63 protein-coding genes, 1 pseudogene and 1 riboswitch (2 of these 65 cut by a window edge) are annotated in these 56,042 nt (G+C 54.2%); of the genes and pseudogenes, 2 read left to right on the top strand and 62 right to left on the bottom strand.

The genetic code is table 11. The features are described 5' to 3' along the window. The 40 genes from KNP72_RS04295 to smc form a co-directional block, all read right to left on the bottom strand. Positions 1-119: the beginning of a flagellar biosynthetic protein FliO gene (locus KNP72_RS04295; protein ID WP_021067132.1), read on the bottom strand. 376 nt of this gene lie to the left of the window's left edge; the window shows 119 of its 495 coding nt (coding positions 1-119); its start codon is at positions 117-119; the stop codon falls past the left edge of the window. Further along, on the bottom strand, positions 116-481 hold the full coding sequence (locus KNP72_RS04300; RefSeq protein WP_021067131.1) for a response regulator: 366 nt from the start codon (positions 479-481) through the stop codon (positions 116-118). Before KNP72_RS04300 ends, KNP72_RS04295 begins: the two co-directional genes overlap by 4 nt. A 12-nt stretch (positions 482-493) precedes the next feature. Next, the gene (gene fliY, locus KNP72_RS04305) at positions 494-1,609 is read right to left on the bottom strand and encodes a flagellar motor switch phosphatase FliY (protein WP_214832312.1); all 1,116 of its coding nucleotides are present in this window, start codon (positions 1,607-1,609) and stop codon (positions 494-496) included. Further along, complete coding sequence (gene fliM, locus KNP72_RS04310) at positions 1,606-2,595, bottom strand: flagellar motor switch protein FliM (protein ID WP_214832313.1); 990 nt, start codon at positions 2,593-2,595, stop codon at positions 1,606-1,608. The genes fliY and fliM overlap by 4 nt, the downstream gene beginning before the upstream one ends. A 9-nt stretch (positions 2,596-2,604) precedes the next feature. Then, the gene (locus KNP72_RS04315; protein WP_021067128.1) at positions 2,605-3,054 is read right to left on the bottom strand and encodes a flagellar basal body-associated FliL family protein; all 450 of its coding nucleotides are present in this window, start codon (positions 3,052-3,054) and stop codon (positions 2,605-2,607) included. Next, positions 3,047-3,265 carry a flagellar FlbD family protein gene (locus KNP72_RS04320; RefSeq protein WP_214752225.1) on the bottom strand — a complete coding sequence of 73 codons (219 nt, stop codon included), beginning with the start codon at positions 3,263-3,265 and terminating at the stop codon, positions 3,047-3,049. Before KNP72_RS04320 ends, KNP72_RS04315 begins: the two co-directional genes overlap by 8 nt. Further along, positions 3,265-4,056 (bottom strand): flagellar basal body rod protein FlgG, encoded by a 792-nt coding sequence (gene flgG / locus KNP72_RS04325; RefSeq protein WP_214832314.1) that lies wholly within the window; start codon positions 4,054-4,056, stop codon positions 3,265-3,267. The genes KNP72_RS04320 and flgG overlap by 1 nt, the downstream gene beginning before the upstream one ends. An 11-nt stretch (positions 4,057-4,067) precedes the next feature. Continuing rightward, complete coding sequence (locus KNP72_RS04330; protein ID WP_214832315.1) at positions 4,068-4,499, bottom strand: flagellar hook capping FlgD N-terminal domain-containing protein; 432 nt, start codon at positions 4,497-4,499, stop codon at positions 4,068-4,070. Then, positions 4,471-5,517, bottom strand: coding sequence for a flagellar hook-length control protein FliK (locus tag KNP72_RS04335; RefSeq protein WP_251128876.1), 1,047 nt, complete (start codon positions 5,515-5,517; stop codon positions 4,471-4,473). The genes KNP72_RS04330 and KNP72_RS04335 overlap by 29 nt, the downstream gene beginning before the upstream one ends. Positions 5,518-5,537: 20 nt before the next feature. Beyond that, complete coding sequence (locus tag KNP72_RS04340; RefSeq protein WP_214832319.1) at positions 5,538-6,098, bottom strand: MotE family protein; 561 nt, start codon at positions 6,096-6,098, stop codon at positions 5,538-5,540. A gap of 4 nt (positions 6,099-6,102) precedes the next feature. Beyond that, positions 6,103-6,537, bottom strand: coding sequence for a flagellar FliJ family protein (locus KNP72_RS04345; protein WP_214832320.1), 435 nt, complete (start codon positions 6,535-6,537; stop codon positions 6,103-6,105). Further along, positions 6,534-7,853 carry a flagellar protein export ATPase FliI gene (gene fliI, locus KNP72_RS04350; RefSeq protein ID WP_214832322.1) on the bottom strand — a complete coding sequence of 440 codons (1,320 nt, stop codon included), beginning with the start codon at positions 7,851-7,853 and terminating at the stop codon, positions 6,534-6,536. Before fliI ends, KNP72_RS04345 begins: the two co-directional genes overlap by 4 nt. Next, entirely contained in the window at positions 7,840-8,562 is a 723-nt protein-coding gene (locus KNP72_RS04355; RefSeq protein ID WP_214832323.1) for a FliH/SctL family protein, read from the bottom strand. Before KNP72_RS04355 ends, fliI begins: the two co-directional genes overlap by 14 nt. After that, positions 8,546-9,553 (bottom strand): flagellar motor switch protein FliG, encoded by a 1,008-nt coding sequence (fliG, locus tag KNP72_RS04360; RefSeq protein WP_021067119.1) that lies wholly within the window; start codon positions 9,551-9,553, stop codon positions 8,546-8,548. Before fliG ends, KNP72_RS04355 begins: the two co-directional genes overlap by 17 nt. Before the next feature lie 5 nt (positions 9,554-9,558). Beyond that, positions 9,559-11,127 (bottom strand): flagellar basal-body MS-ring/collar protein FliF, encoded by a 1,569-nt coding sequence (fliF, locus tag KNP72_RS04365; RefSeq protein WP_214719438.1) that lies wholly within the window; start codon positions 11,125-11,127, stop codon positions 9,559-9,561. A gap of 21 nt (positions 11,128-11,148) precedes the next feature. Beyond that, the gene (gene fliE, locus KNP72_RS04370; RefSeq protein WP_214832324.1) at positions 11,149-11,433 is read right to left on the bottom strand and encodes a flagellar hook-basal body complex protein FliE; all 285 of its coding nucleotides are present in this window, start codon (positions 11,431-11,433) and stop codon (positions 11,149-11,151) included. 13 nt (positions 11,434-11,446) lie between these two features. Continuing rightward, a complete protein-coding gene (flgC, locus tag KNP72_RS04375) occupies positions 11,447-11,875 on the bottom strand; it encodes a flagellar basal body rod protein FlgC (protein ID WP_021067116.1) in 429 nt (142 codons plus the stop codon). 2 nt (positions 11,876-11,877) lie between these two features. Further along, positions 11,878-12,246: a flagellar basal body rod protein FlgB gene (gene flgB / locus KNP72_RS04380; RefSeq protein ID WP_131433917.1), complete on the bottom strand. Its 369-nt coding sequence runs from the start codon at positions 12,244-12,246 to the stop codon at positions 11,878-11,880. Between the two features lie 273 nt (positions 12,247-12,519). Then, a complete protein-coding gene (gene codY / locus KNP72_RS04385) occupies positions 12,520-13,299 on the bottom strand; it encodes a GTP-sensing pleiotropic transcriptional regulator CodY (protein WP_016508279.1) in 780 nt (259 codons plus the stop codon). Positions 13,300-13,336: 37 nt separating this feature from the next. Beyond that, positions 13,337-14,710 carry an ATP-dependent protease ATPase subunit HslU gene (gene hslU, locus KNP72_RS04390; RefSeq protein ID WP_214719440.1) on the bottom strand — a complete coding sequence of 458 codons (1,374 nt, stop codon included), beginning with the start codon at positions 14,708-14,710 and terminating at the stop codon, positions 13,337-13,339. After that, a complete protein-coding gene (hslV, locus tag KNP72_RS04395) occupies positions 14,707-15,255 on the bottom strand; it encodes an ATP-dependent protease subunit HslV (protein ID WP_021067113.1) in 549 nt (182 codons plus the stop codon). Before hslV ends, hslU begins: the two co-directional genes overlap by 4 nt. A gap of 11 nt (positions 15,256-15,266) precedes the next feature. Then, the gene (gene xerA, locus KNP72_RS04400; protein ID WP_214719441.1) at positions 15,267-16,148 is read right to left on the bottom strand and encodes a site-specific tyrosine recombinase/integron integrase; all 882 of its coding nucleotides are present in this window, start codon (positions 16,146-16,148) and stop codon (positions 15,267-15,269) included. 186 nt (positions 16,149-16,334) lie between these two features. Next, positions 16,335-17,642 carry an FADH(2)-oxidizing methylenetetrahydrofolate--tRNA-(uracil(54)-C(5))-methyltransferase TrmFO gene (trmFO, locus tag KNP72_RS04405; RefSeq protein ID WP_251128877.1) on the bottom strand — a complete coding sequence of 436 codons (1,308 nt, stop codon included), beginning with the start codon at positions 17,640-17,642 and terminating at the stop codon, positions 16,335-16,337. Positions 17,643-17,644: 2 nt separating this feature from the next. After that, positions 17,645-19,741, bottom strand: coding sequence for a type I DNA topoisomerase (gene topA, locus KNP72_RS04410; RefSeq protein WP_214752238.1), 2,097 nt, complete (start codon positions 19,739-19,741; stop codon positions 17,645-17,647). A 65-nt stretch (positions 19,742-19,806) separates the two neighbouring features. Beyond that, positions 19,807-20,598 (bottom strand): DNA-processing protein DprA, encoded by a 792-nt coding sequence (dprA, locus tag KNP72_RS04415; protein ID WP_251128878.1) that lies wholly within the window; start codon positions 20,596-20,598, stop codon positions 19,807-19,809. A 53-nt stretch (positions 20,599-20,651) separates the two neighbouring features. Next, positions 20,652-21,569 (bottom strand): succinate--CoA ligase subunit alpha, encoded by a 918-nt coding sequence (sucD, locus tag KNP72_RS04420; RefSeq protein ID WP_021067108.1) that lies wholly within the window; start codon positions 21,567-21,569, stop codon positions 20,652-20,654. A gap of 12 nt (positions 21,570-21,581) precedes the next feature. Then, positions 21,582-22,742, bottom strand: a complete 1,161-nt coding sequence (sucC, locus tag KNP72_RS04425; RefSeq protein ID WP_021067107.1) for an ADP-forming succinate--CoA ligase subunit beta — start codon at positions 22,740-22,742, stop codon at positions 21,582-21,584. Positions 22,743-22,853: 111 nt separating this feature from the next. Further along, positions 22,854-23,123 (bottom strand): EscU/YscU/HrcU family type III secretion system export apparatus switch protein, encoded by a 270-nt coding sequence (locus KNP72_RS04430; protein WP_214832326.1) that lies wholly within the window; start codon positions 23,121-23,123, stop codon positions 22,854-22,856. Further along, positions 23,120-23,971: a hypothetical protein gene (locus KNP72_RS04435; protein WP_214832327.1), complete on the bottom strand. Its 852-nt coding sequence runs from the start codon at positions 23,969-23,971 to the stop codon at positions 23,120-23,122. The genes KNP72_RS04430 and KNP72_RS04435 overlap by 4 nt, the downstream gene beginning before the upstream one ends. An 11-nt stretch (positions 23,972-23,982) precedes the next feature. Then, positions 23,983-24,735 carry a ribonuclease HII gene (locus KNP72_RS04440; protein ID WP_214832328.1) on the bottom strand — a complete coding sequence of 251 codons (753 nt, stop codon included), beginning with the start codon at positions 24,733-24,735 and terminating at the stop codon, positions 23,983-23,985. 41 nt (positions 24,736-24,776) lie between these two features. Continuing rightward, positions 24,777-25,637: a ribosome biogenesis GTPase YlqF gene (gene ylqF, locus KNP72_RS04445; protein ID WP_131433895.1), complete on the bottom strand. Its 861-nt coding sequence runs from the start codon at positions 25,635-25,637 to the stop codon at positions 24,777-24,779. Between the two features lie 12 nt (positions 25,638-25,649). Further along, entirely contained in the window at positions 25,650-26,192 is a 543-nt protein-coding gene (gene lepB, locus KNP72_RS04450) for a signal peptidase I (protein WP_214719447.1), read from the bottom strand. Positions 26,193-26,274: 82 nt separating this feature from the next. Continuing rightward, positions 26,275-26,628, bottom strand: coding sequence for a 50S ribosomal protein L19 (gene rplS, locus KNP72_RS04455; RefSeq protein WP_021067101.1), 354 nt, complete (start codon positions 26,626-26,628; stop codon positions 26,275-26,277). Positions 26,629-26,741: 113 nt separating this feature from the next. Continuing rightward, the gene (gene trmD / locus KNP72_RS04460; protein WP_214800883.1) at positions 26,742-27,458 is read right to left on the bottom strand and encodes a tRNA (guanosine(37)-N1)-methyltransferase TrmD; all 717 of its coding nucleotides are present in this window, start codon (positions 27,456-27,458) and stop codon (positions 26,742-26,744) included. After that, positions 27,448-27,963, bottom strand: a complete 516-nt coding sequence (gene rimM / locus KNP72_RS04465) for a ribosome maturation factor RimM (RefSeq protein WP_214719449.1) — start codon at positions 27,961-27,963, stop codon at positions 27,448-27,450. Before rimM ends, trmD begins: the two co-directional genes overlap by 11 nt. 53 nt (positions 27,964-28,016) lie before the next feature. Beyond that, on the bottom strand, positions 28,017-28,292 hold the full coding sequence (gene rpsP, locus KNP72_RS04470; RefSeq protein ID WP_021067098.1) for a 30S ribosomal protein S16: 276 nt from the start codon (positions 28,290-28,292) through the stop codon (positions 28,017-28,019). Between the two features lie 81 nt (positions 28,293-28,373). Further along, positions 28,374-29,714 carry a signal recognition particle protein gene (ffh, locus tag KNP72_RS04475; protein ID WP_021067097.1) on the bottom strand — a complete coding sequence of 447 codons (1,341 nt, stop codon included), beginning with the start codon at positions 29,712-29,714 and terminating at the stop codon, positions 28,374-28,376. A gap of 11 nt (positions 29,715-29,725) precedes the next feature. Beyond that, the gene (locus tag KNP72_RS04480) at positions 29,726-30,049 is read right to left on the bottom strand and encodes a putative DNA-binding protein (protein ID WP_214719450.1); all 324 of its coding nucleotides are present in this window, start codon (positions 30,047-30,049) and stop codon (positions 29,726-29,728) included. 96 nt (positions 30,050-30,145) lie between these two features. Beyond that, positions 30,146-31,147: a signal recognition particle-docking protein FtsY gene (gene ftsY, locus KNP72_RS04485; protein WP_021067095.1), complete on the bottom strand. Its 1,002-nt coding sequence runs from the start codon at positions 31,145-31,147 to the stop codon at positions 30,146-30,148. Further along, a complete protein-coding gene (smc, locus tag KNP72_RS04490; RefSeq protein WP_214832329.1) occupies positions 31,144-34,701 on the bottom strand; it encodes a chromosome segregation protein SMC in 3,558 nt (1,185 codons plus the stop codon). The genes ftsY and smc overlap by 4 nt, the downstream gene beginning before the upstream one ends. Before the next feature lie 115 nt (positions 34,702-34,816). On the opposite strand from smc, the gene KNP72_RS04495 reads away from it, so the two are divergent. Then, positions 34,817-35,011, top strand: a complete 195-nt coding sequence (locus tag KNP72_RS04495; RefSeq protein ID WP_021067093.1) for a DUF1128 family protein — start codon at positions 34,817-34,819, stop codon at positions 35,009-35,011. Positions 35,012-35,061: 50 nt separating this feature from the next. Here the strand turns inward: KNP72_RS04495 and rnc are convergent, their stop codons facing one another. The 11 genes from rnc to KNP72_RS04550 form a co-directional block, all read right to left on the bottom strand. After that, a complete protein-coding gene (gene rnc, locus KNP72_RS04500; protein WP_021067092.1) occupies positions 35,062-35,841 on the bottom strand; it encodes a ribonuclease III in 780 nt (259 codons plus the stop codon). 58 nt (positions 35,842-35,899) lie between these two features. Beyond that, positions 35,900-36,139 (bottom strand): acyl carrier protein, encoded by a 240-nt coding sequence (gene acpP, locus KNP72_RS04505; RefSeq protein ID WP_021067091.1) that lies wholly within the window; start codon positions 36,137-36,139, stop codon positions 35,900-35,902. Between the two features lie 59 nt (positions 36,140-36,198). Beyond that, on the bottom strand, positions 36,199-36,939 hold the full coding sequence (fabG, locus tag KNP72_RS04510) for a 3-oxoacyl-[acyl-carrier-protein] reductase (RefSeq protein ID WP_021067090.1): 741 nt from the start codon (positions 36,937-36,939) through the stop codon (positions 36,199-36,201). Continuing rightward, the gene (gene fabD / locus KNP72_RS04515) at positions 36,932-37,852 is read right to left on the bottom strand and encodes an ACP S-malonyltransferase (RefSeq protein WP_214832330.1); all 921 of its coding nucleotides are present in this window, start codon (positions 37,850-37,852) and stop codon (positions 36,932-36,934) included. The genes fabG and fabD overlap by 8 nt, the downstream gene beginning before the upstream one ends. Before the next feature lie 18 nt (positions 37,853-37,870). Further along, positions 37,871-38,860: a phosphate acyltransferase PlsX gene (gene plsX / locus KNP72_RS04520; RefSeq protein ID WP_021067088.1), complete on the bottom strand. Its 990-nt coding sequence runs from the start codon at positions 38,858-38,860 to the stop codon at positions 37,871-37,873. Next, entirely contained in the window at positions 38,857-39,426 is a 570-nt protein-coding gene (fapR, locus tag KNP72_RS04525) for a transcription factor FapR (RefSeq protein WP_021067087.1), read from the bottom strand. The genes plsX and fapR overlap by 4 nt, the downstream gene beginning before the upstream one ends. 92 nt (positions 39,427-39,518) lie before the next feature. Then, positions 39,519-41,549 (bottom strand): ATP-dependent DNA helicase RecG, encoded by a 2,031-nt coding sequence (gene recG, locus KNP72_RS04530; RefSeq protein ID WP_021067086.1) that lies wholly within the window; start codon positions 41,547-41,549, stop codon positions 39,519-39,521. Next, complete coding sequence (sdaAA, locus tag KNP72_RS04535) at positions 41,536-42,423, bottom strand: L-serine ammonia-lyase, iron-sulfur-dependent, subunit alpha (protein ID WP_021067085.1); 888 nt, start codon at positions 42,421-42,423, stop codon at positions 41,536-41,538. Before sdaAA ends, recG begins: the two co-directional genes overlap by 14 nt. Before the next feature lie 12 nt (positions 42,424-42,435). Continuing rightward, positions 42,436-43,098: an L-serine ammonia-lyase, iron-sulfur-dependent subunit beta gene (gene sdaAB / locus KNP72_RS04540; protein ID WP_021067084.1), complete on the bottom strand. Its 663-nt coding sequence runs from the start codon at positions 43,096-43,098 to the stop codon at positions 42,436-42,438. 63 nt (positions 43,099-43,161) lie between these two features. Continuing rightward, positions 43,162-44,853, bottom strand: coding sequence for a DAK2 domain-containing protein (locus KNP72_RS04545; RefSeq protein WP_214832332.1), 1,692 nt, complete (start codon positions 44,851-44,853; stop codon positions 43,162-43,164). A 22-nt stretch (positions 44,854-44,875) separates the two neighbouring features. After that, positions 44,876-45,238 (bottom strand): Asp23/Gls24 family envelope stress response protein, encoded by a 363-nt coding sequence (locus KNP72_RS04550; RefSeq protein WP_016509701.1) that lies wholly within the window; start codon positions 45,236-45,238, stop codon positions 44,876-44,878. Between the two features lie 253 nt (positions 45,239-45,491). Here KNP72_RS04550 and rpmB point away from each other — a divergent pair, with 253 nt between their 5' ends. Then, a complete protein-coding gene (gene rpmB / locus KNP72_RS04555) occupies positions 45,492-45,680 on the top strand; it encodes a 50S ribosomal protein L28 (RefSeq protein ID WP_015881349.1) in 189 nt (62 codons plus the stop codon). 58 nt (positions 45,681-45,738) lie between these two features. Here the strand turns inward: rpmB and KNP72_RS04560 are convergent, their stop codons facing one another. The 11 genes and pseudogenes from KNP72_RS04560 to priA all read right to left on the bottom strand — a co-directional run. Continuing rightward, positions 45,739-46,326: a thiamine diphosphokinase gene (locus KNP72_RS04560; protein ID WP_214832334.1), complete on the bottom strand. Its 588-nt coding sequence runs from the start codon at positions 46,324-46,326 to the stop codon at positions 45,739-45,741. Next, positions 46,326-46,898, bottom strand: coding sequence for an energy-coupled thiamine transporter ThiT (thiT, locus tag KNP72_RS04565; RefSeq protein WP_021067081.1), 573 nt, complete (start codon positions 46,896-46,898; stop codon positions 46,326-46,328). Before thiT ends, KNP72_RS04560 begins: the two co-directional genes overlap by 1 nt. 76 nt (positions 46,899-46,974) lie before the next feature. Beyond that, positions 46,975-47,075: riboswitch (TPP riboswitch) on the bottom strand. A gap of 19 nt (positions 47,076-47,094) precedes the next feature. Beyond that, on the bottom strand, positions 47,095-47,751 hold the full coding sequence (gene rpe / locus KNP72_RS04570) for a ribulose-phosphate 3-epimerase (RefSeq protein ID WP_029595716.1): 657 nt from the start codon (positions 47,749-47,751) through the stop codon (positions 47,095-47,097). Position 47,752: 1 nt separating this feature from the next. Then, positions 47,753-48,637 (bottom strand): ribosome small subunit-dependent GTPase A, encoded by an 885-nt coding sequence (gene rsgA / locus KNP72_RS04575; protein ID WP_214719457.1) that lies wholly within the window; start codon positions 48,635-48,637, stop codon positions 47,753-47,755. Between the two features lie 44 nt (positions 48,638-48,681). Further along, entirely contained in the window at positions 48,682-50,634 is a 1,953-nt protein-coding gene (gene pknB, locus KNP72_RS04580; protein WP_251128879.1) for a Stk1 family PASTA domain-containing Ser/Thr kinase, read from the bottom strand. Further along, complete coding sequence (locus tag KNP72_RS04585) at positions 50,631-51,365, bottom strand: Stp1/IreP family PP2C-type Ser/Thr phosphatase (RefSeq protein WP_214719459.1); 735 nt, start codon at positions 51,363-51,365, stop codon at positions 50,631-50,633. The genes pknB and KNP72_RS04585 overlap by 4 nt, the downstream gene beginning before the upstream one ends. An 8-nt stretch (positions 51,366-51,373) precedes the next feature. Further along, entirely contained in the window at positions 51,374-52,459 is a 1,086-nt protein-coding gene (gene rlmN, locus KNP72_RS04590; protein WP_021067076.1) for a dual-specificity RNA methyltransferase RlmN, read from the bottom strand. Positions 52,460-52,461: 2 nt separating this feature from the next. Continuing rightward, entirely contained in the window at positions 52,462-53,790 is a 1,329-nt protein-coding gene (rsmB, locus tag KNP72_RS04595) for a 16S rRNA (cytosine(967)-C(5))-methyltransferase RsmB (protein WP_214719460.1), read from the bottom strand. Between the two features lies 1 nt (position 53,791). Continuing rightward, positions 53,792-54,706, bottom strand: a complete 915-nt coding sequence (gene fmt / locus KNP72_RS04600; RefSeq protein ID WP_353048446.1) for a methionyl-tRNA formyltransferase — start codon at positions 54,704-54,706, stop codon at positions 53,792-53,794. A 45-nt stretch (positions 54,707-54,751) separates the two neighbouring features. Beyond that, positions 54,752-55,177: pseudogene (gene def, locus KNP72_RS16015) on the bottom strand (peptide deformylase); the annotation flags it as partial. An 11-nt stretch (positions 55,178-55,188) separates the two neighbouring features. Further along, positions 55,189-56,042, bottom strand: partial view of a primosomal protein N' gene (gene priA, locus KNP72_RS04605; protein WP_214832337.1) — the 3' end only. 1,471 nt of this gene lie beyond the right edge of the window; 854 of the gene's 2,325 nt are visible here — the last part of the coding sequence; its start codon lies off the right edge, out of view — the gene reads right to left on this strand; the stop codon is at positions 55,189-55,191.

Below are 56,042 nucleotides of genomic sequence, written 5' to 3' on the forward strand. Positions count from 1 at the left end.
GGTTCCTCTTTCGTGTCTGGTTGTTGCTGTTCGAACTGTTGGTCGACGGTGGCGGCCTCGACCGTGGCCGGGACGAATAACCCAGCCACGAGAAGGATAATCAACCACCACTTGTTCATTGTGCGACCGTTTTTGAGACTGCCTCGACGACGCGTTCAGCGTTGAACGGTTTGACGATAAAGTCTTTTGCTCCTGCTTGAATCGCATCGATAACCATTGCTTGTTGTCCCATCGCCGAACACATAATTACTTTCGCGTTCGAATCGAACCCGCGGATTTCTTTCAAAGCTGCCAAGCCGTCCATTTCTGGCATCGTGATGTCGAGCGTGACGAGATCGGGCATGAGCTCACGATATTTCGCGACTGCATCGACACCGTTCTCCGCTTCTCCGACGACTTCAAATCCATTCTTTGTCAAGATATCCTTAATCATCATGCGCATGAACGCCGCATCATCTACCACTAAAATTTTTGCACTCATTGTTCTTCCTCCTTAAACGATGCCAATCCGCTCGTGCGGTTGGATAATTTCTGTTACACGGACGCCGAAGTTCTCTTCGATGACGACGACTTCGCCGCGGGCGATCCGTTGTTGGTTCACATAAATATCGACCGGCTCACCGGCCAACTTATCGAGTTCGATAATCGAACCTTGTGACAGCTCGAGCACTTCTCGGACCGAACGTTTCGTCCGTCCGAGTTCGACCGTCACGTTGAGCGGAACGTCATACAACAATCCCAGATTCGCTGGAATCGAGTCGTTCGTCGCCGGTGCGTGGAGCGGCATGAACTCGGCTTGGCTGACCGCGACTTCCGGTACCGACTTCGCTGCCGGACGAACCGGTTGTTGGGCGGCGGGAGCCGGTGCCTTCGGCGCTTCCTGTTTCGGTGCGGCCGGGGCAGCTGCCGGAGCTGGTGCGACAGGTGCTGGCGATGTGGCGGCCATCAGTTCGTTGACGAGTTGTTTCCCGAACTGGACCGGGGCGATTTGAACGATTTTCGAATCGATTAACGTACCGACCTTCAAGTTGAACTCGATTAAGACCATCGTCTCCCAAAGCTCGAGGCGGTCGATAATCGTCTGGTTCTTCGTCGCATCGAACACTTCGACGAGCGGTGGTGAAATATCAATCTTTTTCGAGAATACGGTCGACAGTGATGTCGCTGCCGCACCCATCATTTGGTTCATCGCCTCTTGGACGGCTGAAAGACGAATTTCATCGAGTCCTTCCGGATCGACTCCAATCCCAGTTCCACCGAGCATCAAGTCTGAGATGATGGCGGCGTCTTCACGTGTCAATACGAGCACGTTCTCGCCTTTCAAGCCTTCTGTATAGCCGACTCGAAGTGCCACGTGCGGCGTCGGATAACGCTCACGGAGCGCATCGATTGTGACCTCACTGACGATCGGAGTCGTGATTTCTACTTTTTGTTGCAGTAACGTCGATAGCGCCGTCGCTGAGTTACCGAACGAGATATTCCCGATCTCCCCTAAGGCGTCGCTTTCCATCGAATCAAGATGTTCTTCAGGATTCGTCTCAGGTTTTGACGGCTCGCTCGTCCCGCGCAATAACGCGTCTATTTCATCTTGTGACAACATCTCACTCATTGCTCTTCCTCCTTCACCCGGTGGAGCACTTGGACCGCCATCCGCTTCCCGCTCACACCGACTTGCCCTCTGAACACTTTATTTTCCCCTACCATGATCGATAACGGGTCTTTCACCAATTGATCGAGGGTCAAACAGTCCCCGACCTCTAAATGCAATAAGTCACCGAACGTGATCGTCGTCTCCCCGAGCAGGGACACGACCTCGACCGACGAGTTCATCAACTGGGCTTTGAGCGGTTCTTTGCTGTTCCCGCTCGCATTGCGGCGATTGGCCTCTTGCATCCAGTAATGACTCGACAGTTTCGATAACACCGGCTCAATCGTCACGAACGGTAAGCAGACGTTGATTGTCCCGCTCACTTCGCCGATGGTGACACCAATCGAGACGAGAACGACGGTCTCGTTTGGTGACACGAGTTGAAGGAACTGGGGATTGACCTCGACGGCTGTCATTTCCGCCTTGATTTCGGCAATCGATTCCCAGGCATCTCCGTATCCTGAAAACGCTCGTTTATATAATTGCGTCAAGATGCGCATCTCGATTTCCGTGAAACTCTCGACTTTTTCAATCTCGACCCCGGGACCGCCGAGTAGGCGGTCGAGCATCGCGTACGAGATGTTCGGATTCACCTCGATGATGAAGCGGCCATTAAGTGGGGGCGCTTCAATCAAGTTGATCATCGTCATGCTCGGAATGGAATGAATGAATTCGTCATACGGAAGCTGCTCGACCGAGTTGACCGTGAACTGGACGTATGTCCGGAGCTGGGCCGAGAAGAACGTGGTCAGCATCCGTGTGAAATGCTCATGAATCCGGGTCAAGCTTCGGATTTGGTCTTTCGAGAATCGGACCGCCCGTTTAAAGTCATACTGCCGGACTTTCCGCTCTTCTTCCTGGGCCAAAAAGGAGTCGGCTTCGACGTCGCCACTGCTTAACGCCGATAGCAAGGCATCAATTTCTTGTTGAGATAAGACTTCTCCCATGATGCCACCTCACTGTATGATTTTCTTCGTCATATAGACTCGTTGGACCTCACCTGACTCCAACAGCCCGTTTAATTGTTTACGGAGCGACTGCTCAAATTTCTGCATGTCTTCTTTCGTCGTGAGCTTCGCTTTCGTCATACCGGCCAAGTCGCCGAGGATGACGTTATGCACTTGGAACTTTCGAAGTTCGAGATCTTCTTTCGTCTCCGCGGCATCGGTCACGATCGTGAACTGGACGTTAATGAAACGCTCATCTTGGATGTTCGTCGTCATATCGTCCGTCGTGAAGCTACGTTCGGCCAACTCTTCGGCGGTGACGGGTTTCGTCTTCGCCGTCACGTTGTCACCAAACAAGTATTTATAAGTCATGAATCCTGCCCCGCCCATGACGAGCAGGACGACTAACAGGATGAGCACCATCTTCATGGCGCCGCCTTTTTGTTTTTCTTCACTCATCTTCTTCACCTCGTATGCCTATCGTTCCAACCAAACCGATCGAGGCATAAAACGCCGTCGTCCGGTCGATGATTTGTTGTTTCGTCTCGCTGACGATATACGTCTTTCCGTTATACAAGTGAATGATCGTGTCGGGCTCGGCTTTGACCGTCTCGATGAACAAGGCGTTTAGCACAAGTTCTTCACCCCGGAGCGTTGTGACGTGAATCATTAGCGTTTCAAGTTGACGAGTTCTTGGAGAATCTCGTCCGATGTTGTAATGATTCGTGTGTTCGCTTGGAAACCACGTTGGGCGACAATCATTTCTGTGAACTCTTCAGACAAATCGACGTTCGACATCTCGAGTGCACCCGAGACGAGCTCGCCACGTCCATCTTGTCCAGCAACACCGACTTGCGGCAATCCCGAGTTTTGCGATTGAATGAAGTTGTTCGCGCCGACTTTTGACAATCCGGCGTTGTTGGCGAACGTGACGACTTGGATTTGACCGACGACTGTCGAAGCCCCGGCGTTATCGACGTAGCTGACTTGTCCGTCTTTACCGATTGAGAGCGACTTCGCCCCAGCCGGGATATTGATGCGCCCGCCACCGATTGATTGGACATAAGCCCCATCCCCGTTCACAAGGTCGCCTGCGTTGTCCGTGTAGAAGTTACCGGCCCGCGTGTATTGCGTCTGCCCGTTTACGTCCAAGGCGAAGAATCCTTCACCTGAGATTCCGACGTCAAGCGCTCGACCAGAGTTTTGCATGGCGCCTTGGTTATAGACATTATCAACGGTTGCCATCGTGCCCCCGAGACCGACTTCTTTCGGGTTGACCCCGCCACTCAAACCGTTCGCCGCCGTCGCACTGCCGACCTGTTGGCTGACGAGGTCTTTAAACGTGACGCGCCCTTTTTTATAACCGAACGTGTTGACGTTGGCGATGTTGTTCCCGACGACATCAAGCTTCGATTGGAAGTTCTTTAACCCACTGATTCCTGAGTACATTGCTCTTAACATGATGAATCCTCCTATGCTGATTTGATGGAAGTGATGTTGTACACGTTGACGGACGTTCCGTCTTCAAGGTCGGCCACATAGCCGGCTTCGGTCTTCGAGATTGAAACAACACGTCCCGTCCCTTTAATCGTCTCGGTTTCTGTTTCATTTGTATAAGCGACCGTTTGTCCGATCATATTGCTGAATTCTGAAATCGAGGCCATTTGTCGGTCGACGAGCACCGAGTCGAGTTGTTTCGAGATTGTCTGCATTTGTTCGAGAGAAGAGAACTGAGCCATCTGGGAAATGAACTCACGGTCTTCCATCGGTGACATCGGGTCTTGGTTCGCGAGCTGGGCGAGCAATAGTTTCAAGAACATACTTTGATCGTATTGGTTCGTCGCTTTCGGCATCGATTGATCCGGGAGCGTGTAATCATTCGTCTTCGGCTGGATGGTCGTCATCGTCAGGGTCTCCTTTCGGTTGTTCATGCTGTTCTGGTTCAGGTTGGTCGAACTCATTGAAGCTCGAGTTTTTCGTCTCTAGCGCTTGTTGGGTCAAGTTGACCTCGACGCGGACGTTCGGGTTCGCAGGCTGGAGCGTTTGTTGCAACTGACCTAGTTGCGATTGCAATAACTGTTTCGCTTCTTGGTTGCTCGCAAACAGCTTGACGACGAGTTCCCCGTTTTGCCGTTCGAGTTTGACGACAAGTTCCCCTAACTGTTCCGGATACAGGCGGACCGTGAACACTTTCGACCCATCGGCCCCACTCTTGAACGGGGCCCGTTGCAAGGCCGCTTCGATCCGAGCCTGCATGTTCTCAGGCAGTGAGCCTTTCGAGGCGTACATCACCATCTCAGAGTCGATGCTTGGTTTGGACCACGTCATACTTTTCGGCATCCAGTCGGTGTCTTTGATCGACTGTCGTACCTGTACGGGTTGCGTTTCAGTTTGCATTACATCGGGTATAGATTTTGGGGTCTGTCCGAGCGTCCCTTTAAACTGCGCAACGACTTGCTGGATAATGCGCACGTTCTCCTCTACTTGATCGACCGGTACCGTTTGGACTAGTGTGTCCGTCTCTTTCTTCGTGAGCGTGAACGAGAGCGTCGGCGCTGCCGTTTGACTCGTTAGCAGGGCAGGGATTGCGTCCGGGGCCTTGGCCATTGCAGGTTCCGGGGCGACTTGATTCAAAATCCCGATATAGGCATCCATGAACTTTCGATACGCATCGGCCGGCAACGACTTTAACCATTGCAGGCTATCCGGCTGTTGAAGCCACTGCTCTAACCGATTCGATACGTTCTCGAGCGGGAGCGATGCTTCGTCTTCCGGAACAGCCATAGCTTCAGGCGACGCGGTCGGCGTCGTTCCGAGCATGGCCGAGAGCAATTCTAAAAACTGTCCGGTCGGGGTCGCACTCGCGTCCCCGCCTTTTTGTGGTGTCCCTTGCATCGATTGGGCCAGTAAGGCGATATTCATCATCATGTCTTCCTTTCCAGTCACTGGAGCAATTGGGTGACGACGGCGGCCTGCTGAGCATCCATCCGTCCCAATATGTCGGCTTGTTGCTTCGGTGACAAGTCTTTCAATAAGTTCGCCACTTGCGGACTCTCGAGCTCGTTCATGATGGCAGCGGCTTGTTTCGCTGACATCTCTTCATAGACACGAGACACATCCGAAGTTTCTTCTTCGACCGCGCTGGCCGTCGCCAATTCGGCGACGAGCCGGTCCCGCTCCTGAATCAGCTTCGAGACTTCTTCTTGTCTAGCCTTCACTTCGTTCGTCAACTCGGCGTTATCGGAACGAAGTTTCTCGATTTCGGCATTCGCCACTTTCAATCGATTCGCGGCATCAGGATCCACCCCGGTCACGTTCACGTTCGTCTTCACGCTCTCTTCCGGTTCTGATTTTGAACCGGTCTCTAGAAACGGGACCGATAACAACGGACGGTCCATCGCATAGTTCATGACGACAATCCCTCCAACGAGCAGAAAGATGGCCGGGACGAGCACGAGTGCGACCAATAGCTGTCTGCCTCGCTTCGTGTTGTCTTTTTCCATCGGTTTACTTCCCTTTCCCGTGATGAATCACTGCCAACTCATCGATGAAATGCTGTTCGATGAGCTTTGTCGCAGCCACTTCATTTTGACTGACTTTTTCATGCAACGTTACATATTTTTTTTCCTCGACGACTTTTCCGAGCAGGCGTTCCTGCGACAAATGGTAGCGATTACGCGCCTGCTGGACGACAAGTTGTTGTGTCTCAATTTGGCGTTTCAACCTCTCGCGTGTCTGCTCCCGGTATTGCGACATGAGTAGGTCGATGACGCCGGCTTGTTCGTCTTGACTCTTCATGAGCGACTCATACGTCAATACGAGCCGATACAGCGTCTCCATCTCTGTTTCGAACCGTGCTTTATATTGTCTCATCTCCGTCGCCGACTCTTCTTTCTCATGTTCAGCAATCGGCATGATGCGCTCTAACAATAATCTGTTCATCGTTCACCTCGCACGATTTGGGCCAGTCGTTCGAGCGAGTGCTCGAGCGGGGCCTCTTCTTCGATGGATTGCTTTAAAAACGTCAACAAGTTCGGATACTGCTCGATGGCGGTATCGATGGCCGGGTTCGTCCCTTTTTTATAGGCTCCGATATTGATTAAGTCTTCGGCATCCAAATACGTGGCCAGCCAACTACGGAACGTCTGTGCGACGTCACGATGCATCGGCGTGGCGATTTGGTTCATGACCCGGCTGATCGACTTTAGGACGTGTATCGCTGGGAACTGCCCGCGGTTCGCGAGCGAGCGGTCCATGACAAAGTGTCCGTCTAAAATCCCGCGTACCGCATCCGCAATCGGCTCGTTCATATCGTCCCCGTCGACGAGGACGGTGTAGAACGCAGTAATCGATCCTGTCACGGCGGTCCCGCTTCGTTCTAACAGTTGCGGCAACATCGCGAAGACCGATGGCGTATAACCTTTCGACGTCGGGGGTTCTCCTGTTGCGAGTCCGATTTCCCGTTGCGCCATGGCGAACCGGGTCACCGAGTCCATCATGAGGACGACTTCTTTGCCTTGGTCACGGAAGTATTCAGCAATGGCTGTCGCCGTATAGGCGCCTTTCAACCGCACGAGCGGCGGTTGGTCACTCGTCGCCACGATGACGACCGAGCGGGCCATCCCTTCCGGACCGAGCTCTTTCTCGATGAACTCTTTCACTTCCCGGCCACGCTCTCCAATCAAGGCGATGACGTTGATGTCGGCCGATGACCGTTTGGCGATCATGCCGAGCAATGTCGACTTCCCGACACCGGATCCGGCGAACAATCCGACCCGCTGTCCTTTCCCGACCGTCAAGAGACCGTCGATGACGCGAACGCCTGTCGATAAGACGTCTAAAATACGAGGCCGTTCAAGTGGATTCGGTGGTTTACGCAACACGTCGTAACGAGCGCCAGGTATGACACCTTCACCGGACAACGGACGGCCGAGACCATCGAGCACTTGGCCAATCAACTCGTCGCCGACCGGCACTTGCAGCATCCGTCCCGTCCCTTTCACTATGCAGCCCGGTGCGATTTGCGTCGTTTCGCCGTAAGGCATGAGGAGGACGCGTGCCTCATTGAATCCGACAACTTCGGCTTCGACGTGTTGACCGGATGGGAGCTCGATTAAACAACGTTCACCGATAAAAGCACTCGGTCCATTCGACTCGATCATCAGACCGACGACCCGACAAACGCGTCCGACTTTTCGGACGTATTCGTCATCGGGCGAGGACACAATCGACTCGAGTACGCGGTCAATAAGCGCCATCGGCCAGGACCTCCTTGATTTTGGAGCGTACGCGGTCAAAGCTATAGCTCAAATCGAGCTCATCCCCGTGATGCGGGGCCTCAATCCTTACGCTCGTCTCATCCAAACCTGCATCCGCCCGGTATTTGATGCCCGGGCCGTCTGGGATGACCCAGTCCGCTTCAAAGCGTTGAATCGAGGCGAGTCGCGTTGGATGGACGTATACCGTCAATGATTCTGCATCGAGTTGACGGAGCAACTGTTCACGGACCCGGTCGACGAACAACGCCTCATCGTTTCGGACGAGTTCTGTCGTCACACGAGCGCTGACCTCGACGGCGAGGGCGACGAGCTGTTGCTCGGCGTCCCGCCATTTCGTGTCAAACAACTGCTCGAGTTCGACGCTGACGGTGTTTAACCGGGTCGTCAATTCGTCATACTCGGCCTTGCCGTCCCGTCTTCCTTGGTCAAAGCCTGCTTCATAGCCTTCTTGCCTAGCCGACGCGAGCACTTCTTCCCTTAAGTCGGTGAGTTCTTGCTCCATCGCCGTGCGGCGCGCTTCGAGTTCGGCTGCTTGCTCGTCTAGCTGCGCACGTGTTTGGGCCAACCGCTCCCGCTCTTCATCCTGGTGTAGCGTACTCACCGGCTCGAGGAACGGCTTTGAATCAATCCGTTGCGGTTCGAGTGGTGTCGCATAGTGGCGTTTGATTACGTTAGACAACGATGTCATCTCCTCCACCGCGGCTGATTACGATTTCTCCGACGTCTTCTAGGCGACGGATGATGCCGACGATACGGCTTTGTGCCTCTTCGACGTCACGCAACCGGACAGGCCCCATGAATTCCATGTCTTCTTTGAACGTTTCGACCATTCGTTGCGACATGTTTTTGAAGATAATCTGTTTGACTTCGTCGGACGAGACTTTGAGGGCGAGCAAAAGATCGTCGTTCGCCACTTCGCGGATAATCCGCTGAATCGCCCGCGAATCGAGTGTAACGATATCCTCGAAGACGAACATCCGTTTTTTGATTTCTTCGGCCAATTCCGGGTCTTCGATTTCAAGCGCATCGAGAATCGTACGCTCTGTAGTACGGTCGACGCCGTTGAGCACTTCGACGACCGCCTCGATGCCACCGGATTGGGCATAGTCTTGCATATCCGTTTGGGACAAGTTCTTCTCGAGAATCTGTTCAATCTCATGAATCACGTCCGGGTTGAGTCGGTCCATCGTCGCGATCCGTTTGGCGACTTCCGACTGAATCTCAGGCGGGAGCTCAGACAAAATTTGTCCTGACTTGACCGGTTCGAGATGCGCCAAAATCAAGGCGATCGTTTGCGGATGTTCGTTTTGGATAAAGTTCAACAGCTGTTTCGGGTCGGCCTTGCGGGCGAACTCGAACGGTCGGACTTGAAGCGTCGAGGTGAGGCGGTGGATGAGGGCCATCGCCTTCTCTTCTCCGACCGCTTTCTCGAGCACCGTTTTCGCGAATCCGATGCCACCTTGCGTGATATAGCTCTGCGCCATAGCGAGCTCGTGGAACTCACCCATGATGGCTTCTTTTTGTTCGGATGATACTTTTTTCAACGCCGAAATCTGGAGCGTCAATTGCTCCATCTCTTCTTCGGACAGATGCTTGTAGACGCTCGCTGCCACTTCAGGTCCAAGCGAGATCATGAGCATGGCCGCTTTTTCTCGGTTCGGTTGTTTGGCGTAATTCACAGTACTCACTCCTCAGACATCCATGTACGGAGAAGTTTGGCGAACTCTTCAGGGTTGCTCTCTGCCAATTTCTCCAACTGTTTCTTCTTGACGGCCCCTTCGCCCCGTTCTTCGAGGTCGAGGTCCGGCACTTCGTCTTCATATGGGACTTCCCACTCGTTCGACTCGGCTACGGGTTCGCGGTTGCGCTTGCGCATCGCGAAGAACAAGAGCGCGAGCAAGACGACGGCACCGGCTGCGGCGGCATACATCCACCATTGCGTCGGTTGTTCGACCGCGGCCGCTTCTTCCGTTTCTGCGAACGGACGTGAGACGACGACGACTTTCTGTTCAAGTTCCGCCTCAGTGAGTGCCTCTCCAGTCTTGGCGAGTGACGTTCGGATAATCGAGTACATCATCGTCTCGAGGTCACCCTCGAGCTGAGGATCGATCGTCGTCGCCCCGTTCGGTGGTTCGACAATCAATTGGACGCCGAGGTCACGAATCGAGTACGGTGCGTTTTGAATCTGTTTCGTAATTCGGTTGACTTCATAATTGATGATTTCATGATTCTTTTCGCTCTCTTCTTCCCCGGTGCCCGTGGCAGCCGGGAAATTGACCGTATCGTTCTCGGCCGTGCCGGCAGCGGTTGCTGCGCCGGTTCCGCCCGTATATGCCTCAGCAATCCGTTCCGCCGAAGTGACGATGCCTTCCATGCTGTCCTCGTTGACAGGTGTCACAAGGTTTTGCTCTTCAGCAGATTGCGTCGTGTCGATATCGGCCGTGACCGAGACGAGCACGCTTCGTTCCCCGAGCAACACCGACAACATTTGTTGAATCTGTTGACGAACGTCTTTCTCGACTTGGCGTTTCAAGACGAGCGGGTCGGTCGATGATCCACCGGCCGTCGTCGTCTGGTCTAAATCGTAATACGTGAAATATTGGTCCATGACTGAGATATTTTCAGGTTTCAAGTTAGGTACGCTCTTACTGATTAAATGATAGAGCCCTTTCACCGTGGCCGGCTCAAGATTCGTACCAGCTCCTAAATTTAGGACGATGGAGGCCGTCGGTTCACCTTGATCTTCGGCCAAGAAGACCGATTTTTCTGGAATCGAGATGATGACTTTCGCCTGGTTGATCCCTTCGATTTGCGTGATCAACCGTTCGAGCTCGGTCTGCATCGCGCTCCGCTCGATGACGGCCATCTCACGGTCCGTCGTTCCGAAGCCAGCGTTCTCGCTGAAGAAGCTATAATCGATTGCTCCCGATTTCGGGATGCCTGCTGCCGCCAGACTGACTTTCAGTTGGTCGACTTGCTCACTCGGCACGTAGACGCTGACACCGTTCGAAGTCGCTTTAATCTCAGCCTTCACGCCGTCGGCCGTCAGCTGTTCCGTCACCTCGCCCGCCTCTTGGGCGGACAGGTTCGTATAGAGCGGGGCCATGTTCGGACGCGACAGCCAGACGGTCAAGAGCACCGCGACGAGAAGCACGCCGGCGATGACGAGACCCCAAATGATTTTACGGTTCGTTTTTATCGTTTGAAGCGAACCGGTCAGTGAACCGAATCGTTCTTTTAACTTTTCATTCATCGCTACTCGTCATCCTCTACTTTAAACTTGCATTCGCATCATTTCTTGATAGGCCTCGACTGCTTTGTTGCGCACCTCTATCGCGAGTTGCATCGCAATCGACGACTCTTCACTTTGTATCATGACTTGATGTAAATCGGCCTTGCCGACGGCGAGGTCGGCTCGGGCCGCGCTCGTCGCTTGTTGGACGTCATTTAACGAGCGCATGGCCTCGTTCAAATACGTTCCGAACTGGGACGGCGTCTCTTTCACCGCCGGCGCGACCATCGGCTGTGTGCCCATCAATTGAATCGGGTTGATTTGCATGTATCGTCACTCCTTATCCTTTGCCAATTTCCATCGCTTTGACGAGCATCGCCTTCGTGGCGTTCATCGCGGCGATGTTCGCCTCGTATGACCGCGTCGCCCCCATCAAGTCGACCATTTCTTTCAATAGGTCGACGTTTGGCATCTGGACATAACCGCGGTCATCCGAATCAGGATGACTCGGGTCATAGACGAGCTTGTACGGACTCTCATCTTCCACAATCTGTGAGACTTCGACGCCGCCGCTGACAGCGGACAGCTGTTGGCGAAACGGCGCTTCCTGCATCACGGTCATTTTTCGTGTATACGGTTGCCACTCCCCGTCGACGAGTTTGCCGCGTGTCGTCTGGGCGTTCGCGATGTTCGCGGACACCGTGTCCATCCGTAACCGCTGCGACGTCAGTGCCGTCGCCGAAATATGAAAACTATCAAACATGCCCATCGTCAACGTCCTCCTCTAATGACGGTTTTGAGTCCGCCGAGTCGGCGGTTCAACTGTTCCATCATCGCTTCATATTGAAGCTGGTTCCGTGCCAATTCGCTCATCTCGTAATCGAGATCGACGTTATTGCCGTCACTTCGCATCGCACCTCCGGCCCGATCCGTGATCGTCGTCGCCGCGCGCTCGCTCGGACGACCGCCTGCCAGCTTGAGACGCATCTCGTTGTTCAGCGTCTGTTCGAACACGGCTTGCTTCGCCCGGAAGTTCGGGGTATCGATATTCGATAGGTTATGGCTGATGACTTTTTGATTTACGACCGAATGATTGATCGCTTGCTTCATTAATTGATAGTCGCTGCCAATCCAATTCATGCGTTTCACTCGCTTTCACTAAAAGAATGCATGTATATACCTTATTTGGAAAATCCACTATTTCATTGAAACAAATCTGTAACAGTCTTGAAAGATATTTTTATTAAAACAGGTAAATGCTGTCTTCTGTTTTTGTCGAATTTACGACGAATTCTGAAAATAATTACTTTTGCACTAAAAAAAGTCGCCCCCATTACATTGGGAGCGACTTTGTAAGTCGAAAGTCCTATATCGTTAGGCTTTCTGATATTCATCAAGTAAATCTGATTTATTTCAGTTCGATTTCAACTTCTGTAATTCAAACAAGAAGTTATCATTCAATATCTTAATATACGTTCCTTTCATCCCGAGTGAACGCGACTCGATGACACCCGCACTTTCCAATTTACGGAGCGCGTTGACGATGACCGACCGTGTAATTCCCACACGGTCGGCAATTTTGGAAGCAACTAGTAAACCTTCATTGCCGCCAAGCTCTTCGAAGATGTGCTCGATCGCTTCAAGCTCAGAATACGAGAGCGAATTGATCGCCATTTGGACGACCGCTTTTTTACGGGCTGACGCCTCGGCTTCGGCCGCTTTCTCACGAAGAATCTCCATCCCTACGACCGTCGCGCTATATTCGGCCAAGACGAGGTCGTCTTCCGTGAACTCGTTGTTGAGCCGGCCGAGCACGAGTGTACCGAGACGCTCGCCGCCACCGATGATTGGAACGATCGTCGTCATCGAGTCGAGGAACAACTCACGGTTCTCGACCGGGAACGCCGTGTACTCACTGTCGATGCCGATATTTTCCGTCGTCTCTTTGACGTTGAACAAGTTCGAGGCGTATGGCTCCGGGAATTGACGGTCGACCAAGAACGCCTTCATGCGTTCGTTCTCGATTTGTTGTTTGATGGCAAAACCGAGCAAGCGGCCCCGACGACTGACGATGAACGTGTTTGCTTCGAGTACTTCGCGCATCTTATCCGCCATTTCTTTAAAGTCTACGTGTGCGCTTGCCTCTTGTTGAAGCATCGTGTTCAATTGGCGTGTTTTGTCTAGTAAGTTCATAATTCTGATTTTCCTCCCTGTATGTGCATACAGAATCTTATAGTATAAATTGGCTAAGGTCTCGATCTTCCGCAATCGAGCCGACTTTCTCTTTGACATAGGCCGGTGTGATTTGAACATGCGTTTGCGGCATGTCGGCCGCCTCGAACGACAAGTCTTCAAGGACGCGCTCCATGATCGTGTACAAGCGGCGGGCCCCGATGTCATCCGTCTCTCGGTTGACGTGCGTCGCAATGCGCGCAATCTCCTCGATGGCCGGATGCGTGAACTCGACGCTAATCTCCTCCGACTCGAGGAGTGCCGTGTACTGCTTGATGAGCGCCTGGGACGGTTCCGTCAAAATCTTAACGAAGTCCTCCTCGGTCAGGCTGCTCAGTTCAACACGAATCGGGAACCGACCTTGCAGTTCAGGAATCAAGTCGGACGGCTTCGCCATATGGAACGCTCCGGCGGCGATGAAGAGCACATGGTCCGTCTTGACCGGACCATACTTCGTGACGACGGTCGATCCTTCGACGATCGGCAAGATGTCACGCTGGACGCCATCTCGTGAGACACCGGCATGGTCTTGAGACTTCGTCGCAATCTTATCGATCTCATCGACGAAGATGATGCCCATCTGTTCACTGCGGCGCACGGCCTCGTCATGAACCTCGTTCATATCGAGCAAGCTTTCCGCTTCCTCGGCGATGATGAGCGGACGTGCCTCACGGACCGGCAACTTGCGTTTCTTCCGTTTCTTCGGCACGATTTGCCCGAGCATGTCCTGCAAGTTCGATAACCCTTCCATACCTTGCCCTTGGAACAAGTCGACGGTCTGCTTCTCCTCGAGGTTGACCTCAATCAATCGCTCCTCGAGTTCACCGAGTTCGAGCAAGCGACGCAACTGTGCGCGGTCGGACGACTGCGTGTTAGTCGGCTCCTCGGTCTTTTGGGTTTGGCCGCCGAACAGCGCCTCGAACGGGTTCGAAGCAGTGGTCGGTTCGACTTTTGCCTTCCCTTGCAAAGCGTCGAGGATGCGTTCCGTCGCAGCGACTTCGGCTTGCTCTTTCACGCCTTCCTTTTTCTCTTCCTTCACGAGACGGACCGATGCTTCGACGAGGTCACGGACCATCGATTCGACATCGCGGCCGACGTAGCCGACTTCCGTGAATTTCGTGGCCTCGACTTTGACGAACGGCGCGCCGACGAGTTTGGCCAGGCGGCGTGCGATCTCCGTCTTCCCGACACCGGTCGGTCCGATCATCAAGATGTTCTTCGGTGTCACTTCATCACGCAGGTCGGCACTCAACTTTTGGCGACGGTACCGGTTGCGGAGTGCGATGGCGACGGCGCGCTTGGCATCCTTTTGTCCGATGACGAAGCGGTCTAGCTCCGCTACGATTTGGCGTGGTGTCAGTTCACGTTTCATTCAGAATCGCCTCCGATCGTTTCTACGATGACTTGGTCGTTTGTATAGACGCACAACTCTCCGGCAATCTCAAGAGCGGCGCGGGCTATGTCTTCCGCTGATTTCTCAGGCGAATGGCGCACGAGCGCGCGCCCGGCAGCGAGCGCATAGTTCCCGCCCGAACCGATCGCTAAAATGCCATCATCCGGTTCAATCACTTCGCCGTTCCCAGACACGAGCAGTAGGTGCTCACGGTCCATGACAATCAAGAGCGCTTCGAGTTGACGGAGCATCTTATCCCCGCGCCACTCTTTGGCCAGCTCGACGGCCGCACGCGGCAAGTTTCCGTTATACATCTCTAGCTTTGATTCAAACTTCTCGAACAGGGTGAATGCGTCGGCAACGCTTCCGGCGAATCCGGCGACGACTTTACCGCCGTAGAGACGTCTTACTTTTTTGGCCTTGTTTTTCATGATGACGGCGTTTCCGAACGTGACTTGTCCATCCCCGCTCATAGCACCATGCCCGTTGTGACGAACTGCGAAAATCGTGGTTGCGTGAAACATCTGATGACCTCCTACTTTCTCGGATGTGTGGCTTGATAGACCGCTCGCAAGCGTTCCGTCGAGACGTGGGTGTAACGCCCCGTCGTCGAGAGCGACTCGTGGCCGAGCAACTCTTGGACGGCACGGAGGTCGGCCCCGCGCTCGAGCAAGTCCGTCGCAAAACTATGACGGAGCGAGTGAGGCGTCAACGGCTTATGCAGGCCGCCTTGTTTCCTCAGACGCTTCATGACGTAGCGAATTTGGTCTGTTGTCACTCGATTCCCTTTTTGACTGAGGAATAATGCCGTTTCTTGGGGGGAAGCGCATGTTCGGCGTGCATCGAGATAACGATTAAGCGCCTCGATGGCGAACTGCCCGATTGGAATGTAGCGTTCTTTCTTCCCTTTCCCGACGACATGCACGAAGGCGAGTTCGGCATCGTAAGACGACACGTCCATCCCGCACAACTCGGCGACGCGCATGCCTGTCCCGTATAGCATCTCGACGATGGCGACATCACGGGCCCTCAGGAACGGATCATCTTGTCCGTCCGCGGTCGCGATGAGCTGTTCGACCTCGCTCGGCACGGCGAACGTCGGAAGCGTCTTGCGCCGCTTCGGTGACGTCAGGCCGTGGAACAGTGGATCGACACCCGTCTCCCGTGCCACAAATTTCCCGAATTGTTTGAGGCACGACACTTTTTGGGCGACCGTCGTCGTGGCGTTGTCCGTCTCATAAAGGGCATATAAATAACGCCGCGCCGACTGCACATCATACGGATCTTGATGTGTCGATTGGCAATAAGCGGCGTACTGGTCGAGCGTCTGCTCGTAAGAGCGTTTAGTATGAGGAGACAGTCGGCGTTCGACTTGGCAATAGCGCAAAAATGACTGTTGATCGTCACCGAATCCCATTCTCTCGCCCCCTCGTTTTCAGCTTAAAAACGCATGTTCCCGTCAAATCGAAATTAGCATAGCACACACCGTCAGAGGTGACAATAGATAGCCCTTCAATAATCTGAAAATTTTCAAAGTGTTGTACAAATTACACAATTGAAATTTAAATTCACAAAAAAGGAGCCAAAAAATGGCTCCTTTCCCTTAAATCTCTTTATATTGCTGAATCGTTTCAAGGGCACGGTTCGCATAACGTTCGTACCGTTCTTGTTTCTTCATTTTCTTCGGCGCATCTTCTAGCGACGGCACGAGCCCGAAGTTTGCGTTCATCGGTTGGAAGTGTTTGCCGTCCGTCGTCGTGATATAGTGCGCCATCGAACCGAGCATCGTCTCGCGTGGCAAGACGACGAGTTCTTCACCGGCAATCAGTTTCGCTGCGTTAATCCCAGCGAGGAGCCCTGACGCCGCCGATTCGACGTACCCTTCCACACCGGTCATCTGCCCGGCGAAGAACAACGTGTCGCGTGTCCGCGCCTGATACGTCGGTTTCAACAGGCTCGGCGAGTTGATGAACGTGTTCCGGTGCATGACACCGTAGCGCACGATCTCCGCGTTCTCGAGACCTGGGATGAGTTGAAGGATGCGTTTCTGTTCGCCCCATTTGAGGTGGGTCTGGAAACCGACCAAGTTGAACAGCGTGCCGGCCGAGTTGTCTTGACGTAACTGCACGACCGCGTGCGGACGTTTGCCCGTCTTCGGATCTTCAAGGCCGACCGGTTTCATCGGTCCGAACAAGAGCGTCTTCTTGCCGCGTTGGGCGAGGACTTCAAACGGCATGCAGCCTTCGAAGTAAATCTCTTTCTCGAACTCTTTGAGCGGGACGACTTCTGCTTTGACGAGCTCGTCGTAGAACACGTCGAACTCTTCTTCCGTCATCGGACAGTTGAGGTACGCCGCCTCACCTTTGTCGTAACGTGATTTCAAATAGACCTTGTCCCGGTCGATCGTCTCGCCGTCTAAAATCGGTGCCGCGGCGTCGTAGAAGTAAAGGTAATCTTCCCCTGTGAACGCTTTGAGCGAAGCCGAGAGGTCCGGTGACGTGAGCGGACCGGTCGCCATGATGACGATCCCGTCCGGAATCGCCGTGATTTCTTCGTTGTGCACCGTCACGTTCGGATGGTTTTTCAACGTGTCCGTCACGAAGCCGGCGAAGTCATGACGGTCGACGGCGAGAGCGCCGCCGGCCGGTACGCTTGCCGTGTCGGCCGCTTTCAAGATGAGCGAGTCGAGCGTGCGCATCTCTTCTTTCAAGACGCCGACCGCGTTTTGGAGCCCGTTCGCTCGTAGCGAGTTCGAGCAGACCAGTTCAGCGAATTGGTCCGTATGGTGTGCCGGTGTCTTTCGGACCGGTCTCATTTCATACAAATCGACTTGAATTCCGCGTTTCGCGAGTTGCCAAGCCGCCTCGGAGCCGGCGAGGCCCGCTCCGATCACAGTTACACGTTGCTGCAAAGTTAATCCTCCTCTAACTGATGTACCTCGGCATGGGTACAGTTCGTACATTGATATTTCACACCGTCTTTAATTTTTTTCTCGACCATCATTTTACCACATTCCGGACACGGTTTCGCGACCGGCTTGTCCCATGAGACGAACTCACAGTCTGGATAGTTCGAGCAACCATAGAACAGACGACCCTTTTTACTGCGTCGTTCGACGACTTGTCCGTCTTTGCAGCTCGGACACGGGACGCCAATCTCGACTTGTACCGGTTTCGTGTTCGTACAGTTCGGGAAGTTCGAGCATGCCATGAATTTCCCGTAACGGCCCATCTTGATGACCATCGGCGAACCGCACACTTCGCAGTCGATGCCGGCCGGCTCATCTTTCACTTCGATTTTCTCAATCTCCGATTCCGCCCGTTTCAAACGCTTCTCGAAACTGCGATAGATTGGAGCGACGACTTCCGTCCATTGGACTTCCTCGTTCTCAATCGAGTCGAGGAGCGTCTCCATGTCGGCCGTGAACTGGACGGTGATGAAGTCGTTGAAGTACTCATCGATCATCTCGATGACGAGTTCGCCGAGTTCTGTCGGAACGAACTTCTTCTCTTCAAGGACGACGTATCCGCGTTTTTGAATCGTATCGAGCGTCGGTGCATACGTCGACGGACGACCGATCCCGAGTTCTTCCATCGCCCGGACGAGGCGCGCCTCACTGTATCGTGGCGGCGGTTGTGTGAAGTGCTGTTTCGGTTCGATCGTCTCGAACTTGACGAGGTCATCCACTTCGAGCGGCGGGAGCAACCCTTCTTTCTCCGGGTTCGTGTCTTCGATATCTTCATCTTTCGATTCGATATACACTTTCATGAAACCAGGGAATTTGACGGTCGACCCGTTGGCACGGAAAGTCATACCGTTCGACTCGACGTCGATTTTCACCGTATCGAGGATGGCCGGCGCCATTTGGCTCGCGACGAGACGCTCCCAAATCAACTTGTACAACCGGAGCTGGTCACGTGACAAGTACGCTTTCACCGAGGCCGGGTCGCGTAACGCCGAAGTCGGACGAATCGCTTCGTGGGCGTCCTGAGCGTTCGCGGCTTTCTTTTCTTTTTGTTTTTGCAACGCGACGTACTCTTCTCCGAACGTGGATTCGATATACTCTTTCGCTTCTGCTTTCGCCAAATCCGAGATGCGCGTCGAGTCGGTACGCATATACGTGATCAAACCGACGGTGCCTTCTTTCTTGCCGAGGTCGATCCCTTCGTATAGCTGTTGCGCGAGCATCATCGTCTTCTTGGCACGGAAGTTCAATTTACGGGCCGCATCTTGCTGGAGCGAACTCGTCGTGAACGGGAGCGACGCGTTGCGCTTCCGCTCTTTCTTCGTGACGTCGATGACTTTAAATGAGTCGTCAATCGCTTTGAGCACCGCGTCGGCATCCGCCTCGCTCTTGAGCTCCATTTTTTTCCCGTCTTTTCCATAAAACGAAGTCTCGAACGATTCGCCTTCATGGTTGAGGGTGAGTTTGATGGTCCAATACTCTTCTGGGTCGAAGGCATTGATTTCCCGCTCCCGGTCGATAATCATTTTAACGGCCACGGATTGAACGCGTCCGGCCGATAATCCTTTTTTGACTTTCTTCCATAGTAATGGGCTCATCCCGTATCCGACGAGACGGTCCAAAATTCGACGCGCCTGCTGGGCATCGACGAGGTCATGGTTGATTTTACGTGGGTGTTTGAACGACTCTTTAATCGCATCTTTCGTGATCTCGTTAAAGACGACGCGACATTCCGTCGTTTCGTCGACACCGAGGGCACGTGCTAAATGCCAAGCAATCGCTTCCCCTTCGCGATCCGGGTCAGCCGCGAGAAAGATTTTCGTCGCTTTTTTGGCTGCCGTCTTCAATTCTTTCAAAACTGGACCTTTGCCACGGATCGTGATGTACTTCGGTTCAAAGTCATGTTCCACGTCGACACCGAGTTGACTTTTCGGTAAATCGATGACGTGACCCATCGAAGCCTTGACCGTGTAATTCGATCCTAAATAACGTTTAATGGTTTTCGCTTTCGCGGGTGATTCGACGATCACCAAGTATTTTGCCATACATCTGCTCCCCTTTTAGAGGTCATTTAAATCCCTACCATAATATTCATGTTGTCGATGGTTTGTCAACGTCCAATCCTTGAACAGGTTAGAATTTGATCGGCAGTCGTCAATGGAATCGCCCCGTCTTCAATCAATTGATTCGGACCGGCCGCGAGCGGATCGAGCGGGCTTCCAGGCACTGCGAATACCGTCTTTCCTTGCTCGAGGGCATGTCCGACCGTGTTCATCGTCCCGCTTTTGTGACGGGCCTGGATGACGACGAGTCGATCGGCAAGTCCGCTGACAAGACGATTTCGTTCTAAAAATTGAAATTTTTTGACAGGTGTTTCCGGTGTGTATTCCGTGAGGAGTAACCCGTGTCGCGAAATCCGCTCGAACAAGGGGGCGTGGACCTGTGGATACAAGTGCGAAAAGCCCGCTCCGAGGATGGCGATGGTCGGCCGGTCATGATCGAGCGACAGCTCATGGACGAGACCGTCGATGCCGAGCGCCCCACCCGAGACGGAGACAGTTTCTTCTATTAAAGGACGGAAATGTTCGACAAGTCGACGGCTGATGCGATTCAATTCACGGCTTCCGACCAATGCGGTCGTTTGTTGATGTAGTACCTCTAAATCGCCTCGATAAAACAAACAATACGGCGGATTCGGGATGTGGAGCAGCGCGGACGGGAACAATTCGTCCTCCCACGTCAAAAAACGATCGTACGTGACCGTGGAACGAAGCGCCCGTTCGGCCTTGCTCCGGACGCGCGGATGGAACTGATGCATGTTCATATGCGTGTGAGACAAGTAATGATGGACGAACTCGACCGGCAACCGTTCGGCTGCGAATCGAGCGATTGTTTGATTCATCACAATCACCTCTAAAAAATGAGGGATGCTGCGCATCCCCCATTCCGAATGGTTTACGTTGTCGGTTGACCCGTCACGCAAGCTTCATACAAACCTTGTTGTTTCAACACCCGGATGAGTGTCTCTCCGATGACGGCAGGCGTCTCGGCGACTTCAATCCCGTTGGCGTTCAACGTCTTGATTTTCTCAGCGGCCGTACCTTTTCCGCCCGAGATGATGGCGCCGGCATGGCCCATCCGTTTGCCTTCAGGGGCTGTTTGACCACCGATGAAACCGATGACCGGTTTCGTCATGTTCGCCTTCACCCATTCCGCAGCCTCTTCTTCAGCCGTTCCACCGATTTCACCAATCATGATGACCGCTTTCGTGTCCTCGTCTTCATTGAACGCTTGGAGCGTGTCGATGAAGTTCGTGCCGTTGACCGGGTCTCCACCGATTCCGACAGCTGTCGATTGTCCGATTCCGGCAGTCGTCAACTGATGGACCGCCTCATACGTGAGCGTCCCTGAGCGCGAGACGATACCGACGTGGCCTTTCGTGTGGATATAGCCTGGCATGATACCAAGTTTCGCTTCCCCTGGCGTGATGATCCCCGGGCAGTTCGGTCCGATGAGACGGGCCGGTTTGTCCTCGAGGTAACGCTTCACTTGAATCATATCGATGACCGGGATACCTTCTGTGATACAGATGATCAACTCGATACCGCTATCGGCCGCTTCCATAATCGAATCGGCTGCGAATGCAGGTGGCACGTAGATGATTGACGCGTTCGCGCCAGTCGCTTCGACTGCCTCGGATACCGTGTTAAAGACCGGTACGCCGTCAAGGACGGTCGTGCCACCTTTACCAGGTGTCACTCCTCCGACCAATTTCGTGTTATATGCCAGCATCTGTTCGCCGTGGAACAGACCTTGTTTCCCCGTGATCCCTTGAATGATCACTTTTGTATCTTGATTCGCCCAAATACTCATGTCGTTTCCCCCTTATCGAACGAGTGCCGCGATTTTTTCTGCACCGTCAGCCATCGAGCTCGCCGAAGTGATCGCAAGTCCAGATTCATCGAGAATGCGTCGTCCCGCATCCACGTTCGTACCTTCTAACCGAACGACGAGTGGTAAATCGAGACCGATTTCTTTCGTCGCCGCGACGATACCTTCAGCAATGATGTCACACTTCATGATGCCACCAAAGATGTTAACGAAGATTCCTTTGACTTGGTCGTCTGACAAAATCAATTTGAACGCTTCCGTTACTTTTTCTTTCGTTGCACCGCCGCCTACATCGAGGAAGTTAGCGGGTTCGGCGCCGTAATGCTTGATGATATCCATCGTCGCCATGGCCAAGCCAGCCCCGTTAACGAGGCAACCGATGTTGCCATCGAGCGCGATATAGCTAAGGTCGTGTTTTGACGCCTCGACTTCACGCGGATCTTCTTCTGTCGTGTCGCGAAGGTCGACGATGTCTTTGTGACGATAAAGTGCGTTGCTGTCGAAGTTGAGCTTCGCATCGAGTGCGATGACGTTGCCGTCTTTCGTCGTGACGAGCGGGTTGATTTCCGCAATCGTGCAATCTGTCTCGACGTACACTTTATACAATTTCATGACCATGTCGCTGAATTTGTTGACGAGTTTGGTCGGCACTTCCATCTTGAACGCGAGACGGCGTGCTTGGAACGGACGGAGTCCGACGACTGGGTCGACGACTTCTTTATGAATCTTTTCAGGTGTATGTTCAGCGACTTCCTCGATGTCCATACCGCCTTCTGATGAACCCATGATGACAATTCGGCCGATCGAACGGTCAAGCACAAGTCCTAAGTAAAATTCTTGGTCAATGGCAGAGCCTTCTTCAATGTAAAGGCGTTGCACGACTTTTCCTTCTGGTCCAGTCTGATGCGTGACGAGCGTCTTGCCGAGAATCTCTGACGCGTACTGTTTGACTTCTTCATCTGACTTCGCAAGTTTGACACCGCCGGCTTTCCCGCGGCCTCCTGCGTGAATCTGAGCTTTGACAACTTTTAGTTCACCGTCTAGCTTGGCGGCGGCTGAGACTGCTTCTTCAACCGTGAACGCTGGATAGCCCGTAGGTACGGCCACTCCAAACGCCCGAAGCAATTCTTTCGCCTGATACTCATGGATATTCATTTCGTTTCCCCCTTAGTCCCCTTTAATATCGGCACGTCTATTGTAACGAAAAACTGAAAGCGCTGTCTATCGTTCTTGCTTTAAGTTTTCATCTTTTTTTCACATCTACCCCTAGACATCTTCGATTTTTCCTTGTTCCATCTGATAAAGAAACACGAAAAGCTCGGCGATGACCTGATATAGGTCGTCTGGAATCTGCTCTTCAATCTGTAGGGCGGACAAGAGTGACAGTAAGGCCGGGTCCTCATGAATCGGCACCCCGTTCGCTTGCGCGAGCGCGAGCATGCGCTCGGCGACGAGTCCGCCCCCTTTGGCGACGACGCGCGGTGACTCCATCGATTGCTCATAGGAGAAGGCGATGGCTTGTTTGCGATCGGTCATACGCGTTGGTCCACCTTTCCGAGCGGGGCGAACGTGTCCGGTACCGTTGCTTCCTGTTTTGGTTCGAACGAGAAGCGGGACAGCTCATAGCCACTAGCTAAGAGTGCGCGCCCGAGCAACGGCTCATAGGCGTTGACGAACGGACTCAAGTCATGTTGCTCGTTGAACACTTTAACCGACACGTGCCGCTTCTGGACGAGCAAATCGATGCCCGTCTCTCCATATTTCGGGGTCTCGAGGAATAGAACGATGCGGGCATGATCAGAGTCGATGACCTCGCCTTTCGGCGCCTCGAGACGGAACCGCACTTGTTCAAACGGTCCTAAATGCGGTATGTGAAATGCTTGAACGACGAACGGCGGGGCCTGCACGGCGTTGAACGTCTCTTGGGCCCGGACGAACTGTTCGAACTTCGGGTCGCCTTTCGCTTTGAACAGCTCGACGACGAGTTGCTTCACGTCAGCACCGGCCCCGCTCTCGAGCAGTTGCCGGCCTTGCGCCTGGAGCGGCTCGGGCGTAGCGAGTGGTTGGCGCGCCAGACGCCCGAGCTCGCTGCCGAGCTGGGCGAGCGGTGACCGCGCTACTTGCGCGAGCGCTTCTGCTTGTTGCGGCACGACCTTCAAGACGAGTTTCGGCTCGAGATCCGTGACGACCATTTTGTACGTCACGTTCTCTTTGACGTCGGCGTTCACCCCGACCCGGAACATGCCTTGCGGCAGCTGCATGACCGCCTCGCCGCCGGGCAACAGTTGGAGTACCCGACCGACGACCGTATTGCCGACGAGCAGTTGCCGTGAATTTTGTTCGGTGACCTTGAACGGCAGGACGCCTTGGTGATCGATGCGCATCGTTTCCCCTCCTACATCTGTTTAATCGGTGCGAACGACTTCCGGTGAATCGGTGTGATACCGTGTTCCGCGAGGCCGGTCAAATGGTCTTTCGTGCCATAACCCGCATTCCGTTCGAACCCGTACCCGGGATAGAGGATAGCGTAATCCTCCATCATGTTGTCGCGAATGACTTTTGCGACGACGCTCGCCGCCGCGATTGAGACACTCCGGGCATCCCCTTTGATGAGTGACTGCTGCGGGATGTCGAGGTCGAGCCGCATCGCGTCAATCAACAGCGCATCGACCGTTCCGAGCTGCCGGACCGCTTCCACCATCGCCAGTTTCGTCGCCTCATAAATATTGACCTGGTCGATCACGTCAGCGTCGACGATGCCGACACCGACCGACGCCTCGTCCATGAGGATGCGGTATGCCAGTTCCCGCGCACGTTTTGACATCTTTTTCGAATCGTTCAGGCCGGGATGATAAAACCCTTCCGGCAAGATGACGGCCGCCGCGACGACTGGCCCCGCGAGCGGCCCTCGACCGACCTCGTCGACACCACCGATGAGACGGAACCCTTGGGCCTTCCACTCGTCTTCGAATGTCTGACGGGCCGTATAATCGGCACGGAGGGCATGTTCTTGTGCGAACTGTCGCTCTCGTTGTCGGATGAGCGTCTGGACGCCCGCCCGCGGGTCGCCTTTCAACTCGGCCCGTACCTGCTCCCACTCTTCATATCGGACCGTCTGTAGCCGTTGTTTAATCGCTTGAATCGTCATTCCGTTCCTCCTATTCAAAAAAGCCCTGTTTGCACAGGACTTCACGCCATGTCATGGTCGGCCGGCGTCTCTAGGGAGACGCGTCCGATTTTCTCATGACGCAGTTCGTTCAATAGTAATTCGCTCGCTTTCTCGAAATCGACGTAGCCGCCGCTAACGAGTCCACGTTTCTTCCCAATCAATTCGAGCAGTTCGACGGCATCTTCCGGCAGTTGATCGATTTTGAATCGTTCTTTCAACTGTTCCGGATAGCGGGCCGACAGCTCGCGGGCCGTATAGAGCGCGATATCATCAAGGTTCAAGATATCATCCTTGATGGCACCGGTCGCCGCCAAGCGATAGCCGACCATCTGGTCCTCGAACTTCGGCCACAGAATTCCAGGCGTGTCGAGCAGTTCCATCTCGCCGCCTTTCATCTTGATCCATTGCTGACGCTTCGTGACACCCGGACGGTCGCCGGTGACAGCGATGTTGCGTCCAGCGAGACGGTTGATGAGTGTCGACTTGCCGACGTTCGGTATGCCGATGATGAGCGCGCGGATTGGACCGGGGTTTCGGCCTTTCTCACGCATGCGGTCATGCTTCTCTTGCATGAGCTTCTCGGCGCCCGACATGAGCTGCTTCAAGCCTTTGCTATGTTTCGCGTCGACGGCGACGACCTCGATGTCATCGCGCTTCAAGGCGCGGAGCCAGGCGTCGGTGACGACCGGATCGGCCATATCGGCTTTATTCAAGACGATGAGACGCGGTTTGCCTTCCGTGATCTCATCGACCATCGGGTTACGGCTCGATTGCGGAACACGTGCATCGACGAGTTCGATGACGACATCGATGAGCTTTAACTTTTCTGTTACTTGTCTTCGTGCCTTGGCCATGTGGCCAGGGAACCATTGAATTGCCAAACAAACACCACCTTATTCTTGTACGGTCCCGAAATCGCCGAGCGGCCAGAACACGAAGTTCGTTTTGCCGACGACGTCCTCTTTCGGGACAAAGCCGATTTCACGGCTGTCTTTCGAGTTTTGACGATTGTCACCCATGACGAAGTACGAGCCTTCAGGGACGACCGTCTCGCCCGTCACTTGTTCGAGCGTAAAGTTTTCGGTAAGAGGAAAACCGTTCATCTGTGCCTTAAAATCCTCTAAATACGGTTCTTCGACCGCCTCACCGTTCAAGTAGAGCGTATCGTCCCGATATTCGAGCGTATCGCCAGGAATGGCGATGACGCGTTTAATATAGTCTTTCGATTCTGTCGCGTGGAAGACGATAATATCGCCTCGGTCGAGCTCACCGACGTAGTTCGAGATTTTGCTGACGATCATCCGATCGGCATTTTGGAGCGTCGGCATCATCGACTCTCCTTCGACGATGACAGGTACAAAGATGAACGTCCGGATCACGAACGCGATGACGAGCGCAACGACGATCGCCTTAAGCCAACTGAACACTTCTTTCAACTTGCCTCACTCCTCTGTCCGTTTGAACTTATTGTACTAGAAAAAAAGAAGCTTGTCGCAAGCGACAAGCTTAATCCCCATCTTAACGACGGATTTCTTTAATACGTGCTGCTTTACCGCGAAGGTTGCGGAGGTAGTAGAGTTTCGCACGACGGACTTTACCGTAACGAACGACTTCGATTTGCGCGACACGTGGTGAGTGAAGCGGGAATGCACGCTCAACACCTACGCCGTAAGAAATCTTACGAACTGTGAATGTTTCGCCGATGCCGCCACCCTTACGCTTGATGACTACGCCTTCGAAGATCTGGATACGCTCGCGCGTTCCCTCTACGACTTTAACGTGGACACGTACTGTGTCACCAGGACGGAAAGCAGGTACGTCTGATTTGAATTGTTCTTCTGTGATTTCACGGAACAGTTTTTGTGTGTTCATGAATAGTTCTCCTTTTTCTTCAATGTTCATATCTTCATCTGCCCAAGCATCCAACAGCGGAACATCGGTAATTGGTGGGGTTAACCCACATGCTCAAACATAGCACAATTCGGTCAATCGCGCAACGATTCAATGAATTTTTTATCTGCCTTCGACAGTTCAATGCGCTCAAGCAGGTCCGGTCGCCGGCGATACGTGCGCAGGAGCGACTGCTCTCGGCGCCACGCTTCGATTTTGGCGTGATTGCCCGACAAGAGCACGTCAGGCACTTTCAGACCACGGAACTCCGCGGGGCGTGTATAGTGCGGATACTCGAGTAGCCCTGTCGAGAACGAGTCATCTTCATGGCTCGCCTGATCCCCGAGCACTTCCGGGATGAGACGGACCGTCGCATCGATCATGACCATCGCGGCGAGCTCACCGCCGGTCATGACGAAGTCACCGATTGACACTTCGTCCGTCGCGAGCTCGTCATGAATCCGTTGATCGAACCCTTCATAATGGCCGCATAAAAAGATCAAGTGTTCCTCGGTCGCCCATGCTTCCGCCATCTGTTGGTCGAAACGGCGTCCAGTTGGCGTCGTGACGATGACGCGGGGACGCTTCTTATTGATGGCGTCGAAGGCGTCAAAGATCGGCTGTGGGGTGAGCAACATGCCCGCCCCGCCACCGTACGGGTAATCGTCGACCTTATGGTGTTTGTTCGTCGAGAAGTCACGGAAGTTCGTGAACGCCATCTCGACTTGTCCGAGTGTACGGGCCCGTCCGACGATTGAATGATCGAGCGGGGCGAACATCTCGGGGAATAACGTTAAAACATCAATCTTCATCGTCAATCATTCCCGGAATCGGGGTGATGACGACACGTTTCGCCTCGACATCGATGTTGCTCACGACCGATTCGATGTACGGGATGAGCGCGTCCGACTTGCCAGGGCGTTTGATGACCCAGACGTCGTTGGCACCAGTCTCGAAGATATCGTCGACGACACCGATGACCTCACCGTCGACGACGGCCTCGCAACCGATAATCTCGTGATAGTAAAACTCATGCTCCGGTAACTCGTGGACGTGCTCGACATGAACGTATAGTTTCATCCCTTTATACTTCTCGACGAGATTGATATTCTCAAGCCCTTTGAACGTCACGAGATGGAACTGCTTATGCGGACGATACGTCGTCACCTCGAACGGGAGCTTCTTGCCATCGACGTCCAAATAGAGCGTCTCGCCTTTCTTGAAGCGTTCGGCTGGGAAATCGGTCGCGGCGAGCAACTTCAGTTCCCCTTTCAAGCCGTGGGTATTGGCGATCTTACCTACGTATAACCATTCCATTGTTGTGCCTCCTCAAAAAAATGGGCCGACCTCATAAAAGGTCGGCCACATCCTTACTTCGCGTTTTTCGCGTTGTGGAATTTCTCCATGATCCCTGCTTTAGAGAACAAGTTACGTACTGTGTCAGATGGCTTCGCGCCGTCTGCCAACCATTTGAGAGCGAGTTCTTCGTTGATGCGAACTTCTGCTTCTGGTTTTGCAACCGGGTTGTAGTGACCGAGTTGCTCGATGAAACGGCCATCACGTGGTGAACGTGAATCAGCTACAACGATCCGGTAGAAAGGTGATTTGTTTGCGCCCATGCGCTTGAGACGAATTTTAACTGCCATGGTAATATACCTCCATCATGTGTTTAAGAATTGACAACTTTAATAGTATACTGTTTTTTTGCCCGACTGACAAAAGTTTTCTTAGAAGAACGGAAGGCCGAGACCTTTTTTCTTCCCTTTCATTTGTCCTGACATCTGCTTCATGAGCTTCTTCATGTCATCGAACTGTTTGATGAGACGGTTCACTTCCTGGATGGAACGACCGCTCCCTTTTGCGATCCGCTTGCGACGACTCGCGTTGAGCACTTCAGGATTGGAGCGCTCATGCTTTGTCATCGAGCGAATGATCGCCTCGACATGATCGAGTTGCTTCTCGTCGATTTGGACGTTCTTCAACCCTTTCATCTTACCTGCACCAGGTAACATCGAGAGCAATTCGTCAATTGGGCCCATGTTTTTCACTTGACCCAACTGCTCGATAAAATCATCGAACGTAAACGATGCATCGCGAATTTTGCTTTCAAGCTCCTTCGCAGCATCTTGGTCCATCTGTGACTCGGCTTTTTCAATGAGTGTGAGCACGTCCCCCATCCCAAGAATCCGTGACGCCATGCGTTCCGGGTGGAATGGTTCGAGGGCATCCAACTTTTCACCGAGACCGACGAACTTAATCGGCGCTCCCGTGACTGCCTTGATTGAAAGGGCTGCCCCACCACGTGTATCACCGTCGAGCTTTGTGAGCACGACGCCGGTGATTCCGAGTTTCTCATTGAAGCTGTCGGCCACATTGACCGCATCTTGACCCGTCATCGCATCGACGACGAGGAAGATTTCATTTGGTTTGGCAATCGTCTTCACGTTTTCGAGTTCGCCCATGAGCGTCTCGTCGATGTGAAGGCGACCGGCCGTATCGATCAACACGAAATCGTGATGATTGGTTTTGGCGTACTCGAGCGCTTTTGTGACGATTTCTTCCGGCTTCACTTGGTCGCCAAGTGAGAACACCGGTAAATCGAGTTGCTTGCCGAGTGTCTCGAGCTGTTTGATGGCCGCAGGCCGATAAATATCTGCCGCGACGAGAAGTGGACTCCGGTTATGCTTTTTGCGAATCAAGTTCGCGAGCTTCCCGGTCGTCGTCGTTTTCCCCGCACCTTGTAACCCGACCATCATGACGACTGTCGGTGGTTTTGGGTTAAATGTGATCGGGACGACGTCGCTTCCCATCAAAGTCGTTAGCTCTTCATGAACGATTTTGACAACTTGTTGGCCCGGTGTCAACGATTTCATGACGTCTTGGCCGATGGCCCGTTCTTTCACGTCGTTGACGAACTGTTTGACCACTTTGAAGTTGACATCGGCTTCAAGGAGAGCGAGACGAACTTCTCTCATCATCTCTTTGACATCTGCTTCGGAAATTTTACCTTTCCCCCGCATTTTCGCCAGTGTCGATTGCAACCGTTCGGATAATCCTTCAAATGCCATGCTTCAGCCCCCTACTCTAAATTCTCAAGCGCCGAAATCGTTTCCGTCGCGTCGGGCGAATGCTCGACTTGACGTTTGAGCGTCTGAAGCAGTTGTTGCCGCTGTTCGAATTTGTCGAACAAGGCCAACTTCTCCTCATACTGCTCAAGCATCGCTTCGGTACGCTTTATGTTATCGTAGACCGCTTGACGGCTGACTTCAAACTCTTCCGCAATCTCTCCGAGCGAGTAGTCATCTAGGTAATAAAGAGACATATAGTTGCGCTGCTTCGGTGTGAGTAGTGCTTGATAAAAATCGAACAAGTAGTTCATTCGATTCGTCTTTTCGAGCGACATGACCTCCACCTCCACATGTTAAGTGAAATCCCTTTACAACTACCAATAGTACAGCCGTCCCTAGCTCTTGTCAAGTTTTTTTCTTAACAGAGAAACTTAGGCGAGGTCATCGTTTGTCTGTTGTTTTTCTTCGAAGATGTCCCCGAATAATCCGTATACGAACTGTTCCGGGTCGAACGCTTGTAAATCATCGATTTTCTCGCCGAGCCCGACGTATTTGACCGGGATATCGAGCTCGTTTCGAATCGCGAGCACGATGCCGCCTTTGGCCGTGCCGTCGAGCTTCGTCAAGACGATGCCGCTCACGTTCGTCGCTTGTTTGAACGCCTTCGCCTGGACCATCGCGTTCTGCCCAGTCGTCGCGTCAAGCGCGAGCAACACTTCATGCGGTCCGTTCGGCACTTCGCGTTCGATGACCCGCTTCACTTTTTCAAGCTCGTTCATCAAGTTGACCTTGTTTTGCAAACGTCCGGCCGTGTCACAAATCAAGACGTCAACGCCGCGTGATTTCGCTGCCTGGACGGCGTCGAACACGACCGCGGCCGGGTCGGAACCTTCGGCTTGACGGATGACCGGGACTCCGACGCGTTCGCCCCATACTTGGAGCTGGTCGATGGCACCGGCCCGGAACGTGTCGCCCGCCGCGAGCATGACCGAACGGCCTTCCGACTTCAATTGATGGGCGAGCTTGCCGATCGTCGTCGTCTTGCCGACGCCGTTGACGCCGACGAACAAGATGACCGTCAATCCGTCTTGCATGTTCAACTCACGGTCCGACTCGTCCTCTTGAAGTCGCTTCGCCACGACTTCGACGAGCGCGTCGCGGACGGCGACCGGATCTTTCAAGTTGCGGCGCTTCACTTCTTCTTTCAAATCTTCGACAAGGTCCATCGTTGTCGTCACTCCGACGTCCGCCTGGATGAGCAGATCCTCGAGTTCATCGAAGAAATCCTCATCGACTTCGCGGAACCGATAGACGAGATCGTTGACGGCATTCGCGAACCCGTCGCGGGTCTTCGTCAAGCCATCGGTAAACTTTTGTGACGCTTCTTGCGTCGAGGTCGTCAATTTATCTTTTAGCTTCTTAAAAAAACTCAACTTAATTCCTCCATCTCTTCTTCCGTCTCAACGACGCGCTTCGCTTCAGATAGTTCGACCGAAAGCACCTCGGAGACCCCGTTTTGTTGCATCGTCACGCCATAGAGCGTATCCGCCGCCTCCATCGTCCCTTTCCGGTGCGTGATGATGACGAATTGCGTGTCAATCGACAGCGTCCGGATATATTCCCCGAACCGATGGACGTTCGCCTCATCGAGCGCCGCCTCGACTTCATCGAGTACACAGAACGGCACCGGACGCGTCTTCAAAATCGCGAATAAGAGCGCAATCGCCGTCAAGGCCCGTTCTCCCCCTGAGAGCAGACTGAGCGTCTGCAGTTTCTTCCCGGGTGGTTTGGCGACGATATCGATGCCCGTATTGAGCAAGTCGGACTCGTCGACCAATTTCAAATCGGCCTCGCCGCCACCGAACAGTTCGTGGAACGTCTGTTTGAAGTGACCGCGGACGAGCGTATACGTCTCTTTGAACAACCGTGTCACTTCGCGGTCCATCTCGTTGATGATGTCATACAAGTCCTCTTTGGCGCTGACGAGGTCGTCCCGCTGTTCAGACAAGAACATGAACCGTTCATTGACGAGATCGAACTCTTCAATCGCATTCAAGTTGACCGGACCGATTTCCTCGATTTGACGGACGAGCAGTTTGAACTCCTCTTTCGCCTCATCGAGCGGGATTGTGAGCGTCGGCAGCAAATCGAAGACGAGTCCACGTTCATCGAGCGCATCGAGTTTCCACTTCCGTTTCAACTCCAGTTCGTTCACGTCGGTCTCGAGTTTACGGACGTCCGCATCGAGTCGACGGCGCACGTCCGTCGCTTGTTGTTCGCGCTGTCTTAGAATCCGGTACGATTCTTCTTTCGCGTGAAGCTGGTTCAACTGTTGCGTCAGGCGCGCTTTGAGCGCGTCCATCTGTTTGACCGCCTCGACATGTTCGAGCTCGAGTTCGGCTGAAGAGACGACCCGGCCGCTCGCCACATGTTCGAGCTCACGTTCAATTTGACGAAGACGCGCCGTCTGTTTGGCGACCTCGGCCTCGAGCCGTTCGACTTCCGAGCGGACCCGGTCGAGGTCGAGCGTATGCCGTTGGCGATCGAGTTCGTTTTGACGGATGGCTTCTTGCAGTTGCCCCGTCGTCGCGGCACCTTTCGCTTGCTCACCACGGAGCGCCTCGAGCTCGGTCCGAATCGAGGCTTGTTTCACATCGGTCGCCTCGAGCTCTTGTGCGAGCCGCGTCAATTCGTTCGTCGCGGTTTCAATCGTATGGGCATAGCGGGCCATTTCATGATCGAACAGTTCAAGTTGCGCCTTGGCGTCTTGTGACACCCTCTCCAAGCTTCGGTACGCCTGTTCCGTCGAACGGAGCGTCTCTTCGGCCTCACGTTTTTTGAGCCTGATTGTCTGGAGCGACTCTCGCAACCGGGACATCTCATCGGTATACGTCGTCACGCGCAACTGTTGCTCATGGAGCATGGCCAGCCCTTGCGTCAATCCGTGCTTCAAGTCATCGAGTTCACGCGATTGCGTGAACAAGGCGACGCCTTGCTTCCGGCTACCCCCGGTCATCGAACCGCCGACGTTGACGATGTCCCCGTCGAGCGTGACGATACGATAGCGATACCCGGTCGTCTGGGCGATCCGGTTGGCGACTTCGAGTGAGTTGGCGACGATGACGGCACCGAGAAGGGACCGTTTCAATTTGTCGTAGGCTGGGTCTGTTTCGACGAGGTCGGCGGCGATGCCGACGAATCCGTCGAGCGATTCGAGCCGGTGCGCGACTTCACTCGGGACGTAACGTTCCTTCACGCTCGTCATCGGCACAAACGTGGCCCGTCCAGCATTCGCCTTCCGTAGCCGATCGATTTCTCGGCGACCGACCACATCCGTCTCGACGACGATGTGTTGTTGCGTCTGACCGAGCGCCGTCTCGATGGCGGCCTCGTAGGACGGGAGAACGCGAATCAATTCCGCGACCGCACCGAGCACGCCCGGCCCCCGTTCTTTCAACACGAATTTGACGGCATGGAAGTAGCCTTCATATGACTGCTTCATCCGCTCGAGCAATTCGATGCGGTCCTCGGTCTTCTGACGCCGGCGGTCGAGGTCGTGGTACGACTGCTCGGCCCGGGCCAGCTTGTCCCTCAGTGTCGTCTCTTGTTCGGTCAAATCGGCTTCTTGCGCGAGCAACGTCTCCCACGTCGTCCGCGCCTCATCGAGACGAGCCTGCTCGGCCTCGAGCGAAGCTGTCTGTTCGGTCCTCACATCGAGGCGATCCTTGTTCTCACGCAGGAGGCGGGCTTTCGCTTCCTCGGCTTGTTCGATATCCCGTCGTTCCCGCTTCTGTTGATTGCTGAGCGTGGCACGGGTCGTCGCCAGTTCGAACGCCTCGCCTTGGAGTTGTTCGATTTCCGCGTTAAAATCGCGTGTGGCTGCCGTCAATTGTGTGTCGAGTTTGACACGTGCCGCCTCGACGGTATGTAACGCCTCGGTTTTAGACGCCAAATCCGCCTCAGCCACGTGCAATTTCTGCGTCAACTGTTCGGCCTCTTCGGCCAACTCGACCCGTTGGCGCTCGAGACGTTCTTTCGTTTCCGCCCCGTGCTCTTCGCGGGCTTTCGCGAGCTTGATTTCGCCGGTCAATCGTTCCAGTTCGGTCGCCTGTGTCCGTTCGTCCTGGTAGAGCATATCGAGCGTTTCCCGATCGACGGCGAGTGTCGCCTCGAGCTCCGTCCGTTCCGCCACAATCGCGTTCAACGCGCCGTCTTGCTCAGCGAGATGGGCGGACGCCGTCCCGAGTTGTTCGTTCGTACGGGTGATTCCTGTGCCGAGTTCCGTAATCTCGGCACCGAGAATACCCGTCTCGAGCTCATCGTGCCGAGCTTTTGCGACTTGATACTCACGGGCGAGCGCGGCTTGTTCACGGAGCGGTTCGACCCGGTCGGCGAGTTCATACAAGATATCGTCGACGCGGGACAAGTTCAATTCAGTGTCCTGCAGTTTCCGTTCCGCTTGTTTTTTACGCTGGCGGTATTTCAAGACACCCGCCGCTTCTTCGATGACGGCACGGCGGTCTTCCGGTTTCCCGGAGATGACCTGCTCGACCCGCCCTTGGCCGATGATGGCGAAGGCATCACGCGACAGACCCGTATCCATGAACAGGTCGATCACATCTTTGAGACGGCACGGCTTCTTGTTCATAAAGTAGTCACTGTCGCCGCTCCGCGTGACACGTCGCGTGACGCTTACTTCTTCATACGGCAGCCGCAAATGGGCGTCCGTATTGTCCAACACGAGCGTCACTTCGGCGACGTTGCGATGGTTCTCCCCTTCACTGCCGGCAAAGATGACATCTTCCATTTTCGCTCCACGGAGCGATTTGGCCGACTGCTCACCGAGTACCCAGCGAACAGCGTCCGATATATTTGATTTTCCGCTCCCGTTCGGTCCAACCACGGCTGTTACGCCGGGACGAAAATCCAGTTCAATCCGTTTGGCAAACGATTTAAAGCCAGCGAGTTCGATTCGTTTTAAGTGCATCGTGACCATCCTATCCTCAGTAAGCATTCATTTGTTTATTTTACCACAGTTGCCAGTTCGTCAAAATGCTAGAATCATGCTATTCTAAAAAGAACTGTAGAAAGGGGTACGACCGATGACTAACGAACAAATGATTGAGGAAATTCTCGACAAAATGAACATCATCAACCGCGGCGCCATCAAAGCGGAAGAATATAACCGTGCCGACGCCTCGGCCGTCAAAGAGATTTACGACTACGTGATGAATCGTTCATCGTTGTCGATTTCTGAAGTGGATGGAATCGTCGAAGAACTCGGGCAATTGACGTAACTAGATGATACAAAAAGGAGTGGACCCGTTGAGAGGTCCACTCCTTTTTGTTAAAGGCCGGCGTATTGCCGATTGAATTCGATTAACGCTTCTTTCGCCGCGAGCTGCTCGGCTTCTTTCTTCGATCGGCCGATGCCTTCCCCGACGATATCGTCAGACAGACGGGCATGGGCGACGAACTCCCTGCTATGGGCCGGCCCGCGCTCTTCGATAATCGTGTACGAGACGGGGCCGAGCCCTTCGCGTTGCACGCTCTCTTGAAGCTGACTCTTATAATCGGTCTGTTCTTCAAACACACCCGCTAAGACTTTCGGAAAAACCGCTTCGGCGAGGAACTGTTCGACTGGTTCAATCCCTTGGTCCAGATAGAGCGCACCGATGTAAGATTCGAACACATCGGCGAGTAACGCCGGACGCTTGCGACCGCCGGTCAACTCTTCGCCTTTCCCAAGCAAGATAAAATCAGAGAAAGCATAGGCTTCCGCGAAGTTGACGAGTGACGGCTCACAGACGATGGCCGCCCGCAACTTCGTTAATTCCCCCTCGGAGCGCTCCGGATACGTCTCATACAAAAACCGAGACACCGTCAACTCGAGAACCGCGTCGCCTAAAAACTCTAAGCGCTCATTGTCTTTTTTCAGACCGCGTTGTTCGTTGACGTATGAGGAGTGGGTGAACGCTTGCATCAATAGGTCCTGATTCGTGAATCGAACGGATAGCCGTTCTTCAAGTGTCTTGAACTGCTCGAGAATCCGAGACCGTTCGAGCTCATTTCGTCGGCGTCGTTGCGCCGACCCTTGACGGTCAAACCGTCGCTTATCCTTTGTCATAATTCCCTCCGTGAATAAGCACAAGCCCACCGCTCATGACGAGCGGTGGGAGGCTTGATTACAATTTAGTTTCGATGTAAGCGACAACGTCGCCGACAGTTGCAAGTTTCTCTGCATCTTCATCTTCGATTGTTATATCGAATTTGTCTTCAAGGTCCATGACCATTTCCATAACTTCGAGCGAATCCGCACCGAGGTCGTCTTTGAATGATTTGTCGGCTGTGATCTCAGATACATCTTTCCCGAGTTTCTCTGCCACTGCTGCTTGTACGTCTACTAAGATTTGTTCTGTTGTCATGATAAAATCCCTCCAAATTAAAGTATATAAAATGTGATTCGATTGGTAAAGTTCTGATTTTAAGCCATCGTCATCCCGCCGTCAACGGCAATCGTTTGACCCGTCACGTAAGCCGCCTGGTGTGAAGCGAGGAATGAGACGACGTTCGCCACGTCTTCGACTTGGCCGAAGCGGTTGAACGGGATTTGTCCGAGCGTCGCCTCACGCTGGGCGTCGGTCAAGGCATCGGTCATGTCCGTCTGAATAAATCCAGGACAGACGGCGTTCACCGTGACATGGCGTCCGGCGAGTTCACGCGCGACCGATTTGGTCAGGCCGATCAGCCCGGCTTTCGCCGCCGCATAGTTGGCCTGTCCGGCGTTGCCCGTGATGCCAACGACCGAGGCGATATTGATGATACGGCCCGACTTCGATTTCAAGAGCGTCCGCGTCGCGGCTTGCGACGTCAAGAACGCACCTTTCAAGTTCGTCGACAAGACATCGTCAAAGTCAGCCTCTTTCATGCGCATGAGAAGACCGTCACGCGTGATGCCCGCATTGTTGACGAGGCAATCGATGCGGCCGAACGTGTCGACCGTCGTCTTGATGAGCGCCTTCACGTCATCCGCATTCGAGACGTCCGCTTTGACGGCGATGGCCTCGCCCCCGTTCGCTTCAATCTCACTGACGACAGCCTTTGCTTTCTCAACACTACCCGAGTAATTCACGACGACCCGAAAGCCGTCCTCCCCTAAACGCTTCGCGATGGCGGCCCCGATCCCCCGGGACGCGCCTGTCACGATTGCTACTTGGTCATGCACGTACTTCTCCTCCTAACGCGGTCACCTCTTCGAGCGTCGTCGCCTGTTTGATCGTCACGTTCGCGTCGATTCGCTTGATGAGACCCGACAATGGCGACGTCGGACCAAATTCGATGAACGTGTCGACGCCAGCGTCGATCGCTTTGCGGACACACGCCTCGAATCGGACCGATGCGTACAGTTGCTCGGTGAGGAGTGCTTTCAATTTCTCCGGGTCGGTATGGACCTCGGCATCGACGTTCGAGATAATCCCGATCGCCGCCGGTTTGAACGGTGACGAAGCGAGCACGTCTTTGAACCGCGTCGCGGCCGGCATCATGTACGAGCTGTGGAACGCACCAGAGACATTGAGCGGTAAGACGCGTTTCGCGCCGGCCTGTTTCAAGTCCGTCTCGGCTTGTTTGACCGCGTCGACGTGTCCCGAGATGACGAACTGACCCGGACAGTTGTAGTTGGCGATTTGTACAAGGTTCCCGCTAGCACTGATTTTCTCCGTCACATGGAACGCCTCGTCGACATCGGTCATCCCGATGACGGCTGCCATCGCCCCATCCTTCACTTCTGACATGAGCTTACCGCGTTCGTGGACGAGTACGCTCGCCTCTTCCAAATCGATGACGCCGGCGATGACGAGTGCCGCATATTCTCCGACGCTGTGACCGATCACCATGTCTGGCGCGGCCCCTGTTTTGGCGTGAGCTTGTGCGAGTGATGCCGCATGTGCCACGATGGCCGGTTGGGCCAGTTCTGTCCGTTGAAGCTCTTCTTTTGATCCTGCCGCCATGGCGTCGAGTAAATCAAATCCGAGGCGACGGCCGATCGCGTGCAGTTGTTCAGGATTGTCGAGGAACGTTTGGCCCATGCCGACGGCTTGTGACCCTTGTCCTGGAAATACCCATGCTGTTTTCCCCATGTACTCACCTTCTTTAAATTAGTTTGTGGCTTTGGCTTGCTTGATCTTCGCGACGACGTCGTGATCGACCATGATTTTCGCCTGTTTGAGCGCGCTCATGATGGCGAGCGCATCGCTCGAACCGTGCGCTTTAATGACCGGGGCGTTGATGCCGAATAACCCGGCTCCACCGTGTTCCCGATAATCTAATGTTTGTTTCAATCGTTTCAACTTCGGTTTTAAGACGAGAGCGGCGAGCTTCGAGACGAAATCGCTCGTGAACTGTTCTTTCATCATCTTCATGAGCATCGATGACGAACCTTCGACACCTTTGAGCAAAATGTTTCCGGCGAACCCTTCGGTGACGATGACGTCCACGTCACCGGACATCGCCTCACGTGCTTCCACGTTGCCGACAAAGTGGACCGGTGCTTGTTCAAGGAGGGGGTACGCCTCTTTCGTGAGGGCGTTTCCTTTCCCAGCCTCGGTCCCGATGTTCAGTAGCGCGACGCGCGGGCGCTTGACGCCGCGGACGTGCTCAGCGTAGAGCGAGCCCATGATCGCATAGTCGACCAAGTGCTCAGGCTTAGCGTCCGGATTGGCCCCAACGTCTAAAATGACGACACCGCTACCCGTATATGTAGGGAACGTAGGTGACAACGCGGGACGCTCGATGCCGGGAATCCGTCCGATGACGAATAGTGACGCCGCCATGAGGGCGCCGGTATTCCCAGCCGAGACGAGGGCGTCGGCCTCTCCGTCTTTGACGAGTTTGGCCGCCACGACGAGCGAGCTGTCCTTTTTACGACGGACGGCCCGGACCGGCTCATCGTCTCCGGTGATGACTTCACTTGCCGGAACGATTTTGATTCGCGGGTCGGTCAACCCATAAGAGGCGAGTTTGACCTCATCTCCGACTAAAAACAGTTCCATCTGCTCATTCGGGAACGCGTCGGCAAACTGTTTGACGCCTTCCACGATTGCTTTCGGGGCATGATCCCCGCCCATTGCATCGATTGCTAATTTCATGCCTGTTCCTCCTCACCGCGACGATAGATCGTGAAGTCTCCGCTAAAGACACACTCTTCGCCGACATAACTATCCACTGTGACGTCCGTTCTTCCGTCCCGACGTAGTTTGATTACACGAGCCTTGGCAACGACTCGCTCTCCAAGATGGACCTGGCGACTAAACCGGATGTCCGCTTTAGTGGTCAACGCCAATTCATCATTGATGAGCGCCACCGCTAACGAGTTGGCCTGGGCGAACAATACGTGTCCCCGGGCGATCTCGTTGCGGCTAAAGACGTGTTCTCTCTCAATGTCGAGAACCGAGATGGCCGATTCATCGAGCTTCAAGTCAATCATATCACCGATGACCTCGCTCATGGCGAGCGACTTCACTTCATCGAGGTGTTCTGAGGCAACGTGCTTGATCCGTTCTCTCACTTCCGGAATCTTTAACTCCATCCGATCGAGTCGAATCGTTTGAATACTGACGGCAAACTGTTTCGACAGCTCTTCGTCTTTGATGAACGGGTTGCGATCAATCGTTTCTTGCAATAAGCGTTGCCGCTCTTTCTTAGGTACCCGCATTTAGTTCCCTCCTAAACTCTATGCTAAAGAACTTAATACCTGGTACTAATAGCAGTATATATTCTTTAGATTTTATTTTCAAGTGTTGTTTGTCATTCCAATCGTTCTCCGACGAGTAAGTCGAGTCGTTTCAAATAGTGCCGGAGCGGGGCATACGTCGCCTCATTCCAAAACGCCTCGCTCCCGAGCAGCCGGACGGCGTCTTGCATCGCCACTTCCATCACTTTTAAATCGAGTACTGGATCAGCGACGCGGAAGCTCGGCAGACCGCTTTGGGCCGTCCCAAAGAAGTCACCGGCCCCGCGGAGTTCCAAGTCTTTCTCGGCGAGCACGAATCCGTCATTCGTCTCGGTCATCGTCTTTAAACGAAGTTTCCCGACGTCGGACTTTGGATCCCCTACCAATATACAGTAAGATTGATCGGCGCCTCGACCGACACGCCCGCGCAGCTGGTGCAGTTGCGCCAAGCCGAATCGTTCGGCGTCGTGGATGATGATGAGCGAGGCGTTCGGCACGTTCACCCCGACCTCGACGACCGTCGTCGAGACGAGGATTTGGAGGGCGTTGCTAGCGAAAGCCTTCATGACCTCGTCTTTCTCGGTGCTCGACAGTTTACCGTGCATGAGACCGACCGCATAATTCGGGAAGCGCTCCCGTAACATGTCGTAGAGCGCAGTCGCGCTCTCGACTTCGAGCGTGTCCGATTCCTCGATGAGCGGCGCGATGACGTACGCTTGACGTCCGAGGGCGAGCTCACGGTTCACCATCGCATGGACCCGGTCAATTTGATCGGTCTTGGCCCAATACGTCTCAATCGGCTTCCGCCCGGCCGGCATCTCATCAATCGTCGAGACGTCCATCTCCCCGAAAGCGCTGATGGCGAGCGTCCGTGGAATCGGCGTCGCTGTCATATAGAGAACGTCGGCGAGTTCCGCCTTGTCACGGAGCATTTTCCGCTGTTCGACCCCGAACCGGTGTTGCTCATCGGTGATGGCCAGATGCAGACGCGAAAACTCGACCGGCCCTTGAATCAAGGCGTGCGTCCCGACGATGATATCGACGTCGCCGTCTTTAATCGCCTGGAGCAATTCGTTCCTAGCCTTGCCTTTGACCGAACTCGTCAGTAGCCCGACGCGCATGCCGTAAGGTTCGAACAGCGCCTGCAACGAGGCGAGATGCTGTTCGGCCAAAATCTCCGTCGGGACCATGAGCGCCCCTTGATAGCCGGCGCACACCGTCGCATACAAGGCGATCGCGGCAACGACTGTCTTTCCGCTCCCGACATCCCCTTGTAACAACCGATTCATCCGTTCTGGCTTTTCTAAGTCGCCGACAATCTCCCGGATGACACGTGTCTGTGCCCCTGTCAACGGGAACGCGAGCTGTTTGACGAACTCGTTCAACCGCTGCTTGTCGAGCGTGAGCGCGCGCCCTTTCCCCGCCCGCTCCATCTTACGGAACGCCTGGAGTTTCAATTGATAGAGCAGACACTCTTCATAGACGTAACTTCGGCGTGCCTGTTTATACGTCTCGACCGAATCAGGGAAATGCATCCCTTTCAACATCGTCTCCCGGTCCTCGAGACGATAACGTTGCCGAATCGATTCGGGCAGGCGATTCTCGAACGAGGTCGTCTGTTCGAATGCGAGTTTGACGATGCGTCCGAAATTCTTTTGGGTCAGTCCGGCCCGGAGCGAATAAATCGGTTGCAACCCATCCGAGAGCTCACCGAACTCGAGGTCGGTCGCACTGATCGTCATCCGGTTCATATCCCATTTCCCTTTGACCGTCACCGTGGCGCCGAGCGCGAGCTTGTCTTTATAAAAGGCCCGGTTGAACATCGTCACGTGGACGACATAACGCTCCTCGAGCAACAAGCGGAATTGGAGCCGGTTCTTGCCTTTGCTGTAATAGCGTACGAGCGGTGCCGCCTGGACGGTGCCGCTCCATTTGACGAGGTCTCCGTGAATGGCCGTCGTCACCGTGCCGCTATTATAATTTTCATAACGAAACGGGACGTGCTCCAGCACGTCCTCGATTCGTTCGAGACCCATCGTCTCTAATTTTTTGGCCATCTCTGGCCCGACCCCTTTCAGCGTCGTCAACGCCTCACTTCTGGACATTTTCTTTCTCTCCAAAGATGTTTCGTTCGAGACGGCGTGCCGTCGGCGTATTGGCGAGACCACCACGCGCTGTCTCTTTCAACGCGGTCGGCATCATCTGGCCAATCTCATGCATCGCGGAAATGACCTCGTCGCAAGGGATCCGTGACGTGATGCCGGCGAGTGCCATATCGGCCGCAACGATGGCGTTCGCCCCGCCCATGGCGTTCCGTTTGACGCACGGCACCTCGACGAGCCCCGCCACCGGGTCACAGACGAGACCGAGCATGTTTTTTAGTGCGATTGCAAACGCCGTCGCCGATTGTTCCGGCGTCCCGCCGGCCGCTTCGACGATGGCCGCGGCGGCCATCCCGGTCGCTGAGCCGACTTCCGCCTGACAACCACCAGCCGCTCCTGAAATCGAGGCGTTGTTGGCGACGACGAAGCCGAACGCTCCTGACGTGAACAAGTAGCGGACCATCGCGTCACGGTCCATCTCCAGACGTTCTTTGACCGCAAACAACGTACCCGGTACGACGCCGGCGCTTCCGGCGGTCGGGGTCGCGCAGATGCGTCCCATCGCCGCGTTGACTTCATTCGTGCCGATCGCTTTTGCGACCGCATCTAAAATCAAGTCTCCGGCGAGCGATTTGCCGGAACGGATATAGTCGGTCATGAGCACGGCATCGTTCCCCGTGAGACCCGTCACGGACGTCACGCCTTCGAGTGCCCGCGCGACCGCTTCTTCCATCACTTCTAGATTGCGCTCCATCATGCCGACGACTTCTTCCCGCGTCGAGCGTCTGACGTGCACTTCTTGCTCGATCATCACTTCTGAAATCGGAATGCCTCGCTCTGTTGCCGTTCTGACTAATTCTTCTACTGATTTAAACATATTGGTTTCTCCTTATTCCCCAAAGATGGCTACCCGCTCGATTTGAGGTAACCGCTCAATTTCCGCTAACACGTCTTTTGACAGATGTTCATCAATCTCAATCGCCATGAGCGCTTGCTTGCCTTTCTCGTGACGACTCACTTCCATATGCCCAATATTCAACTCATGCCGGGCCAAGATGCCGGTCACGGCCGCGATCGCCCCGAAGCGATCATGGTGCAACACGACGAGTGCCGGACCGCCGCCTGACAGTTTGAGCGGGAATCCGTTCAACTCGGTAATCTCGATCGTCCCGCCGCCGATTGAAATCCCGACGATTTCGAACGTACCATCCTCGTCCTCGAGGTGGACCCGGGCCGTGTTCGGATGGTCTGTCAACGCATCGCTCGTCTCAAAGACGACCTCGATGCCGCGCTCTTTGGCGATATCGAGTGCTTGCGGGATGCGCAAATCGAACGTATCGAAGCCCATGATGCCGCCGACGATGGCGACATCGGTACCGTGCCCCCGATACGTATCGGCGAACGACCCATAAAACGTGATGTGCGCGAGCCGTGGCGTACGGCCGAACAACTTCCCAGCCATGAGGCCGATGCGCGCGGCTCCGGCCGTATGCGAACTCGATGGACCGACCATGACCGGACCGATGATATCAAACACACTGCGATATTTCATCGCATTTCCCCCTTTCAAAAAAGCCCTACCTTCATTATACAGAAGGTAGGGCTGAGTTACAGCTTATTCCACACTAAAAATGTAGGAGTAGAGCGGTTGTTTCCCGTCATGGACCTCGATTTCAATCTCGTCGTTCTTCGACTCGATATACGCCGAGAGTGCTGCGACGTCTTCCGCTGACGAACCTTCGCCCGTCAAAATCGTGATGATTTCGTCATCAGCATCCACGAGCGCGTCGACAAGCGCTTTCGCCGCTTCGAGACTCGAAGCCGATGAGGCGACGATTTTCTTCTCGGCAATCGCCATGTGGTCGTCTTTACGAATTTCGACACCGTCGATGCTCGTATCACGAACTGCATACGTCACTTGACCAGACTTGACGGCGCTTGCCGCAGCCTTCATGCCGCGCTCGTTCGTTTCCACATCCGCTTCCGGATTGAAGGCGATCGCTGCCGCGAGTCCTTGTGGCACCGTCTTCGTCGGAATGACCGAGACGCCGCAAGGGGCGACCGAGGCCGCTTGTTCAGCAGCCATGATGATGTTCGAGTTGTTCGGGAAGATGAAGACGTGATCCGCGTTGGCCGCTTCAATTGCCTTGACGATATCTTCCGTCGATGGGTTCATCGTCTGACCGCCCTCGATGACGTGGGCCGCCCCGAGTGAACGGAACAATTCACTGACACCTTCGCCCATCGCGACCGTGACGATCGCGAACGGCGCTTTCGCCTTCGGAGCCGTCGGAGCAGCCGTTTGAACGCCGTGCTGGTTGGCGCCATGCTCTTCTTCTAAGATGGTCGAGTGCTGTTGACGCATGTTCTCGATTTTGACAGCGACGAGTTCCCCGTAACGCTGTCCTTTCGTGATGACGTCACCTGGCGTCTCGACGTGAACGTGAACTTTGAGCAACTCTTCGTCTGCGACGACGAGGAGCGAGTCACCGAGTTCAGACAATTCATTGCGGAACGTGTCCTCGTTGAACGGCGCGTCCTTCAATTTCTCGTCTTGGAACCGGACCATGATTTCCGTGCAATAGCCGAATTCGATGTCTTCCGTCGACATGAATCCTTGCGCGGCGTGGGCATGATGTTCAGCTTCAATGAGCGCATCCATGACCGGTGCATGTGGTTTCTCAAGTTCTTTGCCTTCGAGGCTTGCGAGGAACCCTTCATAAATGACGAGCAAGCCTTGGCCGCCTGAATCGACGACGCCGACTTCTTTTAAGACCGGCAATAAGTCCGGTGTCCGTTCGAGTGAAGCTTTCGCTTCGACAATCACGAGTTCCATGAACTCGTTGAAGTCGCTCGTCGACTCTGAAGCACGGAGCGCTTCGTCGGCCGCTTCACGAGCAACCGTCAAAATCGTTCCTTCAACCGGTTTCATAACCGCCTTGTATGCCGTATCGACGCCACGTTTCAACGCTTCGGCGAAATCGACTGTCGACACTTCTGTCTTGCCTTCGATTGCTTTACCGAAACCACGGAACAACTGGCTCAAAATAACGCCCGAGTTCCCACGTGCCCCCATCAAGAGACCGCGTGCAAACTTCGATGAGACGTCAGCGATATTCGCCGAGTTGAGTGCGGCCACTTCTTTCGCACCCGATGTCATCGTCAAATTCATGTTCGTCCCCGTGTCGCCGTCCGGCACCGGGAAGACGTTAAGCGAATCTACATAATCCGCATTCTGGCTCAAGTTGGCTGCACCGTTCGCGACCATGTTCGCGAACACCAATCCATCTAAACGTTTTAAACCCACACCAAATCCTCCTTCGTTCTCGTCAGTCATTCGTCAGACGAACGCCTTGTACGAATATGTTTACCGACGAAACGTTTAATCCTAAAGTTTCACCGAGCGTGTATTTTACACGGCTTTGCACGTTGTATGCGACTTCCGACACTTTCGTCCCGTAGCTTACAATGATGTGCATGTCGATATGTACGTCTTCTCCATCTTGACGTACGACCACGCCTCGGGCGTAGTTTTCACGTTTCAATAGTTCTGCGATCCCGTCTTTCAATTGAGCTTGAGACGCCATTCCCACAACGCCGAAACATTCCATCGCCGCACCGCCTGCGAGTGTCGCGACCACGTCGTTCGTGATGTCAATATTGCCATATGTTGTCTTCATTTCAATTGCCATATGGAGTAGCCTCCTTTATTCGGAATGATTCCTTCACTACATTCTACAATAAGTACCTAGTTATTAAAAGAACCTGCTCCATAAACTCGGTCAATTGTAGCCGTAACCCTCATTCATTATTAAAATCCTTTCCAGTAATGTCAAGTTTTTTTCTTGTCATCCTATGATTTTCTAGTTGCATCGTGAAAAAACCCGTGCTAATATAAACGAGTGTCTATTAGGACGAACCCACATAAAAAAGGAGGGGAAACGCATGGCACGTAAATGCTACGTAACAGGTAAATCACCTAAATCAGGTAACAACCGTTCGCACGCACTCAACAAGACAAAACGCACTTGGGGTGTAAACGTACAAAAAGTTCGTATTCTCGTTGACGGTAAACCTAAACGAGTTTGGGTTTCAGCTCGCGCTCTTAAATCAGGTCTCGTCGAACGCGTATAATTTTTATACACGAACGAAATAAATCCCAGCGGCATTCGCCGATGGGATTTTTTTGTGTTCATTTTTTGACATACAGCATGAGCACCATACCTTCGTGCACGATCAAGTCCGCCGTTTCATCGTCCCATTCGTTCGAGATGGTGAGCGCCTCATGGCTGACGACATCGTGACGGTCGAGCGGATATTTGACGCCGCGGATGGTCACGTTCGCCTGTTTCCATGGGATGAGCGACAAATAGTGACCGTCTTGACGCGGGAGTTCATAGCGTCCCGACCCTACGAGTCGTACCGTCTGCCCTGCCGTGACAAGACGCATCTCCGGATACGCCTCGAGCAGACCGATATTGCTGAGCGTCATATCGAGCCGGCCGCCGAGCGCGCCGTATACGAGCATCTCAGTCGCGCCATGCCCCCGTGCCGCCTCGAGAGCGATCTCGAGGTCGGTCACATCTTTCTCAGATGGATAACGGACGGCGTCGATCGGCACTTCGCCCGTGAAGGAGTCGAAATCGCCGACGACGAGATCTGGGTTCAGCCCGTGGTTCAACAGTGTCTCGTACCCCCCATCGACGCCGATGATGTAATCGACGTCACGCGGGAGTCCCGAGATTGGTTCCGGGCTGGCCGCCACAATCAACACCCGCATTAGCGGACGTCCCGGGTCGCGAGCGTCGCGAAGCGCGGCGCCGAGACGAACAAGAGGACGAGGACGACGGCCGACACGAGGAAGGACGGGAGCATGTACGTCATGTTATAGGCGAACGAGTAGGCGACGACCGGACCTTCCGCGTATTCGGCGAAGAAGACGATCCCCGACAAGACGTGGGCGCCGTAACGAAGCAGTGAGCCGAGGAGCGCGCCGAGCACCAAATAGACGACGAGCGTCTTTTTTGCCTCATCTTTGGCGGCTCGTTTCACTTGACCCGCGAACAGTCCCGCCATACCGACGACACCGTAAGCGAACGTGTAGTCGAGCAGGAACTGGACCGGCGTGAAGATGTAGGCCCCGAACAGCAATTGCAGCGTTCCGACGAGTGCACCGGTCGCAAGTCCGCCTTTCAAGCCGTGACGATACGCCATCACGAAAATCGGCAACATCGCCAAGCTGATTGACCCGCCTTGCGGCATCCGGAACGGGATGAGCAAATCAAAAATCAAACCGAGTGCGGCGAACAATGAGATTTCAATGAGCGCCTGTAATTTTAAACGTTGTTTCATCTATTTCCCTCCTTAAATTATGAGCGAACGACAAAAAGCAGCATGACGTAAACGCCATGCTGCTATCGAGTAGCAACGTGCATTTTCGCCACATCCCTACGTCCGTGTGAACGGAACAGGTTCAAAGGGTTAGCGTATGCCTCTCAGCCACAGAATGTGACACCCCTTGCGACAATATTTGTTGTTCTATGGACGATTATACACGAGATGCGTTGCGAATGCTATCGATTGCGTCTTTATAGCTCGGCTCGTTATAGATGGCCGAGCCGGCCACGAGCACGTCAGCACCGGCATCGATACATAATTTCGCCGTCTCCGCGTTGACGCCGCCGTCAATCTCGATTTCAAAGTCGAGACGGCGCGCTTGGCGCATCTCGTTCAACGCCGCGATTTTCGGCACGACCGATTCGATGAACTTCTGACCCCCAAAGCCAGGGTTCACCGTCATGAGAAGGACCATGTCGACGTCACCGAGCACGTGTTCAATCAACGATAGCGGCGTATGCGGGTTGAGAACGACGCCACACTTGGCTCCGGCCGCCTTAATTTGTTGAAGCACGCGATGCAAATGGTTCGTCGCTTCAACGTGAACTGTGACGATATCCGCTCCCGCTTTGATGAAGTCTTCGACGAAGCGCTCCGGCTGGTCGATCATTAAATGGACGTCGAGTACCATGTCCGACTTCTTCCGTAAGCTTGCGAGTACCGGGAGACCAATCGAGATGTTCGGGACGAATTGACCGTCCATGACATCAAAATGGATATAATCCGCGCCGGCTTCTTGGACCGCCTTCACTTCTGCCTCTAGGTTGGCGAAGTCCGCCGCTAAAATTGATGGTGCAATTTTAATCATGTCAGTACCTCCGTTGTCTATCGTTTAACTCTGCCATAAACGTAACATAATTCTCGTAACGGGTGGAAGCGATTTCTCCCGCCTCGACGGCCGCTTTGACGGCACAACCCGGTTCGTTCAAATGGGCACAGCCCCGGAATTTGCAGTCGTCATGCCGTTCGACAAACTCAGGGAAGCACCAGCGCATCTCCTCGACTGCGAGTTCTTCTGGGAACTCGAGGCTCGAGAAACCAGGCGTGTCAGCGACGAGCCCGTCAGCGAGCGTGATGAGCGTGACGTGACGCGTCGTGTGCTTGCCTCGGCCGAGCGACTTCGAGATTTTCCCGGTCGCGAGTTCAAGTTCCGGCGCGACCGCGTTCAAGAGTGAACTCTTGCCGACACCGGTCTGTCCGGCGAACACGCTCGTCTTCTCCTTAAACGACCCACGAATTTGTTCGATCCCCGCCCCGTTCTCCGTCGACGTCTCGATGACCTCATAGCCGATTGACCGGTATAAAGCTGCTGCTGCTTGAATCGTTTCGAGCTCCGACTCCGTCAACAAGTCCATCTTCGTTAAGACGATAATCGGGTGGACTTGCTTCGATTCGATTAAGACGAGGAAACGGTCGAGCAGATGGAACGAGAACGCCGGTTCCTTGACCGAGAACAGCAGGAACGCTTGATCGATGTTAGCAATCGGCGGGCGGACGAGATGGTTCGACCGCTCGTCGACGGCCAAGATGTAGCCTGTGCCGTCTCCTTGGTCTTGGATGTCGACATCATCGCCGACGACCGGCGAGATGTTCCGGTTGCGGAAATTGCCGCGGGCGCGACAACGGATCTCTTGTTTCTCTTCCGTCATGACATCATAAAACCCGCCTTGTAATCGAATAATCGTACCTTTCATCCTATGACCTCCTTAGAAAAAGAGGCGACGCGCACGCCACCTCTTCATTGTGAATCTTTTGCTTGTGCGTACGTCACCGTATCCGTTCGGACGACTTCCCCGTCGACTTCGATCGTCGCGGTTCCGACTTCGTCCGGTGCAATGACGAGTGTATACGAGTAAGTCGTCGTCTCCGTTATCTTATCACGCAACACTTCGACTTCGCCACGGGCGTCTACCGTCCGAATGACGACATCGAGTGCCACAGGTTCTTCGCCTTCAGCAGGCGGATCGATTTCGACGTTGACTTCCCGTTCAATCGAGACGTCGGTCGGTTCGACCCCTTGCGACACGATGACGGTCAATTCCGTCCCCGGGTCGACGGCTGTTCCGGCCGTCGGTAACTGACGAATGATTTGGTTGGCGGGCACGCTCGTTGAATACTCGTCTCGTTTGACGATTTTCAAGCTATTCTGTTCGGCGTACGTCGTCGCCTCCTCAAACGTATACCCGGCTAAATTGGCGAGTTCGACTTTATTGCTACCGGTCGAGACGACGAGCGTCACCGTCTCTTCAGACGGGACGACCTCGTTGTCCGGAGCAATCGATTGGGAGATGACATCGCCGCTATCGACCGTCTCCGACGCCTCGGATTGAATTTCGATATCCGCAAAGTCGAGGTCTTTGAGCGTCCGCTCGGCCGCCGACTGAGACAATCCTTCGACGTCCGGCATCGCAACCGTCTCTTTCCCGGCCGACACGACAATCGTCACGGTCGTTCCGCGTTTCGGTTTCCGACCGGCTTGCGGTGTCTGCGAAATGACGTCGCCAGCGGCGATGTTATCGCTCGCCCGCTCTGTCGCTTCGACGACAAAACCGGCTGTTTCGAGTTCGGTCGTCGCTTCGTCGTTCGTCATCCCGACGACGTCTGGCACGACGGCACGGGACATCTCATCGGCGATGACATATGCCCCGATTCCGCCGCCAATCAACAAGAAGAGGAGTAGGAGCCATAGCCACCACTTCTTCTTCCGTTTCGGCTTCGGGTTCGCTGTCTCAGGTTCGCTCGGTGCGACCGGTTGTTCCGGTGTCTCTTTGACGTTCGGTTCGTCCGGGACGACCGGTGACATGACGAGCGTCTGATCGAATGCGTCCTGTTCCGTACTGAGGCGTTTCGGTTCGTTCGCACGTTCCGGGTCGAGCGCCGTCATGCAATCCTTCTTAAAGGCGGCGACCGATGTGTGACGGGCGCCCGGTGATTTCGCCAGCGCCTGCATGATGCAGTTCTCAAGCGCTTGCGGGATGTTCGGGTTCAAATCCATCGGTCGAATCGGGTCGTCTTGCAAATGTTGAAGTGCGACGGCGACTGGCGTCTCCCCGATGAACGGAACGCGTCCGGTCACGAGTTCATACAGGACGGCACCGAGTGAATAAATATCTGACTTCTCATCGGCGAACTTTCCGCGCGCCTGTTCTGGAGAAAAGTAATGGACCGAGCCGAGCACTGACATCGTATGGGTCAGCGTCGCGTTCGACATGGCCACCGCAATCCCAAAGTCAGTCACTTTGACGTTGCCGCTCTGATCAATCATCATGTTTTGCGGTTTGATGTCCCGATGAATGATTCGATTCGCATGGGCATGGTCGATGGCATCACAAATCTGTCCCATGATGCGAAGCGCCTCGTCGACAGATATGTACTCTTCTTGCAAATATTGTTTGAGCGTCATCCCATCGACGTGTTCCATGACGATGTAATAGATGTCACGCTCGTCTCCGACGTCGTAGATGGCGACGATATTCGGATGGTTCAGACTAGTCGCCGCGTGGGCTTCCCGTTCGAACCGGCGTATAAATTGTTCGTTATGCGAGAATTCAGATCGCAACACCTTGATGGCGACGGTTCGGTTTAAAATTTCATCGTGAGCCCGGTAGACATTTGCCATGCCGCCGCTGCCGATTTGCTGTTCGATCCGATAACGATCGTTGATTCGTTCTCCACTTCGCATCGGATTCATCCTCTCTTTCTATCTGTGAACTGGACGAGGGCAACGGTGATGTTGTCACTCCCACCCAAACGGTTGGCTTGATCGATTAATTGATCCGCCTTGACGTCCGCCGAGACGGGACGTTTCAAGACTTGCTTGATCTCCTCATCAGTCAAATGAGTTGTCAAGCCGTCCGTACAGATTAAAATCGTGTCAAACTCGGGTTCGGCAAACACTTGCAGATCAGGTTCGACATGCTCATTCGAGCCGATTGAACGGGTGATAATGTTACGTTTCGGATGGACGCGCATCTCTTCCTCGGTCAATTCGCCGAGTTGTTTCAACACGTTCACGTAGGAATGATCTTCCGTCAATTGTTGCAGCTTATCATCTCGCAAGGCATACACACGACTATCCCCGACGTGGACGATAACAATCGTCTCGTCGTGCCAACAGACACCGGCGATCGTCGTCCCCATCATGAGGAGGTTGGCTTGTTTCGAGAAATCGAGCACTTGATTATTGGCCAGTTCCACGTTTTGGCGGAACCAATTCTCCATCTCCATCGGCGAGGCCGGAAGCGTCGAGAAGGCACGGCGAAACTGCTCGATGACGAGCTGACTCGCGACCTCCCCGGCTTCATGTCCTCCCATCCCGTCGGCCACGAGAGCAATCCCGGCATGTTCGTCCCCTAAAATCAAGACGGCATCCTCGTTCTGTGCTCTCACTTGGCCTCGGTCGGTTCGGTATGCTAACTCCATCTTCGTGATTACCTCGTTTCTTGTTCGCGCTCCTTCGCTCGAAGCTGCCCACAAGCCGCATCGATATCCGAACCTTGTTCGCGACGAATCGTCACGTTCACTTTTCGATCTTTGAGCACTTTTTCAAAGGCAAAAATTTGTTTACGTGGTGTGCGGACGTAATCGCGCTCGAGCACGTGGTTGACTGGAATCAAGTTGACGTGGCATTTGACGCCTTTCAACAAGTCAGCGAGTTGATGCGCGTGTTCTTCCGTGTCGTTAACCCCGCCGAATAAACCGTATTCGAACGTGATGCGGCGACCGCTCTTCTCTGTATAGTAGTTGACGGCTTCCATCAACTTGTCCAAGTTGTAAGCACGGTTGATTGGCATAAGGCGTGTCCGAATCTCCGTCGTCGGCGCGTGAAGCGAGATTGCGAAGTTGATGCGCATGCCTTCATCGGCAAACTTGTAAATCTTCGGTACGATCCCACTCGTCGACACGGTGATGTGACGTGAACCGATGTTCAAGCCGTCATCGTGGTTGACCGTGCGCAAGAAGCGCATCAATTCGTCGTAGTTATCGAACGGTTCGCCGATTCCCATGACGACGACCGAGTCGACCCGCTCTTCGCTCGCGTCGAGCGCGCGCTGGACGTCGAGGACTTGGGCCGTGATTTCACCGGCCTCTAAGTTACGTTTCAAACCACCGAGCGTCGAAGCACAGAACGTGCAACCGATACGGCAGCCGACTTGTGTCGTGACACAGACCGAGTTCCCGTACTCATGGCGCATGAGCACCGTCTCGATCGAATAACCGTCTTGAAGCTCGAACAAGAACTTGATCGTCCCGTCCTTTGATTCTTGACGGACGAGTTCTTTCAACGTCGTCAATTGGAACGCCGCGTCTAATTTTTCGCGGAGCGGTTTCGAGACGTTCGTCATATCGTCGAACGATGTCACGCGCTTGACGTACATCCAGTCATATAACTGTTTCGCGCGGAATGATTTTTCTCCTGCCTCGATGAGCCACTGTTCGAGCTCTGAGTACGTGAGGGAATAGAGAGACGGCTTGGCACCGACCAATGGATTTTTTTCAACTGCTTTTGGGTTCATGTTTATACCTCTTTCTTGAATGCGGCGATATAGAAACCGTCCGTCCCGAACGACGTCGGGAGTAATTTGAGTTCAGCGCGGTCCGATGACACCATCGGGCGCAATACTTGTGGAAGACGGTCTTGGAGTGTCTCATCCCACGTCAATCCGGTCGACAAAATGTAATCGGCCTGCTGTTCATTCTCAGTAGGGTCGATGGTACATGTCGAGTACACTAGCGTACCACCTCGTTTGAGCAGTGGCAAGACGGCGTCAATGATTTCGCGTTGGACTTTCGGCAGTCCGGCGAGGGCGGACTTGTCTTTCGTCCATTTGATATCGGGCTTGCGGCGGATGACACCGAGTCCTGAACATGGGACGTCGAGTAAAATCCGGTCGAAGCTCTCCGGTTCAAATTTGTCCCCGGCCTGACGGGCATCGAGGGCAAGTGCGGTCACTCCATCGATATGCAGACGCTTCGCTTGACGTTCAATCAATTTCGCTTTATGCGGGTGCAAGTCGAGGGCGACGAGCGTTCCACCATCCATGCGTTCCGCCGTATGCATCGCTTTTCCACCTGGTGCGGCACATGCGTCGAGGACGCGTTCCGTTTTCCCGGCTTGAAGCGCATCGGCGACGATCATCGAGCTCTCGTCTTGAATCGACAACAAGCCCATATCGATGAACGCTGTCGCATGCACGTTCCCGGATTCGATGATGAGACCGTCCGCTGACAGTTCCGAACGTGTCGCGACGACATCGACTTCGGCGAGCCGCTCAATCATCTCTTCGACCGTGACCCGCTGGCGGTTGACCCGCACCGTGACCGGAGCCGGCTCATTGTTCAATTTACACATCGCCTCTGTCGTTTCGACGCCATACGTCTCTACCCATTCGGCGACGAGCCAATCGGGATGGCTATGTTCGATGGCGATCCGTTCAGCGTCCGGAAGCGTGCTCAAATCCGGGAACCCGTCCCGAATGACGTTGCGCAACACGCCGTTGACGAACTTGCCGGTACCCGAATGGCCCCGTTTTTTCGCAATCTCGACCGCTTCGTGCAAGACGGCACGATCCGGGATCTTGTCGAGATAAAACAGTTGATAGACGCTCATCCGTAAGAGTGGCAAGACGAAACGGTCCAGTTTTTTCGGGTTTTGGACCCGTTTCTCTAAAATATAATCGAGCGTCCGTTTGCGGCCGAGTGTCCCATAGACGAGTTCCGTGTATAGGCCGACGTCTTTCGTCGCCAATTTCTTCTGTTTCAATAAATCGTTGACCGCAATCGTCGAATAGGCGCCGCCTTGTTCGATTTTGATTAGCGTATCCAGTGCTGCAACTCGTACGTTCATATTATCCTCCTAGTCGATCGCCGACTTGTAACTTCTGGCCGGCCCCACGCATAAATGTGGCCCCGTCCATTCGTTTTTTACCAGATGGTTGCAAGTCGACCACTTTAATGGCGACCGCGTCGCCTGTCGCGACGACAAATCCATCCGCTTCAAGCCGGACAATCGTTCCCGGTTCACCCGTCCCTGTCGTTTTCAATCCGAAGAACAGTTTGACCCGTTCACCGGCAATCGTCGTATACGCTGTCGGGAACGGATTCATCCCTCTGATGTGGTTATAGATGTCTGCGCCGGAACGGGTCCAGTCAATCTGTTCCCGCTCCCGGCTGATGTTCGGTGCGAACGTGACGTCACGCTCGTCTTGCGGTACGGCTTCAATCCAACCGGCGAGGAAGGCAGGAAGCGTCTTGAGCAACAAGTCCGACCCTGCGACCGCGAGCTTGTCGAATAACGTGCCGACCGTGTCCGACTCTTCAATCGGGACGACCGTGTTGGCAATCATATCGCCTGCATCGAGCTTGTCGACCATATACATGATTGTGACGCCTGTCTCCTTGTACCCGTCGAGAATGGCTTGATGAATCGGCGCACCGCCCCGATGTTTCGGCAATAGCGAGGCGTGGACGTTGATGGCGCCATGTTTCGGTGCTTCTAACAGCTCGGTCGGGACGATTTGTCCGTACGCCGCCGTCACGATCAAGTCCGGCTCGAGTGCCAAGATGTCCTCGTAATCGGTCCGCACCTTCTCAGGTTGCAATACCGGGATGTTGTGGCGCAAGGCACACTCTTTCACCGGCGTCGGTTTCAGTTCGCGTTTGCGTCCGACCGGCTTGTCCGGTTGCGAGACGACACCTACGACATTGTATCCTTCTTCGAGCAAGCGCTCAAGTACGGAGACGGCAAACGTCGGTGTGCCCATGAAGACGATGCGTTGATCCGTCCCTTTGTCCGGCACGGCGAGCTTGTCCGTGAACAGTACCCCGTCCAAATGGTCGATTTCATGTTGAATCGCGCGGGCGAAGAAACCGCTCGCCTTCACTTCTTGATAGCGGCCTTTCAAATCCTGCGTCTTGACGACGATTGTCTCGTGGCGTTCGACGAAACCGAACTCACCCGGGATGCTCAAACAGCCTTCAAGGCCGACCTCGGTCCCCGATGTCTCGATGATCTCCGGATTGATCAATACGAGCGGTCCCGTCTCATCATCCGTATGGACGACGGCTAGCCGTTGATTCAAATTGACCTGGGGAGCGGCCACGCCGACCCCATCATATTCATACATCGTGTCGAACAGTCGATCGACCGTCTGACGCAATTTTTTATCAAACTTTGTCACCGGATCACACGTGACCCGTAAAATCTCATTTGGAATCTCTACTACTTTATACATCTGGTTCCACCTCACATGAATACGTATGGGTTTACGTCGATACTCAATTGATATTCTTTTTTGCTGATCGCCTTCGCCCGTGCCTGTTGCAACGCGGCGAGGACCGGATATAACGCTTCTGGATGTTTCGTCTTGATGAACAGTTGATAGCGGAACATATTTTTTAACTTCGATAGCGGAGCCGGCATCGGGCCGTTCAACCGCGACTGGGCCACGTGCGCCTCGACGAAATCGGCGGCGAACAGCTCGGCCTCGGCTTGGGCGACGAGCGGACTTTCCGCCGCGAACGTGACGAGCGTGACGTACCAATACGGGGGATGGTTGCCGACTTGGCGCAGTTGCATCTCCCGGGCGTAAAACGATTCATAATCGTGTTCGCTCGCCGTCTCGATGACATAATGGTCCGGGTTGTACGTCTGGACGTACGCCTCACCCGGCAGACTGCCGCGCCCGGCCCGACCGGCGACTTGGGTGACGAGTTGGAACGTGCGCTCGGTCGCCCGGAAATCAGGCATGCCGAGCGTCGCATCCGCCGCGAGCACGCCGACGAGCGTGACGTTCGGGAAATCGAGCCCTTTGGCAATCATCTGGGTGCCGAGCAAAATGTCGGCCTCCCCATCCTCGAAGCGTTTCAACAGTTGTTCATGCGACCCTTTTCGTGACGTCGTATCTTGGTCCATCCGGATGATGCGCGCCTCAGGGATACGATTCAACAGCTCGGTCTCGATTTTTTGCGTGCCGGTGCCGAACTGTTTGATTTTCTTGCTGTCACACGTCGGGCACTTCGACGGCATACCGATCTCATAGCCGCAGTAGTGGCATTTGAGCCGGTCGCCGTGTTGGTGATACGTCAAGTTGACGGCGC

The organism is Exiguobacterium sp. s152 (assembly GCF_018618335.1).
Classification (GTDB): Bacteria; Bacillota; Bacilli; order Exiguobacteriales; family Exiguobacteriaceae; genus Exiguobacterium; species Exiguobacterium chiriqhucha.

What these genes read in the sequence shown, in the direction of transcription:
- fabD (WP_214832330.1), bottom strand. Translation starts at nt 37,852, where the DNA reads ATGGGGAAAACAGCATGGGTATTTCCAGGACAAGGGTCACAAGCCGTC.
- fapR (WP_021067087.1), bottom strand. Translation starts at nt 39,426, where the DNA reads ATGCGGGTACCTAAGAAAGAGCGGCAACGCTTATTGCAAGAAACGATT.
- fliE (WP_214832324.1), bottom strand. Translation starts at nt 11,433, where the DNA reads ATGCAAATCAACCCGATTCAATTGATGGGCACACAGCCGATGGTCGCG.
- KNP72_RS04585 (WP_214719459.1), bottom strand. Translation starts at nt 51,365, where the DNA reads ATGGAGTTAGCATACCGAACCGACCGAGGCCAAGTGAGAGCACAGAAC.
- acpP (WP_021067091.1), bottom strand. Translation starts at nt 36,139, where the DNA reads ATGACAACAGAACAAATCTTAGTAGACGTACAAGCAGCAGTGGCAGAG.
- rsgA (WP_214719457.1), bottom strand. Translation starts at nt 48,637, where the DNA reads ATGAAAGGTACGATTATTCGATTACAAGGCGGGTTTTATGATGTCATG.
- recG (WP_021067086.1), bottom strand. Translation starts at nt 41,549, where the DNA reads ATGTCCAGAAGTGAGGCGTTGACGACGCTGAAAGGGGTCGGGCCAGAG.
- rimM (WP_214719449.1), bottom strand. Translation starts at nt 27,963, where the DNA reads ATGGAATGGTTATACGTAGGTAAGATCGCCAATACCCACGGCTTGAAA.
- KNP72_RS04430 (WP_214832326.1), bottom strand. Translation starts at nt 23,123, where the DNA reads ATGACCGATCGCAAACAAGCCATCGCCTTCTCCTATGAGCAATCGATG.
- hslU (WP_214719440.1), bottom strand. Translation starts at nt 14,710, where the DNA reads ATGAAACGTGAACTGACACCACGCCAAATCGTAGCGGAGCTAGACCGC.
- KNP72_RS04300 (WP_021067131.1), bottom strand. Translation starts at nt 481, where the DNA reads ATGAGTGCAAAAATTTTAGTGGTAGATGATGCGGCGTTCATGCGCATG.
- KNP72_RS04550 (WP_016509701.1), bottom strand. Translation starts at nt 45,238, where the DNA reads ATGGCAATTGAAATGAAGACAACATATGGCAATATTGACATCACGAAC.
- fmt (WP_353048446.1), bottom strand. Translation starts at nt 54,706, where the DNA reads ATGGGCACACCGACGTTTGCCGTCTCCGTACTTGAGCGCTTGCTCGAA.
- rpmB (WP_015881349.1), top strand. Translation starts at nt 45,492, where the DNA reads ATGGCACGTAAATGCTACGTAACAGGTAAATCACCTAAATCAGGTAAC.
- rpe (WP_029595716.1), bottom strand. Translation starts at nt 47,751, where the DNA reads ATGATTAAAATTGCACCATCAATTTTAGCGGCGGACTTCGCCAACCTA.
- sucD (WP_021067108.1), bottom strand. Translation starts at nt 21,569, where the DNA reads ATGAGTATTTGGGCGAATCAAGATACAAAAGTGATCATTCAAGGGATC.
- rsmB (WP_214719460.1), bottom strand. Translation starts at nt 53,790, where the DNA reads ATGAACGTACGAGTTGCAGCACTGGATACGCTAATCAAAATCGAACAA.
- KNP72_RS04495 (WP_021067093.1), top strand. Translation starts at nt 34,817, where the DNA reads ATGACTAACGAACAAATGATTGAGGAAATTCTCGACAAAATGAACATC.
- flgB (WP_131433917.1), bottom strand. Translation starts at nt 12,246, where the DNA reads ATGAATTGGATTGGCAGCGACTATCAATTAATGAAGCAAGCGATCAAT.
- KNP72_RS04440 (WP_214832328.1), bottom strand. Translation starts at nt 24,735, where the DNA reads ATGACGATTCAAGCGATTAAACAACGGCTACAGACGGTCCGATATGAA.
- trmD (WP_214800883.1), bottom strand. Translation starts at nt 27,458, where the DNA reads ATGAAGATTGATGTTTTAACGTTATTCCCCGAGATGTTCGCCCCGCTC.
- smc (WP_214832329.1), bottom strand. Translation starts at nt 34,701, where the DNA reads ATGCACTTAAAACGAATCGAACTCGCTGGCTTTAAATCGTTTGCCAAA.
- sucC (WP_021067107.1), bottom strand. Translation starts at nt 22,742, where the DNA reads ATGAATATCCATGAGTATCAGGCGAAAGAATTGCTTCGGGCGTTTGGA.
- rpsP (WP_021067098.1), bottom strand. Translation starts at nt 28,292, where the DNA reads ATGGCAGTTAAAATTCGTCTCAAGCGCATGGGCGCAAACAAATCACCT.
- flgC (WP_021067116.1), bottom strand. Translation starts at nt 11,875, where the DNA reads ATGGGCATGTTTGATAGTTTTCATATTTCGGCGACGGCACTGACGTCG.
- plsX (WP_021067088.1), bottom strand. Translation starts at nt 38,860, where the DNA reads ATGAAATTAGCAATCGATGCAATGGGCGGGGATCATGCCCCGAAAGCA.
- thiT (WP_021067081.1), bottom strand. Translation starts at nt 46,898, where the DNA reads ATGAAACAACGTTTAAAATTACAGGCGCTCATTGAAATCTCATTGTTC.
- KNP72_RS04335 (WP_251128876.1), bottom strand. Translation starts at nt 5,517, where the DNA reads ATGAATATCGCCTTACTGGCCCAATCGATGCAAGGGACACCACAAAAA.
- KNP72_RS04315 (WP_021067128.1), bottom strand. Translation starts at nt 3,054, where the DNA reads ATGAGTGAAGAAAAACAAAAAGGCGGCGCCATGAAGATGGTGCTCATC.
- hslV (WP_021067113.1), bottom strand. Translation starts at nt 15,255, where the DNA reads ATGTTTCACGCAACCACGATTTTCGCAGTTCGTCACAACGGGCATGGT.
- fliI (WP_214832322.1), bottom strand. Translation starts at nt 7,853, where the DNA reads ATGGCGCTTATTGACCGCGTACTCGAGTCGATTGTGTCCTCGCCCGAT.
- fliF (WP_214719438.1), bottom strand. Translation starts at nt 11,127, where the DNA reads ATGAATGAAAAGTTAAAAGAACGATTCGGTTCACTGACCGGTTCGCTT.
- dprA (WP_251128878.1), bottom strand. Translation starts at nt 20,598, where the DNA reads ATGAATCAAACAATCGCTCGATTCGCAGCCGAACGGTTGCCGGTCGAG.
- rplS (WP_021067101.1), bottom strand. Translation starts at nt 26,628, where the DNA reads ATGAACACACAAAAACTGTTCCGTGAAATCACAGAAGAACAATTCAAA.
- flgG (WP_214832314.1), bottom strand. Translation starts at nt 4,056, where the DNA reads ATGTTAAGAGCAATGTACTCAGGAATCAGTGGGTTAAAGAACTTCCAA.
- sdaAA (WP_021067085.1), bottom strand. Translation starts at nt 42,423, where the DNA reads ATGTTTAAATCAGTAGAAGAATTAGTCAGAACGGCAACAGAGCGAGGC.
- KNP72_RS04355 (WP_214832323.1), bottom strand. Translation starts at nt 8,562, where the DNA reads ATGACATCGTTGTCTAACGTAATCAAACGCCACTATGCGACACCACTC.
- KNP72_RS04320 (WP_214752225.1), bottom strand. Translation starts at nt 3,265, where the DNA reads ATGATTCACGTCACAACGCTCCGGGGTGAAGAACTTGTGCTAAACGCC.
- topA (WP_214752238.1), bottom strand. Translation starts at nt 19,741, where the DNA reads ATGGCAAAATACTTGGTGATCGTCGAATCACCCGCGAAAGCGAAAACC.
- ffh (WP_021067097.1), bottom strand. Translation starts at nt 29,714, where the DNA reads ATGGCATTTGAAGGATTATCCGAACGGTTGCAATCGACACTGGCGAAA.
- KNP72_RS04340 (WP_214832319.1), bottom strand. Translation starts at nt 6,098, where the DNA reads ATGGAAAAAGACAACACGAAGCGAGGCAGACAGCTATTGGTCGCACTC.
- codY (WP_016508279.1), bottom strand. Translation starts at nt 13,299, where the DNA reads ATGAACTTACTAGACAAAACACGCCAATTGAACACGATGCTTCAACAA.
- KNP72_RS04435 (WP_214832327.1), bottom strand. Translation starts at nt 23,971, where the DNA reads ATGCGCATCGATCACCAAGGCGTCCTGCCGTTCAAGGTCACCGAACAA.
- KNP72_RS04480 (WP_214719450.1), bottom strand. Translation starts at nt 30,049, where the DNA reads ATGTCGCTCGAAAAGACGAATCGAATGAACTACTTGTTCGATTTTTAT.
- pknB (WP_251128879.1), bottom strand. Translation starts at nt 50,634, where the DNA reads ATGAATCCGATGCGAAGTGGAGAACGAATCAACGATCGTTATCGGATC.
- rlmN (WP_021067076.1), bottom strand. Translation starts at nt 52,459, where the DNA reads ATGAACCCAAAAGCAGTTGAAAAAAATCCATTGGTCGGTGCCAAGCCG.
- fliM (WP_214832313.1), bottom strand. Translation starts at nt 2,595, where the DNA reads ATGGGAGAAGTCTTATCTCAACAAGAAATTGATGCCTTGCTATCGGCG.
- KNP72_RS04330 (WP_214832315.1), bottom strand. Translation starts at nt 4,499, where the DNA reads ATGACGACCATCCAGCCGAAGACGAATGATTACACGCTCCCGGATCAA.
- sdaAB (WP_021067084.1), bottom strand. Translation starts at nt 43,098, where the DNA reads ATGAAATATCGCAGTGTGTTTGATATCATCGGTCCGGTCATGGTCGGT.
- xerA (WP_214719441.1), bottom strand. Translation starts at nt 16,148, where the DNA reads ATGGGATTCGGTGACGATCAACAGTCATTTTTGCGCTATTGCCAAGTC.
- KNP72_RS04345 (WP_214832320.1), bottom strand. Translation starts at nt 6,537, where the DNA reads ATGAACAGATTATTGTTAGAGCGCATCATGCCGATTGCTGAACATGAG.
- KNP72_RS04560 (WP_214832334.1), bottom strand. Translation starts at nt 46,326, where the DNA reads ATGCGGGTGTTGATTGTGGCGGCCAGCCCGGAACCAATCTCGGGACTC.
- fliY (WP_214832312.1), bottom strand. Translation starts at nt 1,609, where the DNA reads ATGAGTGAGATGTTGTCACAAGATGAAATAGACGCGTTATTGCGCGGG.
- rnc (WP_021067092.1), bottom strand. Translation starts at nt 35,841, where the DNA reads ATGACAAAGGATAAGCGACGGTTTGACCGTCAAGGGTCGGCGCAACGA.